51 protein-coding genes, 2 tRNA genes and 1 pseudogene (2 of these 54 only partly in view) are annotated in these 57,671 nt (G+C 57.0%); 25 read left to right on the top strand and 29 right to left on the bottom strand.

Annotated features, from left to right (window positions below):
• On the top strand, positions 1-408 hold the 3' portion of the coding sequence (locus PK28_RS19055) for a hypothetical protein (RefSeq protein WP_048825927.1). It extends 156 nt beyond the left edge of the window; the window shows 408 of its 564 coding nt (coding positions 157-564); the start codon falls outside the window, past its left edge; the stop codon is at positions 406-408.
• A gap of 187 nt (positions 409-595) precedes the next feature.
• Here the strand turns inward: PK28_RS19055 and PK28_RS11540 are convergent, their stop codons facing one another.
• The gene (locus PK28_RS11540; RefSeq protein ID WP_044514004.1) at positions 596-1,288 is read right to left on the bottom strand and encodes an alpha/beta fold hydrolase; all 693 of its coding nucleotides are present in this window, start codon (positions 1,286-1,288) and stop codon (positions 596-598) included.
• Positions 1,289-1,300: 12 nt separating this feature from the next.
• Positions 1,301-2,686 carry a UDP-N-acetylmuramate--L-alanine ligase gene (locus tag PK28_RS11535; protein WP_044514001.1) on the bottom strand — a complete coding sequence of 462 codons (1,386 nt, stop codon included), beginning with the start codon at positions 2,684-2,686 and terminating at the stop codon, positions 1,301-1,303.
• Between the two features lie 201 nt (positions 2,687-2,887).
• Here PK28_RS11535 and dnaB point away from each other — a divergent pair, with 201 nt between their 5' ends.
• Positions 2,888-5,530, top strand: a complete 2,643-nt coding sequence (gene dnaB, locus PK28_RS11530) for a replicative DNA helicase (protein WP_044513999.1) — start codon at positions 2,888-2,890, stop codon at positions 5,528-5,530.
• A gap of 350 nt (positions 5,531-5,880) precedes the next feature.
• On the opposite strand, the gene PK28_RS20465 is transcribed toward dnaB, so the two are convergent.
• The gene (locus tag PK28_RS20465; protein ID WP_156126361.1) at positions 5,881-6,399 is read right to left on the bottom strand and encodes a hypothetical protein; all 519 of its coding nucleotides are present in this window, start codon (positions 6,397-6,399) and stop codon (positions 5,881-5,883) included.
• A gap of 32 nt (positions 6,400-6,431) precedes the next feature.
• Positions 6,432-7,613, bottom strand: coding sequence for an MFS transporter (locus tag PK28_RS11525; RefSeq protein ID WP_044513996.1), 1,182 nt, complete (start codon positions 7,611-7,613; stop codon positions 6,432-6,434).
• Positions 7,614-7,863: 250 nt separating this feature from the next.
• Between PK28_RS11525 and ygiD the strand changes: the two genes are divergently transcribed.
• The gene (gene ygiD / locus PK28_RS11520) at positions 7,864-8,697 is read left to right on the top strand and encodes a 4,5-DOPA-extradiol-dioxygenase (protein WP_044513993.1); all 834 of its coding nucleotides are present in this window, start codon (positions 7,864-7,866) and stop codon (positions 8,695-8,697) included.
• A gap of 3 nt (positions 8,698-8,700) precedes the next feature.
• Here ygiD and PK28_RS11515 read toward each other — a convergent pair whose 3' ends face one another.
• A complete protein-coding gene (locus PK28_RS11515) occupies positions 8,701-8,940 on the bottom strand; it encodes a hypothetical protein (RefSeq protein ID WP_044513990.1) in 240 nt (79 codons plus the stop codon).
• Positions 8,941-9,146: 206 nt separating this feature from the next.
• Between PK28_RS11515 and PK28_RS11510 the strand changes: the two genes are divergently transcribed.
• The 3 genes from PK28_RS11510 (at position 9,147) to PK28_RS11500 (ending at position 13,012) form a co-directional block, all read left to right on the top strand.
• Entirely contained in the window at positions 9,147-11,759 is a 2,613-nt protein-coding gene (locus PK28_RS11510) for an MGH1-like glycoside hydrolase domain-containing protein (RefSeq protein WP_044513988.1), read from the top strand.
• Between the two features lie 56 nt (positions 11,760-11,815).
• On the top strand, positions 11,816-12,181 hold the full coding sequence (locus PK28_RS11505) for a hypothetical protein (protein ID WP_044513985.1): 366 nt from the start codon (positions 11,816-11,818) through the stop codon (positions 12,179-12,181).
• A 123-nt stretch (positions 12,182-12,304) separates the two neighbouring features.
• The gene (locus PK28_RS11500) at positions 12,305-13,012 is read left to right on the top strand and encodes a dienelactone hydrolase family protein (protein WP_044513982.1); all 708 of its coding nucleotides are present in this window, start codon (positions 12,305-12,307) and stop codon (positions 13,010-13,012) included.
• 124 nt (positions 13,013-13,136) lie between these two features.
• Here PK28_RS11500 and PK28_RS11495 read toward each other — a convergent pair whose 3' ends face one another.
• Positions 13,137-13,589 carry an ankyrin repeat domain-containing protein gene (locus PK28_RS11495; protein ID WP_048825926.1) on the bottom strand — a complete coding sequence of 151 codons (453 nt, stop codon included), beginning with the start codon at positions 13,587-13,589 and terminating at the stop codon, positions 13,137-13,139.
• Positions 13,590-13,690: 101 nt separating this feature from the next.
• Positions 13,691-14,704, bottom strand: coding sequence for a bile acid:sodium symporter family protein (locus PK28_RS11490; RefSeq protein ID WP_044513980.1), 1,014 nt, complete (start codon positions 14,702-14,704; stop codon positions 13,691-13,693).
• Positions 14,705-14,987: 283 nt separating this feature from the next.
• Here PK28_RS11490 and PK28_RS11485 point away from each other — a divergent pair, with 283 nt between their 5' ends.
• Complete coding sequence (locus PK28_RS11485) at positions 14,988-15,752, top strand: sulfite exporter TauE/SafE family protein (protein WP_044513977.1); 765 nt, start codon at positions 14,988-14,990, stop codon at positions 15,750-15,752.
• Between the two features lie 72 nt (positions 15,753-15,824).
• Here the strand turns inward: PK28_RS11485 and PK28_RS19560 are convergent, their stop codons facing one another.
• On the bottom strand, positions 15,825-16,325 hold the full coding sequence (locus tag PK28_RS19560; RefSeq protein WP_156126360.1) for a DUF4890 domain-containing protein: 501 nt from the start codon (positions 16,323-16,325) through the stop codon (positions 15,825-15,827).
• Between the two features lie 163 nt (positions 16,326-16,488).
• On the opposite strand from PK28_RS19560, the gene PK28_RS11475 reads away from it, so the two are divergent.
• Entirely contained in the window at positions 16,489-17,547 is a 1,059-nt protein-coding gene (locus tag PK28_RS11475; protein ID WP_316931934.1) for an SDR family NAD(P)-dependent oxidoreductase, read from the top strand.
• A gap of 104 nt (positions 17,548-17,651) precedes the next feature.
• Here PK28_RS11475 and PK28_RS11470 read toward each other — a convergent pair whose 3' ends face one another.
• From PK28_RS11470 to PK28_RS19050, 5 genes are all read right to left on the bottom strand, one after another.
• Positions 17,652-18,155, bottom strand: a complete 504-nt coding sequence (locus PK28_RS11470) for a DUF5004 domain-containing protein (RefSeq protein ID WP_044513972.1) — start codon at positions 18,153-18,155, stop codon at positions 17,652-17,654.
• A gap of 296 nt (positions 18,156-18,451) precedes the next feature.
• Positions 18,452-19,276 carry a DNA-formamidopyrimidine glycosylase gene (mutM, locus tag PK28_RS11465; RefSeq protein ID WP_044513970.1) on the bottom strand — a complete coding sequence of 275 codons (825 nt, stop codon included), beginning with the start codon at positions 19,274-19,276 and terminating at the stop codon, positions 18,452-18,454.
• Positions 19,277-19,399: 123 nt separating this feature from the next.
• Entirely contained in the window at positions 19,400-20,278 is an 879-nt protein-coding gene (locus PK28_RS11460; RefSeq protein ID WP_048825923.1) for a M48 family metalloprotease, read from the bottom strand.
• Between the two features lie 130 nt (positions 20,279-20,408).
• Positions 20,409-22,202, bottom strand: coding sequence for an ABC transporter ATP-binding protein (locus PK28_RS11455; RefSeq protein ID WP_044513967.1), 1,794 nt, complete (start codon positions 22,200-22,202; stop codon positions 20,409-20,411).
• Positions 22,203-22,260: 58 nt separating this feature from the next.
• Entirely contained in the window at positions 22,261-23,670 is a 1,410-nt protein-coding gene (locus tag PK28_RS19050; RefSeq protein ID WP_197070406.1) for a L,D-transpeptidase scaffold domain-containing protein, read from the bottom strand.
• Between the two features lie 316 nt (positions 23,671-23,986).
• Between PK28_RS19050 and PK28_RS11445 the strand changes: the two genes are divergently transcribed.
• Positions 23,987-25,771, top strand: a complete 1,785-nt coding sequence (locus PK28_RS11445) for a glycoside hydrolase family 15 protein (protein WP_044513964.1) — start codon at positions 23,987-23,989, stop codon at positions 25,769-25,771.
• 149 nt (positions 25,772-25,920) lie between these two features.
• Here PK28_RS11445 and PK28_RS11440 read toward each other — a convergent pair whose 3' ends face one another.
• The 4 genes from PK28_RS11440 to PK28_RS11425 form a co-directional block, all read right to left on the bottom strand.
• On the bottom strand, positions 25,921-26,643 hold the full coding sequence (locus tag PK28_RS11440) for a M48 family metallopeptidase (protein ID WP_044513962.1): 723 nt from the start codon (positions 26,641-26,643) through the stop codon (positions 25,921-25,923).
• 136 nt (positions 26,644-26,779) lie between these two features.
• Complete coding sequence (locus tag PK28_RS11435) at positions 26,780-28,954, bottom strand: bifunctional alpha,alpha-trehalose-phosphate synthase (UDP-forming)/trehalose-phosphatase (RefSeq protein ID WP_044516913.1); 2,175 nt, start codon at positions 28,952-28,954, stop codon at positions 26,780-26,782.
• Positions 28,955-29,239: 285 nt separating this feature from the next.
• A tRNA-Glu gene (locus PK28_RS11430) sits at positions 29,240-29,311 on the bottom strand.
• A 144-nt stretch (positions 29,312-29,455) separates the two neighbouring features.
• Positions 29,456-29,527, bottom strand: a tRNA-Glu gene (locus PK28_RS11425).
• Positions 29,528-29,842: 315 nt separating this feature from the next.
• On the opposite strand from PK28_RS11425, the gene gap reads away from it, so the two are divergent.
• The 4 genes from gap to PK28_RS11405 all read left to right on the top strand — a co-directional run bounded on the left by gap (position 29,843) and on the right by PK28_RS11405 (position 32,825).
• Positions 29,843-30,850, top strand: coding sequence for a type I glyceraldehyde-3-phosphate dehydrogenase (gene gap / locus PK28_RS11420; protein ID WP_044513959.1), 1,008 nt, complete (start codon positions 29,843-29,845; stop codon positions 30,848-30,850).
• A gap of 113 nt (positions 30,851-30,963) precedes the next feature.
• Entirely contained in the window at positions 30,964-31,842 is an 879-nt protein-coding gene (locus PK28_RS11415) for a diacylglycerol/lipid kinase family protein (RefSeq protein ID WP_044513956.1), read from the top strand.
• Positions 31,843-31,895: 53 nt separating this feature from the next.
• Complete coding sequence (locus tag PK28_RS11410) at positions 31,896-32,246, top strand: translation initiation factor (RefSeq protein WP_044513954.1); 351 nt, start codon at positions 31,896-31,898, stop codon at positions 32,244-32,246.
• A 144-nt stretch (positions 32,247-32,390) separates the two neighbouring features.
• Positions 32,391-32,825: a DUF1622 domain-containing protein gene (locus PK28_RS11405; RefSeq protein WP_044513951.1), complete on the top strand. Its 435-nt coding sequence runs from the start codon at positions 32,391-32,393 to the stop codon at positions 32,823-32,825.
• A 34-nt stretch (positions 32,826-32,859) separates the two neighbouring features.
• Here the strand turns inward: PK28_RS11405 and kdsB are convergent, their stop codons facing one another.
• Positions 32,860-33,612, bottom strand: coding sequence for a 3-deoxy-manno-octulosonate cytidylyltransferase (kdsB, locus tag PK28_RS11400; protein WP_044513949.1), 753 nt, complete (start codon positions 33,610-33,612; stop codon positions 32,860-32,862).
• A gap of 214 nt (positions 33,613-33,826) precedes the next feature.
• Between kdsB and PK28_RS11395 the strand changes: the two genes are divergently transcribed.
• The 3 genes from PK28_RS11395 to PK28_RS11385 all read left to right on the top strand — a co-directional run bounded on the left by PK28_RS11395 (position 33,827) and on the right by PK28_RS11385 (position 38,325).
• Positions 33,827-34,891, top strand: coding sequence for a LysM peptidoglycan-binding domain-containing protein (locus PK28_RS11395; RefSeq protein WP_082017073.1), 1,065 nt, complete (start codon positions 33,827-33,829; stop codon positions 34,889-34,891).
• Between the two features lie 10 nt (positions 34,892-34,901).
• Positions 34,902-35,675, top strand: coding sequence for a TIGR02757 family protein (locus tag PK28_RS11390; RefSeq protein WP_044513943.1), 774 nt, complete (start codon positions 34,902-34,904; stop codon positions 35,673-35,675).
• A 232-nt stretch (positions 35,676-35,907) separates the two neighbouring features.
• Positions 35,908-38,325 (top strand): endonuclease MutS2, encoded by a 2,418-nt coding sequence (locus PK28_RS11385; RefSeq protein ID WP_044513941.1) that lies wholly within the window; start codon positions 35,908-35,910, stop codon positions 38,323-38,325.
• Positions 38,326-38,736: 411 nt separating this feature from the next.
• On the opposite strand, the gene murB is transcribed toward PK28_RS11385, so the two are convergent.
• The 5 genes from murB to PK28_RS11360 form a co-directional block, all read right to left on the bottom strand.
• Positions 38,737-39,771, bottom strand: a complete 1,035-nt coding sequence (gene murB, locus PK28_RS11380) for a UDP-N-acetylmuramate dehydrogenase (RefSeq protein ID WP_044513938.1) — start codon at positions 39,769-39,771, stop codon at positions 38,737-38,739.
• A gap of 211 nt (positions 39,772-39,982) precedes the next feature.
• Positions 39,983-41,374: a sugar MFS transporter gene (locus tag PK28_RS11375; protein ID WP_044513935.1), complete on the bottom strand. Its 1,392-nt coding sequence runs from the start codon at positions 41,372-41,374 to the stop codon at positions 39,983-39,985.
• A gap of 50 nt (positions 41,375-41,424) precedes the next feature.
• Positions 41,425-41,733 (bottom strand): hypothetical protein, encoded by a 309-nt coding sequence (locus PK28_RS11370; protein WP_044513932.1) that lies wholly within the window; start codon positions 41,731-41,733, stop codon positions 41,425-41,427.
• Positions 41,734-42,450, bottom strand: a complete 717-nt coding sequence (locus PK28_RS11365; protein ID WP_044513929.1) for a hypothetical protein — start codon at positions 42,448-42,450, stop codon at positions 41,734-41,736.
• A gap of 141 nt (positions 42,451-42,591) precedes the next feature.
• Positions 42,592-43,290 carry a hypothetical protein gene (locus PK28_RS11360; protein ID WP_044513927.1) on the bottom strand — a complete coding sequence of 233 codons (699 nt, stop codon included), beginning with the start codon at positions 43,288-43,290 and terminating at the stop codon, positions 42,592-42,594.
• A 125-nt stretch (positions 43,291-43,415) separates the two neighbouring features.
• On the opposite strand from PK28_RS11360, the gene PK28_RS11355 reads away from it, so the two are divergent.
• Complete coding sequence (locus PK28_RS11355; protein ID WP_044513924.1) at positions 43,416-44,606, top strand: THUMP domain-containing class I SAM-dependent RNA methyltransferase; 1,191 nt, start codon at positions 43,416-43,418, stop codon at positions 44,604-44,606.
• Positions 44,607-44,948: 342 nt separating this feature from the next.
• Here PK28_RS11355 and PK28_RS11350 read toward each other — a convergent pair whose 3' ends face one another.
• Complete coding sequence (locus PK28_RS11350) at positions 44,949-45,326, bottom strand: DoxX family protein (RefSeq protein WP_044513922.1); 378 nt, start codon at positions 45,324-45,326, stop codon at positions 44,949-44,951.
• A 208-nt stretch (positions 45,327-45,534) separates the two neighbouring features.
• Here PK28_RS11350 and PK28_RS11345 point away from each other — a divergent pair, with 208 nt between their 5' ends.
• Positions 45,535-47,412 carry a M1 family metallopeptidase gene (locus PK28_RS11345; protein WP_044513919.1) on the top strand — a complete coding sequence of 626 codons (1,878 nt, stop codon included), beginning with the start codon at positions 45,535-45,537 and terminating at the stop codon, positions 47,410-47,412.
• A gap of 178 nt (positions 47,413-47,590) precedes the next feature.
• Here the strand turns inward: PK28_RS11345 and PK28_RS11340 are convergent, their stop codons facing one another.
• Positions 47,591-47,950 carry a four-helix bundle copper-binding protein gene (locus PK28_RS11340; protein WP_044513917.1) on the bottom strand — a complete coding sequence of 120 codons (360 nt, stop codon included), beginning with the start codon at positions 47,948-47,950 and terminating at the stop codon, positions 47,591-47,593.
• A 158-nt stretch (positions 47,951-48,108) separates the two neighbouring features.
• Between PK28_RS11340 and recQ the strand changes: the two genes are divergently transcribed.
• The 7 genes from recQ to PK28_RS11315 all read left to right on the top strand — a co-directional run bounded on the left by recQ (position 48,109) and on the right by PK28_RS11315 (position 54,084).
• Complete coding sequence (gene recQ, locus PK28_RS11335; protein WP_316931933.1) at positions 48,109-50,073, top strand: DNA helicase RecQ; 1,965 nt, start codon at positions 48,109-48,111, stop codon at positions 50,071-50,073.
• Complete coding sequence (locus PK28_RS21230; protein WP_316931932.1) at positions 49,977-50,333, top strand: helix-turn-helix domain-containing protein; 357 nt, start codon at positions 49,977-49,979, stop codon at positions 50,331-50,333. The genes recQ and PK28_RS21230 overlap by 97 nt, the downstream gene beginning before the upstream one ends.
• Before the next feature lie 78 nt (positions 50,334-50,411).
• On the top strand, positions 50,412-51,065 hold the full coding sequence (locus PK28_RS19045; protein WP_048825919.1) for a helix-turn-helix domain-containing protein: 654 nt from the start codon (positions 50,412-50,414) through the stop codon (positions 51,063-51,065).
• A gap of 130 nt (positions 51,066-51,195) precedes the next feature.
• The gene (locus PK28_RS11325) at positions 51,196-52,173 is read left to right on the top strand and encodes a hypothetical protein (protein WP_048825917.1); all 978 of its coding nucleotides are present in this window, start codon (positions 51,196-51,198) and stop codon (positions 52,171-52,173) included.
• Between the two features lie 267 nt (positions 52,174-52,440).
• Complete coding sequence (locus PK28_RS11320) at positions 52,441-53,199, top strand: LexA family transcriptional regulator (RefSeq protein ID WP_231576145.1); 759 nt, start codon at positions 52,441-52,443, stop codon at positions 53,197-53,199.
• 166 nt (positions 53,200-53,365) lie between these two features.
• A complete protein-coding gene (locus PK28_RS20960) occupies positions 53,366-53,563 on the top strand; it encodes a cupin domain-containing protein (RefSeq protein WP_231576144.1) in 198 nt (65 codons plus the stop codon).
• Entirely contained in the window at positions 53,551-54,084 is a 534-nt protein-coding gene (locus PK28_RS11315) for a pirin family protein (RefSeq protein ID WP_231576143.1), read from the top strand. The genes PK28_RS20960 and PK28_RS11315 overlap by 13 nt, the downstream gene beginning before the upstream one ends.
• 74 nt (positions 54,085-54,158) lie before the next feature.
• On the opposite strand, the gene accC is transcribed toward PK28_RS11315, so the two are convergent.
• The 4 genes and pseudogenes from accC to PK28_RS11295 form a co-directional block, all read right to left on the bottom strand.
• A complete protein-coding gene (gene accC, locus PK28_RS11310; RefSeq protein WP_044513913.1) occupies positions 54,159-55,502 on the bottom strand; it encodes an acetyl-CoA carboxylase biotin carboxylase subunit in 1,344 nt (447 codons plus the stop codon).
• Positions 55,503-55,615: 113 nt separating this feature from the next.
• Entirely contained in the window at positions 55,616-56,107 is a 492-nt protein-coding gene (accB, locus tag PK28_RS11305; RefSeq protein ID WP_044513910.1) for an acetyl-CoA carboxylase biotin carboxyl carrier protein, read from the bottom strand.
• Positions 56,108-56,135: 28 nt separating this feature from the next.
• Positions 56,136-56,699: an elongation factor P gene (gene efp, locus PK28_RS11300; RefSeq protein ID WP_044513908.1), complete on the bottom strand. Its 564-nt coding sequence runs from the start codon at positions 56,697-56,699 to the stop codon at positions 56,136-56,138.
• 148 nt (positions 56,700-56,847) lie between these two features.
• A pseudogene (locus PK28_RS11295) lies at positions 56,848-57,671 on the bottom strand (beta-ketoacyl-ACP synthase III); it runs 189 nt beyond the window's last position.

The following is a 57,671-nucleotide window of genomic DNA, read 5'->3' as shown; positions in this document are numbered from 1 at the left end:
GTAAGCAAGCTGGTAGCCGAAATATCGGAGGGAAAAATCGTGTATTCGGTGCCCAAAGAGCAGCTCACCCACGGCTTTATTCAGCAGTTTAATGATGGCACCACGGTGGATAAAGTCACCATCCGGAAGGTGCAGGAAAAGCCCAAGGACAAGCCGGTGTATTATCTGGTAGGCCTGGGATTGAATAATGGAATGTTCCGCGGAATGGCCATTCCGCTGCAATACTCCACCGATAACAGCTTGTATCTGAGCTCTAATGCCGAGCGCTACGTTATTGAAGGAGTAGGCTGCACTTTCTGCTTTTTCAATTTCGAAGGCAACAAGATTGTGGGCACTACCTGCGAGGAAAACACCGGCGGCAGCAGCTGCGACCTGACTATTAAGGATAACAACACGTTTTTTAAGTAGACAAATAACACACCGGAGCTATGAGCAGCAAGTGGATTTTACGGCTCACGCTAACAGCGCTGGCCCTGCTGGTTACCACAGACCGCCGGCGGCCGAATCCGCTGGTGCCGCCACCGCCACCTCAGTCCTAAATAAAAAAGCCCGCTACTGCAGCGGGCTTTTTTATTTAGGACTGTTGCAGCCAATGCTATTCCTCACTGAAACGAATAATGCGGCTGGCCAGCAGATCCGGGTTTACCCGTTCCAGTGGGTGCGGCGTGTTCATGATGGTTTCAAAAGTACCCCGGGGTAAATAGCCTGCATACTCCTGGGAGGCATCTACGCCAGCCGTTTTATCCAGCTCGCCCACCAATACCTGCACCGGAATGGGGAGAGAAGCCAGTTTTTCAGGTGTCAGAAGCGGAGCATTGCTCAGGGCCTGCACCATGGCGGAGGTAGCGGCCAGCAGCTCGGGCAGGGGAGTGGGTGTGTGCAGCTGTTCCAGATGCGTAGCAAACTGCGGCACTTTCTCCCGCATGGTAGCGGCATCCAGCATGCGGGTTTCGGCCGAAATGGTGGCTGCGTTCCAATCGAACTTGGTGCCCAGGGTAGTGATGGTTTTAATGCGCCCCGCCGCCGACAGCGCCGCCACCAGCGCCGCATAGCCACCCATGCTGTAGCCAAACACATGCACAAACGGCAGGTCGCGGTCCTGGATAAACTCCAGCACTTCCTGCGCAAAATGCTGCATGTCAAACTCAGCTGGTACTAAAGGCCGGCCCCCGTGCCCGCTAAAGGAAAAAGTATGCACCCGGTAGAAGGCACCCAGCTCCCGGGCCAGTGGTTTCAGCTGCGCTTCCGAAGCCAGGGCGCCGTGCAGCAAAAGCAGGTTGGGTTTCATAGAAGGTGCGGCTTATTTGGTTACCTCGGTAGCCAGGTTCACCAGGTCCAGCCCATCAAAGGTGCCCGAGGACATCATCAACAGATTAGCATTCTGCCAGTCCTGCTCGTGCAGGAACGCAGCCAGCTGCTTGCTGTCGGTAAACACCTGTAAGTCGGGGCGCTGAAAGGCGGCCTGCACGGCTTCCGGGGGCAGAGCGGGCAGGCGCTTGTGCTCCAGCACGTGGGGGTTAAAGTACACCACGGCCACATCGGGCGTATCAAAAGTGTGGGCGTACTGGGGCAGGAAAGCGGGGTTGAGTGAGCTGAAGGTGTGCAGCTCCAGGCAGGCCACCAGCTTGCGCTTGGGATACTGCTTTTTAAACGCGCCGGCCGTGGCCTTCAGCTTGCTGGGGGCATGGGCGAAGTCTTTGTACACCACGGAATCGGCCCCTTCGCGCACCAGCTCCAGGCGGCGGGCGGCGCCTTTAAAGGTAGCCAGGGCCTCGTAGAAATCCTTGCCCCGGATGCCCAGCTGCCTGCACACTTCCTTGGCGGCCGAGATATTACGCAGGTTGTGCTCGCCAAACACCTGAATGGGCACTTCCTCGTCTTTTTTGGTGATGAGGAAAGTCTTTCCCTGGCGGATAACGTTTTCGTGCGGGCCGTAGCCGATGTAGGTCACATCGGGGTTAGACGGCACCGTGACCAGCTGCACCTGCTCGTCGTCGCGGTCATAGATAAGCGTGCCGGCCTTGGGCGTCATGTCGGCGAAAATCCGGAACTGCTCGCGGTAGAATTCCTCGGTCGGAAACACGTTGATGTGGTCCCAGCTGATGCCGGAAATTACGCCAATGTGGTGCTGGTACAGGTGGAATTTCGGGCGCCGGTCAATGGGAGAGGAGAGGTACTCGTCGCCTTCAATAATAATAATGGGTGCATCCTCGGTAAGCTGCACCATCAGATCAAAGCCTTCCAGCTGGGCACCCACGGCATAATCGAACTTGCGCTTGTGGTAGCGCAGCACGTGCAAAATAAGGGAGGTGATGCTGGTTTTGCCGTGCGAGCCACCGATAACGATGCGCTGCTTGTCGCGGGAGGCTTCGTAGATGAATTCCGGGAAGGAATACACCCGCAGGCCCAGCTCCTGGGCGCGCAGCAGCTCGGGGTTATCGGCGCGGGCGTGCATACCCACAATCACGGCATCCAGGTCGGCGGTAATTTTTTCCGGAAACCAGCCTTCCTGGGCGGGCAGCAGGCCGGCGGCGGCCAGGCGGCTTTTGGCGGGCTCAAAGATTTCGTCGTCGGAGCCGGTTACCTGGGCCCCGCGGCGGTGCAGGGCAAGGGCCAGGTTGTGCATAATGCTGCCACCTACGGCAATAAGGTGAAGACGCTGAAGCGAAGCGGGCGTAGTAGCCATGCAGAAAGGAATTGCGAAACAACTGGCAGAAAGCCGGGGCAAAGGTAAGCACAACTACCATTGTACAGCCCGAAAATAGCCTCCTCGCGGAGCCTGCTTCGGACAAAGTACCAAAAAGAAACTATTCCGCGGGCCCGTAATTTCTACGGCCCAGCTAGTAGCTTTGTACCCCCCTTTGGGTTAGATTTGCTGAGTACGACGATGAATGACCAAATGGATGACCGCCTGAAAATATCTGCTTCCCGCGCCAAAGCAGCCTGGAACTCGCGTCCGGCCCAGCTTCCCACGGGTGGCCCTTCAGGTAAGTTGCCGCCCCAGGCCCTGGAGCTGGAAGCCGCTGTGCTGGGGGCTCTTATGCTGGAAAAAGATGCCCTGACCACCGTTATTGATATTCTGAAAACCCAGAGTTTCTATAAGGAAGGGCACCAGCGCATTTTCAAGGCCATCCTCAATCTGTTCGATAAATCGGAGCCGATTGATATCCTCACCGTCACGCACGAGCTGCGGGAAATGGGCGAGCTGGAAGCAGCCGGCGGCGCCCACTATGTGGCCAACCTGACTTTTAAAGTCAACTCGGCGGCTAACATTGAGTACCACGCCCGCATCATCACGGAAAATGCCATTAAGCGCGAGCTGATTGGTATTGCCAGCACCATTCAGCGCGACGCCTTCGAGGATACCACCGACGTGTTTAACCTGCTGGATAGCACCGAGCAAGCCCTGTTTGAAGTATCGGAGTCGAACATCCGGAAGAACTTTGACGACATGCGCAGCCTGATGGGTAAGGCCATCAAAGAGCTGGAAGAAAAGAAAAACCAGAAAGACGGCCTCACCGGCGTGCCCAGCGGCTTCTCGGCCCTTGACCGGGTAACCTCCGGCTGGCAGCCTTCTGACCTGGTGATTATTGCCGCCCGCCCGGGTATGGGTAAGTGCCTGGGCAAAGGCACCAAAGTGCTGATGTTTGATGGCACGCTGCGCAACGTGGAAGATGTGCAGGCCGGCGAGTTGCTGATGGGCGACGACTCTACCCCGCGCCGGGTGCTCAACATTGCCCGGGGACGCGAAAACATGTATTGGGTGCGTCAGAACAAGGGTGAAGCCTACCGCGTCAACGAAAGTCACATTCTCTCGCTGAAGCGCAGCCGCACCGAAGGCCCGCACCGCCACGGTGACGTGCTCAATATTACGGTGAAGGACTGGCTGGCGAAATCAGCCAAATTCCGCACAAATTACAAAGGCTATAAAGTACCGGTGGAATTTGCAGCGCAGGCAGTACCGGTAGATCCGTACTTCCTCGGGGTGTGGCTCGGCGACGGCAGCACCGACAACTGCCGCATCACGGGCCAGGATCCGGAAATCATCAACTTCCTGCACGAATACGCTGAAACGCTGGACATGCAGGTGACCGTGGGCGTGGTGGAAGGCCGCTGCAACAGCTACGGCATCACCCGGGGCCGTCAAGGAGGTAGCATTGCGCAGTATTCCTTGCAGGATGCGCTTCGTCAGATGGGTGTTTTGGGCGATAAACACATTCCCCAAACCTATCTGGCCAATAGCACCGAAAACCGCCTTCAATTGCTGGCCGGTCTGATTGATTCCGATGGTCACCTCGACCCGGTGTCCAACGGCTACGAAATAACCCAGAAAAACCACCGCCTGGCCCGCCAGATTAAGTTCCTGGCCGATTCGCTGGGCTTCCGTACTTCGCTGAAGAAAAAGCGGGCCGCTATCAGCGCCATCGGCTATGAAAGCGAAGTATACCGGGTGCGTATTTACGGCGACATAAACCGCGTGCCCGTGCGGGTAGAGCGCAAGAAAGCCCAGCCCTGGAAAAGCCCCGTAGACTGGCGCATGACCGGTATTTCGGTTGAGTTTGATAAAGAGGACGACTATTACGGCTTCGCAATTGATGGCAACCGGCTGTTCCTGTTGCAGGACATGACGGTGACCCACAATACCGCTTTTGTGGTTTCGGCCATGCGCAACGCGGCCGTAGAGTTTAAGAAGCCGGTGGCCATTTTCTCGCTGGAAATGTCCTCGCTGCAGCTCGTAAATCGTCTGATTTCGGCGGAAGCAGAACTGGATTCAGAGAAAATCAAGAAAGGCAACCTGGCCGACTACGAGTGGGCCCAGCTCAACCACAAGATTTCGGCCCTGTCCTCGGCGCCCATCTTTATTGATGATACGCCGGGCCTGAGCATCCGGGAGCTGCGCACCAAGTGCCGCCGCCTCAAAGCCCACCACGACATCCAGATGATCATCATTGACTATCTGCAGTTGATGAGCGGCAACACGGATGGCAAGGCCATGGGAAACCGCGAACAGGAAATTGCCTCTATTTCCCGCGCCTTGAAGGGCATTGCCAAAGAGCTGAACGTGCCTGTTCTGGCCCTGTCGCAGCTTTCCCGCTCCGTAGAAACCCGCGGCGGCGACAAGAAGCCGCAGCTGAGTGACCTTCGCGAATCCGGCTCCATCGAGCAGGACGCCGACATGGTTATCTTCCTGTACCGCCCCGAATACTATAAGATTACGGAGGACGAAATGGGCAACCCCACCCAGGGCACCGGCGAGGTAATTATTGCCAAACACCGGAACGGCTCCCTGGAAACCGTGCAGCTTAAGTTTATCGGCAAGTTCACCAAGTTCGCCGACCTCGACGGAGCCGGCGGCTTTGGGCTGGATGGCGCCAGCTACAACACCGGCGCATTCCCCAGCAGCAACTTCGACGATGAACCCAGCTTCACGCCCAATACCATTCGGCTGGGTAGCAAAATCAATGATGGCGGCCCCGGCCCGGTGCCCTTCCCGAAGAGTAATTTCGGGAATGAAGACCCACCGTTTTAGGAAGGATTTAAATCAAAAAGCCTACTGGAAACAGCGGGCTTTTTTGTTTATGAATAGTTTTCGGCGGAGCGAAATAATAACGTTTAAAAATTTTTGAATTACTTTATATTTTGTCACGAATTTTATTTCTCGCCTTACTAATAATGTCTTTGTAATCAGGACTGAAAGGCTCTCCTAACTGATTTTCTAACTGCGCTTCAAGATTCCAAAGTGTTTTCTGTTCCGCTTGGTCTTCAAAAAATTCTGGGTGGTCAGCTTGGTTAAACCTTGCTAAAAAATCAAAAAAGGACTAATGCTTCCTCTTTTGTAACTGATAAGTTTATGTTTGGTTGGTCAATCATGTTAGTATTTTAACGAGCGTACAAAATTCCTAAAGAGCCTTTTATCATTTTCTTCTCAAAAATTTGTCCAACAACATAATTGTTGGATGGGACATCCAAGTTTATAATTTTATTAGTATTGCTAATTTTTATAAAAACAGCATGAGAGTTTAGTGGTTTTTTGTTTTTAGGATAATCCAATTTAGAAACTTTGCCGTGTAATATAATCTTGTCTTGATTGCCGAAGTTGGCATTCCAAAGGATTACATATCCCTGTGACGAGGTTAGAAATAGAAGTGTAAAAATTGATGTAAGTGCAAGTAATCCTGCTGCCTTTCTCCAAAGTGCTTGTTGTGCTCCTCTTTGAAATATGGAATAATAAGAATAAATAAAACCTAGAATGATTGATGGAGCTGTAAACCAATCAAATGTAAGGCGAAGAGTTTTTTGATTATCTATATAGTTGTAAATATGGGAATTATATATTCCAAATATAAGATACAATAAAAAGGGAGTCAAAAATTTTAAGTCAGTTTTATTTATCTCCATTTGATTAAAAATAAGCGAGTGCAAAAGCTCTTTTACTGCACGGGTGTTAATGTCTCTTCCCAGTTACGCAGCAAACCCACTAACCCCAGCGCAGGCCCTACAGCCAGCGTTAGAAACAGATAAGTTGGGTCGATATGCTGGGATAACCAACTGGTGAACTGGATGCTGGCAATAGTCAGCGCAAAGCCCAGGCAGTTTACGATAGTAAGAGAAGTACCGCGCGAGGCCTCCGGGGCATTCTGCGCTACCAGCGTGGAAAATAGCGGCGAATCGGCTACCACTACCATACCCCAGAACACCAGAAACACAACCAGCAGCGTAGGCGAGCTGCCCCGCAGCATCAGCGGCGACACCAGGCAGCACACTCCGGACAGCGCCAACGCAGCCGTGGCCACCGGGCGCGGCCCAAGCCTCTGAGAAAGCAGCCCGCTACCTATACAGGCCAGGCTTCCTGCAGCAATAATGAAAAAGGAGAGCATGGGCACAGAAAACCCCGCCGTGGGATGCGCGCGGTTGTAGGTAGCCAGGAGAATAGGCACAAAGGCCCAGAAGGTATACAGCTCCCACATGTGGCCGAAGTAGCCAAAGGCCGCCGCCCGGAACCGGGGCCGCCGAAACCCATCCAGAAAGGCCGTGAGCTGCAGGTGCTGGCCGGCTTTGCGAAATGGGCCATCGGGCACGAGTAAAACCAGCGCTATGCCACCCAGTACCGCCAGCGCCGAGGTGGCCAGCGTAACGTAGTGCCACGGGAGTTGACCGGCAAGACCTTTGAGCAGGTGCGGAAAGGCCGTGCCCAGCACCAGCGCGCCCACCAGATACCCCAACGACTTCCCCAGCCCGGCCTGGTAATAATCGGAGGCTATTTTCATGCCTACCGGGTAAATGCCGGCCAGGAAAAAGCCGGTCAGAAACCGGAAGGCCAGCAAGCCCCCCGTGCCAATGCCCCCGAGATTGATGCCTAGGTTACACAGGGCAGCCACCAGCGCACTGATGAAGAACACGCGGGAAGGGGAGAAGCGGTCGGCAATGGTGAGTACGGCGAAGGTGAGCGTGCCCGTAATGAAGCCCAGCTGCACGGCGCTGGTCAGATAGGCCACGAAGCCGGGCGGCAAGTGAAATTGAGCGGCTATATCCGGCGCAATGGCATTGCCGGCAAACCAGAGCGAGGTACAGAAAAACTGCGCCAGAACAATAACCGGTAGAATTCGCTGCATAGGGTGGGACTAAGCAAATGCGGTAGTCTGGCCGGAAGCAATCTGACCTAATGCCTACCGGCGCGGCAAAGTACCCAAATCCCGGGAGGTGGCCTCGGTGGGGCTTATCAGCCTAAATAACCACTGACCTTGATATGCTTTGGGGTGATGGGCCGAGGAAGCTAAAGCGGGGTTATTTTGTTATTATTAAAAATCAGGTCCGGGCCGTGTTGGTAATTGGTCCGGATATTCTCTGCCTTCTGCCTTTGCCATGAGCTCCCTGCAAGACCTCCATACCACTGCTTCTTCCTTCCAGCAAACGGCCAAAATGCCGGTGCTTTTTGTAGGGCACGGCTCGCCGATGAATGCGCTGGCTGATAATGCCTTTACTCAGGCGCTGCATCAGCTGGGCACAGATATCCGAAATCTGCAACCGCCGCGCGCTATTCTGGTGGTATCGGCGCACTGGCTCACGCGGGGCACGTTTGTAACTACGAACGAGCGGCCCGAAACCATTCATGACTTCGGTGGCTTTCCGCAGGAGCTGTTTGACATGCAATACCCGGCGCCCGGCGCACCCGATGTAGCCAAGGAAGTACTGGCCGCCCTGCCCGATGCGCACCCCTCCGACGAGTGGGGCCTCGACCACGGCTCCTGGACCATACTGCATCACCTGTTTCCGGAGGCAGATATTCCGGTTTTCCAGCTCAGTATCGACTATTACCAGCCGCTCACTTTTCACGCGGAGTTAGCCAAGCAGCTGCAGTTTCTGCGGCGCCGGGGCGTGCTGATCATTGGTAGCGGCAACATAGTGCACAATCTACGCCAGAGCATGCCCAAGTTCATGGCCGATGACGCCACACCCTATGCGTGGGCCGTGGAGTTTGATGCCTGGGCTAAACAGCGCATTAATCAGCGCGACCTGCACGCCCTGGCCCACTACCAGCAGGCCGGCGCCAGCGGCCCGCTGGCCGTACCCACCCCCGACCATTATATCCCTATGCTGTACAGCTTGGGCCTGGCCGAGACGGACGACGAAATCCGACACGCCTTTGAGGAGGTATCCTTTGGCGGCATGAGTATGCGCACCTTTGTGGTAGGGTAACGCCTAATTGCGGTTATGCGCCAGCCAGCGCAGGGTGGCAGCGGTTTGGGCCGGGCCCCGGAATACCAGCTTGCCTTCTTTCAGGTTGCCGGCGTACACTTCTACCTCCGTAGAGTTGGCGGGTACAAAAACGCGTACATACTCTCGGGCGTCAGGCCGCACGTAGGTTACTCCTTCCTGTTCGGCCGGGTGGGGCCATGCAATTTCATAAAAGCCCGCATCCTTCAACTGCACGTTAATCATATAGCTATTTTTCTATCTGTTCGGCTGCAGAAGCCAAATACGTCTTGGATAGTTCCAGGTTAATAAAATTTCATCATAAGAAGAGTAAATAGCACAGAGTAAGGAGGATAAAAATTGGGTCTACGGATTTGAGGGTATCTTCCCGGGGCTGATAAAACGCCCGGCCGGTAACCCACGTATTTGGCTGCTTAGCGTAACCCGATACTATGACGCAGGAACAACTACGCTTAAGGGAAAATAACGCGCAGACAGCTCACTGGAAGAAGTTTGGCCCCTACCTCACGGAGCGGCAGTGGGGCACCGTACGCGAGGACTACAGCCCCGATGGCAACGCCTGGGACTACCTGCCCCATGATATGGCCCGCAGCACCGCCTACCGTTGGGGCGAGGAGGGCATAGGCGGTATTTCCGATGATGAGCAGCTGCTCTGCTTTTCGGTAGCTCTGTGGAATGGTGCTGATAACCAGCTGAAAGAGCGGCTGTTTGGCCTCACCAATGGCCAGGGCAACCACGGCGAGGACGTGAAGGAGTGCTATTACTACCTGGATAGCACGCCCACGCACTCTTACATGAAAATGCTGTATAAATATCCGCAGCGTGCCTTCCCCTACAAAAAGCTGCTGGATGAAAACGCCCGCCGTACTCGCCTGGAGCCGGAATATGAGCTGCTGGATACCGGTATTTTCAATGAGGGCCGCTACTTTGATGTATTCATTGAATATGCCAAAGCCAGCTCTAATGATATATTGATTCAAGTGACGGTGCACAACCGTGGCCCGCGCCGGGCCCGCCTGCAAGTGCTGCCGCAGCTTTGGTTTCGCAACACCTGGAGCTGGGGCCAGGATGACTACCAGCCCGAAATGCACGCCGGCAAGCCTGGTTGCGTCAATCTCCACCATAAAACCCTGGGCCAATACCACTTTTACTGCGACCAGAAGCCCACCCTGCTGTTCTGCGACAACGAAACCAACGGGGTGCGGCGCTATGGCCTACCCGGGCAGGGCCGCTTTTTTAAAGATGGCATAAATGATTATGTGGTGGCCGGCAATAAAAGCGCCGTCAATCAAGAGCAGCGCGGCACCAAAGTAGCGGCCCAGTACCACCTCACCCTGGCGCCCGGCCAGCAGCGGGTAGTGCGCCTGCGCCTGAGCAAAAACGAATGGGATGCGCCCTTCGCCAACTTCGAGCGGCATTTTGACACCCGCAAACGGGAGGCCGATGAGTTCTACGACTGCATTCAGGAAACCCTGACCAGCCCCGATGCGCGCAACATTCAGCGCCAGGCATTTGCGGGCATGCTCTGGAGCAAGCAGTACTACTATTACGATGTAGCCCAGTGGCTGGACGGCGACCCGGCCATGGCTCCCGCGGACCCGGGCCGGCGCCAGGGCCGCAACAGCAAATGGCGGCACCTGTACAACGCCGATATCATTTCCATGCCCGATAAGTGGGAATACCCCTGGTATGCCGCCTGGGATTTAGCTTTCCACTGCATTCCCTTGGCCATGGTAGATGCCGAGTTTGCCAAAACTCAACTGCGCCTGCTCACCAAGGATGGGTATATGCACCCCAGCGGCCAGCTGCCCGCCTACGAGTGGAACCTGAACGACGTGAACCCGCCCGTGCACGCCTGGGCCACCTGGCGCGTGTACCAGATGGACAAAAAGCTGCATAACGGCCGCCCCGATACGCCTTTTCTGGAGGCTGTCTTCCACAAGCTGGCCCTCAATTTTACCTGGTGGGTAAACCGCAAGGACAAAAGCGAGCGGAACATCTTTGAAGGGGGCTTTCTGGGGCTGGATAACATTGGCGTGTTCGACCGGAGCGCCCCGTTGCCCACCGGCGGCAAGATTGAGCAGAGCGACGGCACCAGCTGGATGGCTATGTTTGCCATGAATATGGTGCGCATGGCCCTGGAGCTGGCCAAAACCAACCCGGTGTACCAGGAAATGGCCGGTAAGTTCTTTGAGCACTTCCTCTACATAGCCGATGCCATGACCCGCGGCGGCGACGGCGCCTTCAACCTCTGGGACGAGGAAGACCGTTTCTACTACGATGTGCTGCACACCCCCGATGATGCCCGCACCAAGCTGAAAGTGCGCTCCATTGTGGGGCTGATTCCCCTTTTTGCCATTGAGGTAATTGACCAGGAGCTGCTGGATGCTCTGCCGGAATTTACCGGGCGGGCGCGCTGGCTGATTGAGAACCGGCCCCATCTGGCCCAGCTGGTGTCCCGGTGGGAGGAGCCCGGCAAAGCCGCCCGGCACAAGCTTTCCTTGTTGCGGCAGGACCGCCTGCGCAGTCTGCTCACGCGCATGCTCGATGAAGAGGAGTTTCTTTCTGATTACGGCATCCGGGCTATGTCGCGCTACCATCTGGAGCACCCCTATGTGTTCAGCACCCCCGACGCCGATTTTTCCGTGGGCTACGTGCCGGGCGAGGCGGAGTCCAGCATGTTTGGTGGGAATTCCAACTGGCGCGGCCCTATCTGGTTTCCTATCAACTATCTGATTATTGAGTCGTTGCAGCGGTATCATTTCTACTACGGCGACAGTTTTCAGATTGAGTTTCCTACGGGCTCCGGCAACCTGCACACCCTTAAACAGGTGGCCGATGCTTTATCGGCCCGCCTTACCCGGCTGTTGCTGAAGGACGAGAATGGCCGCCGGCCGGCCTTTGGTGATGCGGAGCTATTGCAAACCGACCCCCACTTCCGCGACTATCTCTACTTTCACGAGTACTTCCACGGCGACAACGGCCGCGGCATGGGCGCCAGCCACCAAACCGGCTGGACCGGCCTTATTGTGCGGCTTCTGTAACAGGAAGGTGCCGGGCGTTTTTCATTCATTTCTCTTTCTCCTTTTCTCCCGTTCCCATGAGCCTCGATAGCGCCACCTTTTTTCTGCACGCCGCCCCCAGCGAAAAAACCACCGTGTATGTGCATGCCGGCCCCAATGCTGACCATGATGAGGAGGAAGAAGACGGCAGCCAGGGCCGCCGTTGCGACGCCTTGCTCATTGCCCAGACCTATGATCAGAAGCTGTTCGTAACCCTGGAAGAGCCCCGCCGCTACCTCACGCATACCCAGCTGGATGAGCACTCCAAGGACGTGGAAATAGATTTTTTGCGGGATTATGAGGAGGTAGAAGAAATTATGGAAGAGGCCGGACTAGCGGGCATGTACAACGGCGCCGAGGGAATTGTCTACCACAATCTGCTTTTCCTGGTCATGAACCGTTAACGGCCTGCAGACCTGCTGTTTCCGAAAAGTAGGGCCGAAACCCGGGAAAACAGGATTCTGGCAATAGCCAAACATTGCGGCCGGCTGGTCGTTTGCTTGCTAAACTTTATAATCTGCACTCTCATGAGCTACCCAAACGCCGTAACCCTTACTGCCGCCGATAATACCCAACTGCAAGCCTATACTGCCTTCCCCAATACACAAGAGCCCCGCCCGGGCATCATTCTTTGCCAGGAGGCTTTTGGCGTAAACCACCATATCCGCAGCGTAGCCGACCGGCTGGCCCAGGCCGGCTACGTGGTCATTGCCCCGGAAATTTATCACCGCACGGCCAAGCCGGGGCAGGAGTTTCCGTACGACAACTTCACCGCGGCCATTCCGCACTACGGCGCCATTACCAACGAAGGCCTCGCGGCCGATTTGCGGGCCAGCTACGACTGGCTGCAGGCCCAGGACGCGGTATTGTCCGATAAGATTGGCAGTATTGGGTTCTGCCTGGGCGGCCGGGTAGCATTCCTGGCCAATGCCGTGCTGCCGCTGGCCGCCGGCGTGTCGTACTACGGGGGCGGCACGCATCAGCTCACCCGGTACGCCGCCGACCTCTCCGCGCCGCACCTGTTTTTCTGGGGCGGCCTGGATGCGCACATCAGCAAGGAGCAGATTGCGCAGGTAATAGAGGCCGTAGAAGCCGCAGATAAGCCCTACATCAACACCGTTATTTCCTACGCCGACCACGGCTTCCACTGCGACGAGCGACCCAGCTACCACCCCCAGGCGGCACAGGAAGCCTGGGCCCTCACGCTGGCCTTCTTCCAGGAAAAGCTGCGGTAAGCGTGCCTGCGGTGCGCTCGGCATAAAGCCGGAAAAACTGGCCGCCCTCCCATGGAGCTGGCAATATAAAAAAGACCGGACCCAGGTGAGGGTCCGGTCTTTTTTATGAGATTAAGGCAAAGCGTTATTTCAACTTTTGCTCTAAAAGGGTAACTACCGCGGCATTGCCACTTTCTTTGGCCGCCGCCAGCGCATCTTTGCCGTCTTCATCTTTGGCTTTGGCATCGGCACCGTTTTCCAGCAGAAAGGTTACAATTTCCTGGTTGCCTTTGCCGGCTGCGGCCATCAGAGCAGTGGCTTTGAAGTTGTCGGTCTGGTTTATCTGGGCTTTGTGCTGCACCAGCAGCTTCACAATTTCCAGGCGGTTGTTGCCGGCGGCCACAATCAGGCAGGTGGTGGGAAAGCCCGGAATCATCTCTACGGTGGCGTTGGGGTTAGCACCATTGGCCAAAAGCGTCTCCACATCGGCCGGTTTGTTTCTCAGCACGGCCGTGAACAGTTCTTTGGTAGTAGACTGGGCCGAAACCGTACTAATGAGGCCAATAAATAAGGCGAAAAGGAGAAAGAATTTTCTCATGCCGGGAATAGGTGGTTTTTGGAATATAACAAGCCTCAAAAGTAGCTAAAACGCCGTAAGTGAAGCATAGAGGCGTAATAAAAATTGGATGATTGACTTATTCAGGTAACCGATTCCTGCCGGGCGGCCCGTTGGGCCAGCACGCTGGCGGCCAGAATCTGCAAGGCATGATACAGCATCAGCGGCAACAGCAGCGCCCCCGTAGCGGCCATATTGGGGAACAGGATAGCAGCCATCACGCTGCCATGTACCAACGATTTTTTAGAGCCGCAGAAAAGCGCCGTCAGCTGGTCGGGGCGGGGCAGGTGCAGGGCGCGGCTCAGCAGCCCAATACCACCAAACACCAGCAGGAAAAGGCCCAGCATGCCAGCAGCCAGCCACAGCACATCCAGCAGCCCATAGCTGTGGAATATTCCCTGCGCAAACGACTCACTGAACGAGGTGAAAACCAGCAGCAGAATAATAACCTGGTCGGAGGTGCGCAGGCGCAGGCGGTGCCGCTCGGCAAAGGCGCCCAGCCAGCGGTGCAGCACCACCCCCGCCAGCACGGGCAGTACCACCTGCACCAATAAATCCAGGGCCAGGCTGCTAAGGGCGGCGTTGCCGGTGGCGGTGTGCAGCACCAGCCCCGTCCAGAGCGGGGTGGCCACAATGCCCAGCAGCCCGGAAAGGGTAGCATTGAAAATAGCTGCCGGAATATTGCCCCCGGCCATAGAAACCATCACCACAGAAGTAGATACCGTGGAAGGCAGCGTGCACAGAAAAAAGATGCTCTGCCACAGCAGCTGGCTGGTTTCCGAAGTGCCAAATAAGGGATGCACTGCCAGGGCCAGCAGCGGAAACACCAGAAATGTGGTGGCTTGTATAAGAACATGCAGCCGCCAGTTGCGCATGCCGGCCCGCAACTTCTCAGGGCTGAGACGCAGGCCGTAGAAAAAGAAAATCAGGCTGATGCCCGCGCTGGTCATGCGGTGCCAGGGCAGGGGACTGGCTTTGCTGCCCAGCTCGGGAAACGCATATGCCAGTGCCACCGCCCCCAGCAGGCCCAGTAAAAACCAATCGATGCCCAGGCGGGAAAGCAGGCCCCGGAGGCGCCCGGAAGTAGAAGCAGACATAAGCAGGCAGAACACCCAAACGGTTGTGGAGAAAGACCCCCACCAAACCGGCAAGCTACTTATGATTTCTGCTTTTCGCCACCTGCGTGCTATGTAGCATGGCTTGAAACGCCAAAGTAGGTTGGCAAAGCAGCTGCATATGCAGGCCCACTAGCTGTTGCGCTTGCCGCTTGACAAGTGGGTGGACAACTGGCGTCAAACACTTGGCTGAATGCTTTATTTGGCCTTTTCTACAACTTTTTATTCACCTAAAGACATGGCGCCGCTATCTTCAGGTTCTATTATGACAACGACCCTGATTGCCCTTTGCCTTTTTGCTTTTTTAGCCGGCTTTGTAGATTCCGTAGTGGGTGGCGGTGGCCTTATTCAGCTGCCGGCTATGTTGTTGTTGCTTAAGGGTGTGCCGGTGCCTACTATCTTAGGTACGGGTAAAGTATCGTCGTTGGCGGGCACGGCGGCGGCCCTGCGGCGCTACGCAGGCCGGGTACCCATGCGGTGGCAGGCCGTGGGAGCCGCCGCTGCTACTGCGGCGGTATTTTCATTCCTGGGCGCCCGGGTAGTAAGTCAGCTGCCGGCCGCCATGCTGCGGCCCCTGGTGCTGGGCATGCTGGTGGTTATTGGGATATACACCTTCTGGCGCAAGGATTTCGGGGCTTTGCACGCCCCCCGGCTTTCGCCCCGGCGTGAAGTACTTCTGGGCCTGCTCATGGGCGTGTGCCTGGGTTTTTACGATGGTTTCTTTGGGCCCGGCACCGGCAGCTTTCTGCTGTTCGGGTTTGTAGGGCTGTTTGGCTACGATTTTTTATCCGCCTCGGCCTCGGCCAAGCTGGTAAACGTGGCTACCAACCTGGCCAGCCTGCTGTATTTCGCCTTCACCAACCAGATTCTTTACCAGGTAGCCCTGCCTATGGCGGCCTGCAATATGCTGGGCTCTACGCTGGGCGCTAAAGTGGCCCTGCAACGCGGCACCGGGTTTGTACGCGTACTGTTTCTGGTGGTAGTGAGCGGTATTATTCTAAAGTTGGGATACGAAACCTGGCAGGGTTAAGCAGAAAAAAACCCTTACAAAAAAGCCCCGGCATTTCTGTGCCGGGGCTTTTTTGTAAGGGTTTCTGCTTCGCTATTCGCCATCCTGGCCGGGCAGGCCGGGGGCGGGGGTGCCCTGGGTGCCGGTTACGTTGGGCACGCCCATTTTCTCTTCGCGCTTGCGCTGATACCGGTCAAACTGCGGCGGCGTGAGGACGTCTTTCAGCGAGGACAACCTCGACTGGCCGATGTCATCAATCAGGGCGGCCATTTTGCGCAGGTCGTTGCGGTATTTCAGTCGCACGGTTTCCACGTTGCGCACGCTGTTCAGGTTTATCTGCTGCACCTTTTCCGTTTGCTGCGGGGTAAGGCCCAGGGCTTTTTGCATGTTTTCCGTGAGGGCCGTGGCCCGCTCCTCTACTTTGGCGGCCGCCGGAGCCGGGCGCGCCGCCACGGGTGCCGGAATAGTTTCCTTGGTCTTGGTAGTGCCGGCGGCAGTTTTTACTTTGGTTTTACTGCTCACCGTTTGTGCCCGCAGCCCCAGCGGAGCAGCAAAAAGGACGGCGGCAGAAAAGGCAACAAGAAGCTTATTCATAGCAACTAAAGGCAGAAATGAGAAGTAGGGCCGCGAAAAGCCGGCCCCGGCAAACGGTACCGTAAATATGGTGCCAGTTATAAAAGAATGCGCCAATAACGGAGCTGGCCCACGAATTTATGCATCATTCTGAAAAAAAGGCGCTGTCTGTAACCTTTGCCCTGTGCTTCGCTTAGAAGCTTATATGAAGCGACAAACCCGAAACAACTGGCTGGCGGCTGCGGGAGCAGGGGCGCTGGTCGCTGCTGCCGCCCTGTGGAGCAACCGCCGCGGCTCCTATGACCTCAATGGCCGAGTGGTTTTAATTACGGGCGGCTCCCGGGGCCTGGGTCTGCTGCTGGCCCGCCAGGCCGTGGCTGAAGGGGCGAAAGTGGCCATTTGTGCCCGCGACGCCGACGAACTGGAGCGCGCCCGCCAGGAGCTGGCCAACGACGGCGCCGAAGTGCTGGCCCTGGTGCGCGACCTATCCGAGCCAACCGAGGTGCGCACGCTGGTGGAGGAAGTGCAGCAGCAGCTGGGCGCCATTGATGTCCTGATAAACAACGCCGGTATCATCACGGGTGGCCCCCTGGATCATATGGATATCAGTGAGTATCAGGACTCCATGAATATCCATTTCTGGGCGCCGCTACACGCCATGCAAGCCGTACTGCCGGCTATGCGCGGCCGCGGCGAAGGCCGTATTGTCAACATTGCTTCCGTGGGTGGCAAAGTAGCCGTGCCGCACCTGGCGCCCTACAGCGCCAGCAAGTTTGCGCTGGTAGGCCTTTCCGAAGCATTCCGGTCGGAGCTGCTGCAGGAGGGAATTCTGGTAACTACCGTATGCCCGGGCCTGATGCGCACGGGCAGTGCCCGCAATGCCCAGGTAAAAGGCCAGCATCAAAAGGAATTTGCCTGGTTTATTGTCGCCGATTCGTTGCCGGTACTTTCCATGGATGCCACCATGGCGGCCCGCCAGATCTGGAATGCCTGCCGCCGCGGCGACGCCGAGGTAATTCTGGGGCTGCCGGCCAAGCTCCTGTCGGCGGTGCACGGCCTGTTCCCCGGTACCACCGCCGATGTGCTGAGCTGGGTGAACCGTACCTTGCCCGGCCCCACCGGCGAAGCTGGGGACGAGCGCCGCAAGGGCTACGAAAGTGAGTCTGCCGTAAGTCAGTCCTGGCTTACTACGCTCACGCAAAAGGCAGCCCGGCAGAACAACGAAATATCCCCGGCATCCTAGCCTTCCCAAACTTCAGTGTTTCGGCCATTCTTATACAAAAAACGCCCAGCTAAATAGCTGGGCGTTTTGCTTGCCAGGTTTTGAAAACCGGCAATAAGGACGGATTAGCGGGCGAAAACCGAGGTTGTAGTAACGGAAGCACCCTGGGGTACGCTTTGCGTGGAACGCAGGCGCAAAGAAGTTGGGGTGAGCTCGGCTACGGCGTAGCTACGTGCGCTCTGACCAATGGTGATGGTGAGCGAATCACCTTTTTCGTTCAGTTTCCAGCTGCCCGTAGACTGCTGAGGAGCATCTTCGTCCTGTTTCAGCTGGCCTTCGTTTTCGATGTACTGGCCACCATCCTGGTATTGGATCTGGTTGTCGCGCAGGCTGGGTTTCAGTCGGGCAAACATGCTGGTAGTGGAAACCTCATTGCTACCGGGCACTACAACGCTAGACGTCATATCGGTGAGGTGCCAGGTGCCGCCGGGCAGGGCCGCAGTAAGCGAAGTGGCAGCAGCAGCGGCCTTATTCTGAGCGGGATTCTCTACTTCAACAGTTTCTTTCTCACAGGATGCCAGGGAGATAAGGCCCATGGCCAGGCTCAGGAAAAGGGGCAATTTCTTCATGTACAGGAAGCTTTGGTAAGTAATGAATTAAGTGACAGTGCGCGGTGGTAGCGGGGCTACCAATTCAACAACTACATTTCAACCTCAAACGCGGCAAAGTCCACATCCGTAGCTGTGTTGCCTGTCACAAATGTAAAAACAATATTTTGATTGATATCGGTAAAAGACAATAATTGAAAGAATATATCAGGAAAATTACAAATGAGGTAATATTGTATTTATCAGTGCATTAAGGCGGTATTTTGTGGTCTAACTGCACTAAATGCCCCCTTTTTGAGACATAATTTTACACTATTCTAGTGATTGTAAGAAGGCTGGCAGACCGGGCAAGTATAAGTTGCCCGGCCCCCAACGTAGGTTTTTTCAATAACGGTGTTTGTATGAATTGGACAATTCAGATGATTTGTAGTTTCCGATGTAGGAGAATTATCCCATTCCCGGGCATGGATTAAAAAGGACGCTGGAAAGTAGCGGTACACCGCTTCGTGCTGAATGGCGGTGGTAAGTACTAGCTGAACAGCCTGATGCAAGGCGTTGAAATGTTCAATTGTTAAGGAGTTGGCCGGTCTTTCCGGATGAATACGGGCCTGAAATAGTACCTCATCTACAATCCAGTTGCCTAAGCCCGCCGTAATAGCCTGATTCAGCAACAGCGGCTTAATTGCTTGTTTCCGTTTACTAAGGGCCTGCTGCAGCTGTGCTGCTGTAATAGCCAGGGCATCGGGCCCCAGTTTCTTTGCCTTACTGAATGCCTCCAGGCTGGCGGCCAGCCGGATACGGCCAAATTTGCGTGGGTCGATGAAGGCTACGCGCAAGCCGTTGCCTAGGTGAAAGGCCACCCGGGTAAAGCGGGGCCGGTCGTGGTCGTGGCGGTAGGCGCCCACGTCGCCTGTCATGCCAAAGTGCACGGCCAGCACTTGCCCGGTAGAAAGCTCCAGAAAGCAGTTTTTACCCAGCCGGCGGGTGCCCGTTATGGTAGCTCCCACCAGCGCCTGCCGCAGCTCTTCTTCGGGCGTAGCCAGCACATGGGCATCCAGCACTTCAAAATCTATCAGTGTTTGGTGCACCAGCAATTCATCCAGCAGGCGGCGGTAAGTTTCTACTTCGGGCAGTTCCGGCATGGTAGGGGAGTAAGGGTGTAAGACTTTAGCACGAACAAGCCGCTTGGCAAGGCGGCTGCCATCCATACGAAAAAAGCCGGCCCTAAGGGATAGGGCCGGCTTTTTTATGTTTGTAAGACTAGGCTAGGAGGGGTCGGAAACCATGCCCACCTGCTGCCCGCGGGCGTTGTAAATACGGCCGGATTCGCTGACATACAGGCGGCGCTGCTGCCCATCAACCAGCACAAACGGGAAGTCGTTGCTATTAGAACGGGTTAGTTGCCCAATCACCTCGGGCGTGTTGTCCTGCCCTACCCGAATGACGTTCAGCCGGTTGGTAACGTAATAAGGCTCGGCCGGATTATCCCGAAAGCTGATGCGGCCCACTATACTAACCGGGGCGGCGGCTGCCCGCGGCTGCGCCGCCGGACGGCTGGCCAGCATAGCCGGCCGGGCCGAGGGGGCACTGGTACGGGTGCTGGCCGCAATTTGCTGGTTGGCCCGCTGCCAGCCTTCGCCAATGGAGCGCAGGCGGCTGTTGCGGCCGGGGTGCGTTACGGAAGGCGCGTCCTCCGCCAATACGGCCATGGCGGCTTGCGCTTCGGCCAGGCTGGCCCCCATCTTACGCAGCACAAAGCCCGAGAATTCATCGGCCTCCAGCTCATCGGCGGGCTGCGAGCCACCGGCGCGCAGGGTATGTCCATTCAGGTGGTGGCCAATTTCGTGGGCCAGAATGCTGATGCCAGCCCAATCGGTGCGGCCGGCGCGGTTTACGGCCGCCACAAACTGCGGATTATAGAGCAGGAAGCGGTGTCCATTGTACACCACCGCAGCAGCATTCTGCACCTCACTGGTAGCGCGCAGGTCAAAGCGCGGTTTCAGGCCCACTACATCCGTAATTTCCTGTAAGATATTGCGCTGGCCCCCGGCCGCAGCCGACTGAGCGTTGGCAGCAGAAGACAGCAGCAGCCAACCGGCCAGCCATAAGCCAGCAAAGCGGCGGAATATGCGGAGTTGGGTCATGAGGAATTTCCTTTCGTTTGGGCCAGGGTAAGTCAAGAATCCTGCCGAAATCTTATTTCAACAGGCTTTATAATAAGGAGCTTAACGCCTTGATAAGTTCACTTAGTACAGCCCCGGCCCATCTTCTTTTCTATACTTTTTGCAGCCGGGCGGCGGGCTGCACCGGGGCGGGCCGCTCGCCAATCTGCTGCCGCCACATGGCGTAATACAGACCTTTTTGTGCCAGCAGCTCCTCGTGCCGCCCCTGCTCGGCAACAATGCCGCGCTCCAGCACAAATATGCGGTCAGCGTGCAGAATGGTGCTCAGGCGGTGGGCAATGAGGATGGTGATGTGCTGGCGCGAGCCGGAAAGCTCCCGCACCGTCTGGCTGATTTCTTCCTCCGTGAGGGAATCCAGGGCCGAAGTGGCCTCATCAAATACCAGCAGGGTAGGGTGGCGCAGCAAGGCCCGGGCAATGCTCAGGCGCTGCTTTTCGCCGCCGGATACCTTTACGCCCCCTTCGCCGATGACTGTATCCAGCCCTTGCGGCGCGCGGGCCAGCAGGGAATCGGCGGCGGCCTGGTGCAGGGCGCGCAGGCACTCGGCATCAGTTGCCTGGGGCGCCACAAAGCGCAGGTTTTCCCGAATGGTGCCCGCAAACAGCTGGGTATCCTGGGTTACAAAGCCAATCTGCTCCCGCAGCGCATCCAGGTCCAGTTCCGGCCCGGGAATACCGTTGTAGAGAATGCGCCCGGCCGCCGGCGGATATAACCCCACCAGCAGCTTTACCAGCGTGGTTTTGCCCGAGCCGGAGGGGCCCACAAAGGCAATGGTTTCGCCCAGCTTGGTAGTAAACGTAATGCCATCCAGCGCCGGCGCCGTAGCCGTGAGGTGCTTAAAGTGCACGGCATCAAAAGCCAGCGTTTCAATCTGCTGAATCACCTTGGGGTGTAGGGGCTTCACTTCTTTGGGCGTATCCAGAATCAGCTGGAAGTTAGCCAGGGAAGCCTCCGTTTCGCGGTACACGTTGATGATGCTCCCGATTTCCTGCAGCGGCCCGAAAATGGCAAACGAGTAGATAAAGAAGGAGAAGAACTCGCCTACGGTAATAATCTGCTGCACTACCAGGAACAGGAGCATCAGCAGAATAATGTTGCGCATCAGGTTCACAAACGTGCCCTGCACAAAGGATAAGGAGCGCAGGTAGCGCACTTTCTTGAGCTCCAGCTTCAGAATTTTATCCGTGGTGGCATTCAGGCGCTCGGTTTCCTGCTGGGCCAGCCCCAGACTTTTAATCAGCTCAATATTGCGCAGGCTTTCCGTGGTAGAGCCGGCCAGGGCCGTGGTTTCGGCCACAATAGTTTTCTGAATGACTTTGATGCGCCGGCTCAGCACCAGACTCAGGGAGCCCAGCAGCGGAATGGTCAGAAAATACACTACCGCAATGGGCCAGTACACGCTAATGGCGTACCACACCACGAAAATGATGCCGACCAGGGAAATGAAAAGCACATTCACGAAGCTCTGAATCAGCTTTTCAACATCGGAGCGCACTTTCTGGAGCTTGCCCAGGGTTTCGCCGGAGCGCTGGTCTTCAAACACCTGGTAGGGCAGCTCCAGGGAGTGGCGCAGGCCATCGGAGTAGAGCTGCGCGCCCAGCCGCTGGGTAATAACGTTGACGTAGTAGTCCTGAAAGTTTTTGGCAATGCGCGATACCATGGCCACGCCCATAGCCTTCAGGATCAGAATACCGGCCCCGCCACCTAGAAAGGCCCAGAAGGAGAGGTTGTGCAGCGTACCATTTTGCTTTACCACGTGCCGGTCAATGATTTGCCGGAAAATGTAGGGGTCGAGCAGGGAGAATATCTGGTTGATGGCCGCCAGCAACAGGGCCAGGGCCAGCAGGCCCCAGTATTGCCGGAGGTATCCATAGAGAAGCTTCATGAGGGAGAAAGCGCATTATTGTGCGCGAGGTAAGATACCACCAGCGCCCCGGAATAGTTTAGCGCGGCGGTAACTGCGCGGCCTCCGGCACCACGGCAAAGCAGGCGGCCAGCAGGGGTGCATCCAGCCCATACACATCGGGATAGTGCCGCAGCTGCCCATTAGCAGTGGCCTCGCAGGTGTAGTAGCGCACGTGCACGGGCCAGGCGCGAGGCAGATTAATACGCTGCGTCCAGGTAGCGGCGGCAGCGTGCTCCAGCCGTTTGGCCCGCTCCGGTGCCCCGCTGCGGCGTAGCAGAAACGCGGCCAGCTCTACCGATTGCTCTACCCGCACGCACCCATGGCTAAAGGCCCGCTGCGGCTGGGCAAACAGCTGGCGTGCCGGGGTATCGTGCAGGTAAACGGTGTGCTCGTTGGGCATGTAGTAGGATACATTGCCCAGGGAATTATCCGGGCCGGGCATTTGGCGAATGGTATAGGGGAAGTTTTCGGGCGTAATGGCTTTCCACTTGATGCGGTAGGGGTTCATGGACTGGCCCTGCCGGTTGTAGAGGTGGTACTGGTGCCGGTAGAGGTAACCCGGGTCGCGGCGGAGCTGGGGCAGAATTTCCTGAATGGCAATGCTGGCCGGTACGCGCCATTCCGGCGCCGTCGTGAAAAAGTGCAAGCGGGCATCAAACTGGGGCGTGGGCTGGGCAGGCTTGCCTACCACTACCCGGTGGCTGCGCAGTACCCGTCCTTGCCCTACTACATCCAGCCGGTACGCCGGAATATTCACCAGCAAAAAAGCCGTGTCCGGCGTAGCCTGGGCATTCCAGCGGCACCGCTCCAGGTTAATGGCCACCCTGCGGAATTCGGCTTGCCGGACAGAATCTAAGCTGGTTATTGAGGAAGGGCTGGTCATCTTTATGCGAATTTGCCAGGCGGCCAGCAGGCGTTGGTAAGTTTGCCCGGTTGGCTGGCAGCTTAAAAAAGCCGGGGCAAAATCCGGGGCGGCCAGGGCTTTCTGCAGGTGCTGCGCCGCTTGCCGGGTAGCCACCGAATCATACACCTGGGGTAGCAATGAAGCGGGTTGCAGACGCCCATAGCGCAGGTGCAGGGCAAAGCGCAGCAGCGCATCGGTCAGGCTGAGCTCATAAGCAGCCAGTAGCGGTGCGTGGGCAGCGAGTTCCGTACGTGCCAGCGTATCGGCCAGAGCCTGCAGCCGGGCGCAGTTATACTCCTGCGGGCAGAGGCCATAGCCGGGAGCCGCTGCCAGTATTCGCAGGGCCTGCGTAGCCGTGCCCGACCAGCCAGTATCGGTAGTCCAGACCGGGTGAAAATCCTGCTGCGCATAGAATTGCCGCACCCCCGGGCCGGCGCGCAGTTCCAGGTGCTCAAATGCCAGCGTGGTGTGCGTGCTGGTGGTATCCAGCAACTCCCGGAGGTATTGGCTTTCAGAAACTGTCAGCGCGTGATGTGCAGGCATGCCTGCTGGGGCTGCCAGGCCAGAACGAGTTGGCAGGCACATCATCAAAATTCCCAGTCCCAGGTACAGTAGAAACTGCATCATACGGTAGCATAAAGTGGGGCCATACACCAAAACCTGGTTTAATAAATATAATTAAATATTAGAATAATTTAAAAAGAAACATCTTCTATTTATTCTTTATGCGGTGATTTTCAGCGCCCGGTCAAGCCAATTCCACCTAAAAGACAACCTCAACAGCCGGGCACTAGTACAACCTGAACCGGTTTATAAGCTGGCTTTTGCGGTAAAAGGCAGATTATTACCCTGATACCTTATGGCAAAACATACCTATGATATGGGGCTGATTGGCAACTGCGCCTTTCTGGCCCTTATTCGCAGAGACACTTCAGTGGCCTGGATGTGCTGGCCGCGCTTCGACAGCAGCTTTGTCTTTGGCGACCTGCTGGACACCGACAAAGGCGGCGAGTACAGCGTACTGCCCGTCACTGCCGGAGAGTACCACTCGCGGCAGTATTATCTGCAAAACACCAATGTGCTCTGCACGGAAATTGAAACCGCCGAAGGCCGCTACCGGGTCACGGACTTTGCCCCGCGCTTTCCGCAGTACGAGCGGTACTATAAGCCCCTGATGCTGATTCGGAAGCTGGAACCCCTGGCCGGCTCGCCTCGCGTGCGGGTGCGCTGCAACCCTGTGGGCCATTACGGCGAGACGCAGCTCAACCGCCGGCGCAGCTCCAACCACATTGCCTTTCTGGGGCTGGATGAGGAAATCCGGCTCACCACCGATATTCCGTTGACTTATATTCTGGAAGGCGAGGATTTTGTGCTGAACGAGCCCCGCTACCTGGTGCTCACCTACGGCGCCCCCCTGGAGGCGTCTCTGGAAAGCACCGCCGAGCGGTTCCTGCGCAGCACCATTGAGTACTGGCGCAAATGGGTGAAAAGCACCAGCATCAGCAACTTTCATCAGGAAGCCGTTATCCGTTCGGCCCTGGCCCTTAAGCTGCACCAGTACGAAGACACCGGCGCCATTATAGCGGCCAGCACTACCTCTCTGCCCGAGGCCCCCGGTAGTACCCGCAACTGGGACTACCGCTACTGCTGGATGCGCGACACGTATTACACGCTCACCTCCTTCAATAACATCGGCCACTTTGAGGAGATGGAGCGGTATTTCCACTACATCGCTAACATCTCCACCAAGGTAAAAGACAAGTACCAGCCGCTGTACGGCATCAGCGGGGCCTCCGAGTTAACGGAGCAGGAACTGCCACTGGCCGGGTATCTCGGCAACCAGCCCGTGCGCATTGGCAATGATGCCTATACCCATATTCAGAACGATGTGTACGGGCAGGTGCTGGTGGCCCTGCTGCCGCTGTACGTCGACTGCCGCTTCATTGACCCGGAGCGCACCAACCCAACCCGTCTGGTATACGAGGCCCTGCACCGTATAGAAGCCACCATGGACCAGCCCGATGCCGGCCTCTGGGAGTTCCGGCACATTGCGCAGTACCATTGCTACACGTACCTGTTTCACTGGGCCGGAAGCAACGCCGCCCGCAAAGTGGCCAAAGCCCTGGGCAATGCCGATATGGAAGCGCTGGCAACGGAACTGATGCACAAAGCGGCTGCCAGAATAGAGCAGTGCTATGATGCGGAACGGGGCGTGTACACCAATGCCATCGGCTCGCCGCACCTGGATGCCAGCACCCTGCAGCTGATTATGATGGGCTACCTCGACCCTAACTCCGAGCGGACCCACAAGCATCTGCGCGCCCTGGAAGCCGAGCTGATGACGCCTGAAGGACTGTTCTACCGCTACCGCCACCCCGATGATTTTGGCACCCCCGAGACTACCTTCCTCATTTGCTCCTTTTGGTATGTAGAAACGCTGGCCTGCGTGGGTCGCACCCAGGATGCCATTCGGGAGTTTGAAAAGCTCATCACCTACAGCAACCATCTGGGCCTGCTCAGTGAGGACGTAGATGCCCGCACCGGCTCCCAGTGGGGCAACTTCCCGCAGGCCTATAGCCATGTGGGCCTGGTGAATGCCGCCTACCGCATTGCCAAAAAGCTGGACCAGCCCAATTTCCTGTAGCAATACCTGGAAACGTCATGCAGAGCGCAGCGAAGCTTCACGCCGATTCGCTGCGCTCTGCATGACAATATTATTGCGGCTTCCCCACGCGGCGGTATACGTTGGCTGTACTTAGCCGGACGGTTTTCTAACTCTGAAAAGTGTTCCGGTCAGCACGCATCCGCGCCGGGGTTGTTGCGGAGATGCACCCGGTTCAGCTCTGCTTTGTGCTGGCGCCAGTCGGGCATAAACGCATCCATCAAACCCCAGAAACGGGCGTTGTGGTAGCGCTCATGCAGGTGCGTGAGCTCATGCACCACCACGTATTCCAGGCAGGGCAGGGGGCGCTTGATGAGCTCCAGGTTCAGCCAGATGCGCTTTGCCTGAATGTTGCAGGTGCCCCAGCGGGTTTTCATTTTCTTAATGGCCCACGCGCTGGCCTGCGCGCCCACTACCGGCTGCCACTTTCCCAGCAGCGTCGGGAGCTGCTCCCGCAGGCGCTGGCGGTACCAGCCAGCCAGCACCAGGGCGCGTTGTTCCGGGGTGCTATCCGGCCGCACATACAAGTCCAGAAACTGCTGATCCTGCAGCACCACCCGCGCCGGGCCGGTGCTGGGGTGCACGCGCAACTCATATGCCTGGCCCTGGTAAGCATGCCGCTCGCCCGATACGTAGGCGAGCTGCCGGGGCTGCTCGCGGGCGGCAAAGTTGGTCTGGTGCTTCTGAATCCAGGCGCGGCGGGCCGTTACCAGCTCCCGAATAGCGGCTTCCGGGGTGCGTAGCGGCACCGATATCCGCACGCGGCCATCGGGCATATGCACGCTCAGCCGCAGGGTCCTGATATTCTTGCGCACCACTTCCACCTGCAAGTCATCTATCTGAAGTTGGGGCATGCGTATTTAGGGCCTGATAAAAGCCGCAAGCTACGGCAAACCCCGCTACGATGAAAAAGCAAACCCTGCACCAGGGTACGAAAAGAGCCGGGTACCCACGTGAGTAGGTACCCGGCTCTTTCTGTGTTTTACCAGCTTACAGCAACGTACGCAGCAGCCTTCTGACGTCTACGGCTCCCTGGATATGGTATCGGGCCAGGGAACGGACGCCGGCGCCTACTTTAATAGTATAGGCTTCCGGCGGCAGGGCCCGGAACGTGTCCTCATCGGTGCGGTCGTCGCCGATGGCCAGGGTGAAGTCGGGCTGTTCAGCGGTTAGCCAGCGGGCCGCGGCCGAGCCTTTGTTGATGCCGGCGGTTTTGATTTCCACCACCTTGTTGCCTTCCAGCACCTGCAGGTCGGTGTTGGTGGTCATGAAAGACAGGTGGCTGAGCAGCTCCCGGGCGCGCATGGCCCCCAGGTCGGCATCGGCACGGCGGAAGTGCCACACCAGGGAGTAATCCTTGTCTTCGATAAAAGAGCCGGCCGTGCGGTTTACATATAGCTCCAGAATAGGTCTTATCTCCCGTTTCCAGTCGTTGCGCAGGGCCTGAAACAGGTTCCAGTCCTCGCCGGCGCGGCGCAGCCATACGCCATGCTCGGCAATAAAATCAAGCGGTAAATGTCCCAGCCATTTCTCCAGGGTGGTTCGGTCGCGGCCGCTGATGATGACCACGCGGTTCTGCGGGTTGTCGGTGAGGGCGCGCAGCAGCAGGCGCAGCTCCTGGTCGGGTTGGGCGCGCTGCGGGTCGGGGTGGAAGGGAGCCAGCGTGCCATCATAGTCCAGCAGCAGCAGCCGATGGTTGGCCGCCAGGTAATCCTCCTGCAGACGGCCCAGCACGGAAGCATCCAGCATTTCGGTGGCCAGCGTGTTCTGCTTGATTTTGCTGTAAGTCAGCCGGCCCATAAAGAGCTTGGTCCAGGCAAATACATTATACTGCCGCACCAGATCCTGCATGGCCGTCATCCGCTGAATCTGCTCATCCTCAGGCATTACCAGCGCATCGTGCATAGACTCAGCCAGCTGCCCCATATCCGTGGGGTTAATAATAAGCGCATCAGACAGCTCCCGGGCGGCACCGGCCCGCTCGCTTAGAATAAGCACCCCGCGCTGGTTGGCTTTGCTGGCAATAAATTCCTTGGCCACCAGGTTCATGCCGTCGCGCATGGGCGTTACCAGCGCCACCTCGGCCAGTCGGTAGAGCGAGGCCAGCTCTTCCAGGGGAAACGAGCGGTAGAAGTAGTGAATGGGGTTCCAGGTAATGGTGCGGTACTGGGCATTAATGCGGCCCACCAGCTCATCAATTTCTTCTTTCAGGGAGGCATATTGCGGCACCTGGTCACGGGAGGGTACCACCACCATAATCAGGCTTACCTGCTCACGCCACTCGGGGTAGCGCTGCAGCAGCAGCTCAAAGGCGCGCAGGCGCTGGGCAATGCCCTTGGTGTAATCCAGCCGGTCAATAGAGAGAATGACGCGCACCTCCTTTAGCGCTTCGCGGTAAGCGTCTTCGTGCTGCTCGGCGGCTTTAGAGGCGGCGGCGCGGGCATAGCGGTTATAATCAATGCCCATGGGGAAGGCATCTACCAGCACGGCCCGGGTTGGGGTTTCAATCTGCCCGTTCTGGGAGGGATACCCCAGCAGCTGTGACACCGCGCTGAGGAAATGGCGCATGTAGCCAAACGTGTGAAAGCCAATCAAGTCGGCTCCCAGCATACCCTGCAACAGCTCCTTACGCCAGGGCAACACCCGGATCAGCTCATAGGAGGGGAAGGGGATATGCAGGAAGAAGCCAATGGTGGCCTCGGGGCGGGCGCGCCGCAGCATTTCCGGCAGCAGGAGCAGCTGGTAGTCGTGCACCCAGATGGTATCGTGGGGGCCGGCCTGCTCCAGCACGGCCTGACAGAATTTCTCATTCACGGCCACATAGGCGTCCCAGTGCTGTTGCTCGTAGGTGGCGTATTGGGCAAAATAGTGGAAGGTAGGCCAGAGCGTGGAGTTACTGAAGCCTTCGTAGAAGTCCTTGATTTCTCCCTCCGTCAGGAATACGGGTACCATGCTGTCAGGTCGCAATTGCTCCTGCACGTATGCTTCTTCGGTCTCATTGTCCACTACCAATCCGGGCCAGCCTACCCACACATTGCCGTCACGCTTATAAATGGACCCTAGCCCGGTGGCCAGGCCACCTTCACTGGGCTGGAACGTCAGGTCATCTTCGGTGCGCTGTACTTTGGTGGGTAAGCGGTTAGATACAATAATGGTTCTGGACATACGCTGTTGAAATTGGTAATCCATAAAGGGTACGAAGGAAAGGCCTCAGCAGCCGAAAAAACTTTAACCCTTTCTCCACAGTCCTACGTACAACCCTGATTTTTTTGTGGATAGGTAGCAAAAAAATAATATTTGTTCGGCTGATCAGGCATCTTTTTCTGATGCTATGCGGGAACCGTTAGGGCAGTATAAGGCCCGCCAGCACTTAAATAAGAATAACAGCACTAAAAGCAAAAAGGCCAGCCACCTGCAAGAGGTAGCTGGCCTTTTAAAAACGACGGGGAGTAGTCCGTAGGGGAATCGAACCCCTGTTGGTAGAATGAAAATCTACTGTCCTAACCCCTAGACGAACGGACCAGATAAGGTGATGTTTCCGTCGTTTCAAGTAAAAACCGGGAAAACGAATCCGCCGGTTGCGGGCTGTATTTCCGGTTTGGATAAAAAAGCCGCCCTGGGATAAACCAGCGCGGCTTTTAAACCAATGCCAAAGCGGAAGGCGAGTAGTCCGTAGGGGAATCGAACCCCTGTTGGTAGAATGAAAATCTACTGTCCTAACCCCTAGACGAACGGACCAGATACTGAGGCCATTTCCGATTTGGTGCTGCAAAGATAGAAGACGAATCTTTGAGCGCAATAGCCTGCTGCAAGAAAAATGATGTTTCAGCAGAAAAACGGCTGATTCTCAGCGTGGAATTTTTCAAAACCGGCCAGCTCATCCGTTGTTTCAAGCCCGGCAGAGGTGGGAAAGCGTTACTGGAAGCGAAAATTCGCCTGCCATTTTAGACATGGTGCGCAAATGATTTGGCGAAGTTACCGGGGCCCTGTACCTTCGCTCCGCGTTTGCATCAGGCCCCGTGGCGGGGCCGTTAACCCCTTTCCCTTTATACCATGGCAAAAATCAAAGTCGCCATTAACGGTTTCGGCCGCATTGGCCGCCTGACGTTTAAGTCGCTGCTGGGCCGAGACAACGTAGAAGTTGTGGCCATTAATGACCTGACCGACAACAAGACGCTGGCGCATCTGCTGAAGTATGACTCCGTACACGGCCGCTTCGATGGCACTGTGGCCTACGACGAGGAAAGCCTGACCGTGAACGGCCAGCGCATTGCGGCCCTGGCCGAGCGTGACCCCAAGCTGCTCCCCTGGGGCGAAATGGGCGTTGATGTAGTGCTGGAGTCTACCGGCCGCTTCGTAGACGAAGCCGGTGCTGGTCAGCACATCACCGCTGGTGCCAAAAAAGTAGTTATTTCCGCTCCCGCTACCGGTAACATTCCTACCGTAGTGCTGGGCGTAAACGAGGACATTCTCACCGGCGACGAAACCATCATTTCGAACGCCAGCTGCACCACCAACTGCCTGGCCCCCATGGCCAAGGTGCTGGACGAGGTGTTCGGCATCGAGAAAGGCTACATCACCACCGTGCACGCCTACACCTCTGACCAAAATCTGCAGGACGCACCGCACAAAGACCTGCGCCGTGCCCGCGCTGCTGCCTATAGCATTATCCCCACCAGCACCGGTGCTGCCAAGGCCGTAGGCCTGGTACTGCCCACCCTGAAGGGCAAGCTGGATGGTTTGGCCATGCGCGTACCCGTGCCGGACGGCTCCATGACCGACCTGACCGTAGTGCTGAAGAAAGAAGCCACCAAAGAGCAGATTAACGCTGCGCTGAAGTCGGCCTCGGAAGGCGCTATGAAAGGCATCATTGAGTACACCACGGACCCCATCGTAAGCATCGACATCGTGGGCAACCCCCACAGCTGCATCTTCGATTCGGAGCTGACCTCGGCCAGCGGCACGCTGGCGAAGGTGATTGGCTGGTACGACAACGAAACCGGCTACAGCACCCGCACCGCCGACCTGATCCAGAAGCTGGGTGTGGCCATGACCAAGTAAGCAGTTCTGCTTCTTCATTACCCGGAAAGCCTGCCCGTTTGGGCGGGCTTTCTTATGTTTGAGGCGGAGCGCTGCCTGGTTTTTACTTTCCCGTGGCCTGTCCACCCTTACTCATGTCTGCCAAGCTGCGCATCTGCTTTATTCTGAACCCTGCTTCCGGTACCAACCGCCGCCAGGACATACCGGCCCTGCTGGCGCGCTACCTCAACCCGGCGGCGGTGGAGTATGAAGTACTACACACCGAATATGCCGGCCACGCCGTGCAGCTGGCCCGCCAGGCAGCCCACAGCGGCTGCCGCATTGTGGTAGCCGTGGGCGGTGATGGCACCGTGAACGAAGTAGGGCGCGGCCTGCTGGGTACGCCAGCCGCGCTGGGGATTCTGCCGCGCGGTTCCGGCAACGGTCTGGCCCGCCACCTGCACATACCGCTGGGGCTGCGGGCGGCAATTGAGCGCCTGAATGAGCCCGATTTTCAGCGCATGGATGTGGGCCGCATCAATGGGCGGGAATTTTTCTGCACGGCAGGTTTGGGGTTTGATGCCCACGTAAGCAAATGCTTTGCGGTGGCCGGCACGCGCGGGCTCTCCACCTACGTGCAGGTAGCGCTGCGCGAGTATCGCCGCTTCCGGCCGGTGCCGGTGCAGGTGCACTTCAACGAAAAAGTGCTTTCCACCGACTGCTACGTGCTGGCCTTTGCCAACGCCGCCCAGTATGGCAACAACGCCTACATAGCCCCGCTGGCCGATATCCGGGACGGGCTGCTGGATTTGTGTCTGATTGATGCCTTGCCGCTGCTGCGGGCCGTGCGTGTGGGCCTGGGCCTCGCCCTCGGCGACCTGCCTACCTCCGGGGCCGCCGCCTTCCATACTTCCAATAAGGTGCGCGTAATCGCCGCCGCTCCGCTGGGCTTCCACGTAGATGGCGACTATGTGGGCGAAAACACCGAATTTGAAGTAGAGCTACTGCCTTTGGCCCTGGAAGTAGCTGTTTAACACGAACGTAATTGTTGCTGCCATTAAGCGGCAACTCTCAGAAATCATTACCGATGAAAAACGACAAAAACCGGCGCGAAAGGGACGGCATCGTCTACTCCACCAGCTCCGACTTTGAGTACCAGTACAACCAGGAAGAGGAAGCCACCACGCTGCCCCCGCAGCAGCAGAACCTGCGCGTGCAGCTGGATAAAAAGTCCCGGGGCGGCAAGCAGGTTACCTTAATTACCGGCTTCATCGGGAAAGACGAGGATTTGCAGACCTTAGCCAAACTGCTCAAGACCAAGTGCGGCGTAGGCGGCAATGCCAAAGACGGCGAAATCCTGATTCAGGGCGACTTCCGGGAGAAGATCATGGCCGTGCTCACCGATTTGCGCTATAAGGTGAAAAAAATTGGTGGGTGATTTCACCCAATAGCATCAGCGCGTTTCTCCGTAATGAAAAGCGCTACTGGGCTTAGAATAGCTGTGCAGGTTGGAAAACCGTAGGTGAATTTGGCGGGTAGGATAATCTAAACGCTGCTACTTCACCTACTAACTCAAACCACTATGCTGCTACTGGAGCCCGTTACCGTTCATACGCTCGCCGAGAATTGGGTACTTAATGCCGTACAGTGGCTGAAGCTGAGTATTGAAACGATTGGGGCCTTCATTATTGGCCTGGGTATTCTGGTAGCGGGGCGGCTGTTTGTGGTGGCACTTTGGCAGCGGCGCACCGCCAATTTTACGGCCATAAGGCTGGTGCTGGCCCGGTATCTGGCCTTGGCGCTGGAGTTTCAGTTAGGCGCCGATATTCTTTCCACGGCCATTGCCCCAACCTGGGAGCAAATAGGCAAGCTGGGAGCTATAGCCGTTATTCGTACCGCCCTCAACTTCTTTCTCTCCAAGGAAATGAAGGATGAGCGCCATATCACGGCCGAGAAGCACGTGACCAACAAGGCCGGGCTTGCTATAGAAGAAGGCCAGCAAGAAGAGGAGAAGTAGCTCCCTCTCCGCAGTTCCTGCAGCAGGTAAGTTGCTAGGAAGATAGCTGCGCCAGATACTGCCGTGCCCGCTCCACATCTTCCGGCGTATCAATGCCAATGGTTTCTACTTCGGTTTCGGCAGTCTGAATGCGGTAGCCGTGTTCCAGCCACCGCAGCTGCTCCAGACTTTCAGCCAGCTCCAGGGCCGACGGCGGAAGTTGGGTTAAGGCGTCCAGCACGGCCGGGCGGTAGGCATACAAGCCAATATGCCGGAAGTACAGATGATGCGCCAACCACGCTTCCTGCGCCTGCTGGCGCTGGTAGGGCAAGGGGTGCCGGCTAAAATACAGGGCCTCGCCGGCGGTATTGCGCACCACTTTGGGCAGGTGGGGGCTAAACAGCTCTTCGTCCGTCAGAATGGGTTTTACCAGCGTGGCAATCTGCGTAGCCCCATTCTCAAATAAAGCCAGCAGGGCATTTATCTGGCCGGGCTGAATAAAAGGCTCATCGCCCTGAATATTCACAATGCAATCGGCGGGTTGACCCAGCTGTAGGTAGGCTTCAAAAACCCGGTCGGTGCCGCTGGGGTGGGCGGGGGAGGTCATCACGGCTTCGCCGCCAAAATCCAGCACGTGGCGCAGAATCCGCTCATCATCCGTGGCCACCACCACCCGGCGCAGCTGGGCCTGCCGGGCCTGCTCCACCACCCGCTGAATCATGGATTTGCCGCCCAGGTCTACCAGCGGCTTAGCGGGCAAACGGGTAGAGGCATAGCGGGCGGGAATTATTCCAATGGCATTCAGCATATACAAAGAAGCATGGCGTGGCGGGGGGCATAAAGGTAAAAGAACCGGCCCGCAGATCAGCACTTCTAAAAAAGGGCTTTGAGGTAGTTATTTCATCGAAAACCAGGGTATTCTGGTACTTGAGCAGGATAATGTTTTATCTTTCGGCAATGTTTATGCTAGAGGCCCGGCGTCCTCGTTGCTTTTTTACTTTTTGTTTTCTCACGAACCGCTCATGATTCGTTTTTGGTTGCCGTTCGCCGCGTTCGTACTCGCTGGTTTTTCCGCCTCTGCTACATCCATTTCGGTATTGCCAGCTGACTCCATTGGGGTGGAGTATCAGCATAATAAATTGCTGATTAAGCATCGGGTGTCGCCCGGTGAAACCCTGTATGGCCTGGCCCGGCGCTATAAAGTGCCGGTAGAAGATATTTTAGCGGCAAACCCCAAAGTGAAAGGGGCTTTGCTCTCCGGCCAGATTGTGCTGGTGCCCCGCACGCGGGTGCTGCTGGCCCCGGCGGCCACTACAGCGGCGGTGAGACGCCCGGCCGCTTCCGCTGCCGCCACAAAAGGCCTGGCTACCGATGCCCGCGGTAACCGCGTGTATAAAGTGAAGCCCGGGCAAACGCTCTATTCCATTGCCAGCCGCTTTGGCGTTTCCACCCATACGCTTATTCGGCAAAACCGCCTGCCAGCCAGCGGCACCGTTAATTCTGGCCAAACCCTGATTATTATTCCGGCCGACCAACAGGCCGCTCCCCGGCCGGCCGTGGCCACGGTAAAGCCCGCGGCTCCTGCTTCGGTATCGGCCCCCGAGCCGGTAACGGCCCTGCCTGCGCATACACCTGCTCCGCTGCCAGCCAACCGCCCCGAGCGGGAAACTGCGCCAGTGGCAAAGGAAGTGGCAGTAGCGAAGGACGAACCCAAAAAAGAAGAACCCAAAAGCAAAGAGCCCGCCCACGACGAAGCTGCTACCGCTTCTACCGCTAAGCCCGAGGAAGAGCGCGGCCCGGAGCGCGCCAACGAGGTGATTCGCCGCGTAACGGAAAGTGGGCTGGCGGCTGTTATTCCCAATACGACTTCGGTTAAGTACCTGGCGCTGCACAAAACGGCCCCGGTGGGCACCATTGTGCAGGTGCGCAACATCATGAACAATGTGTCGGTGTACGTGCGCGTAATCGGCCAACTGCCCGATACGGGGGAAAACAGCAACATTCTTATCCGCCTCTCGCCGCGGGCCGTGCAAATGCTGTCTACGCCCGATGCACGCTTCCGGGTAGAAACGTCTTACATGCCCTAAGACCATTGTCTTGAATCACGAACAAATAAAAAGCCGGCTGGAAGAGTGGTATCACCGCTACAACCAGCCGGATTTCATTTCCGCCGACCCCATCAGCATTCCGCATAGCTTCTCGCAGCGGCCGGATATTGAAATCAGTGGGCTGTTTGCTGCCTTGCTGGCCTGGGGTCAGCGCAAAACCATTATCAATAAGTGCCGGGAGCTGATGCAGCGCATGGATAATGCGCCGCACCAATTCATTCTGCATCATTCCGATGAGGACTTAAAGGGCCTGTTGGGCTTCTGTCACCGCACCTTCTGCGACACCGACCTGCTATACTTCGTGCATTGGCTGCAGTGGTTCTACCAGCAGCACGATACCCTGGAAGATGCGTTCTTGCACGGCAGCACCCAAAAGGAGCGCCTCGAAAACTTCCACAACCTGTTTTTCTCCCTTGAAGATGCGCCCCAGCGCACGCGCAAGCACATTGCCACGCCCGCCCGCGGCTCAGCCTGCAAGCGCATCAATATGTACCTGCGCTGGATGGTGCGTAAGGATGAAAACGGAGTCGATTTCGGCCTCTGGCAGCGCATGAAGCCAGCGGACCTGATTTGCCCCATTGATGTGCACGTAGAGCGCCAGGCCCGGATGCTGGGCTTATTAAAGCGGGAGCAGGTAGACTGGCGCGCCGCCGAGGAACTCACCGAAAATTTACGGCTGTTTGATGCGAATGACCCCGTGAAGTATGACTTCTCGCTGTTTGGGTTGGGGGTGTCCGGAGGAAAGCAATCTGAAGAGAGTTAAAAGCTAGTTCCCCTCCTCAGATGAGGAGGGGCTAGGGGTGGTTGAAACACTAGAGCTAGAAACTAAAACTACTTATCGTTCAACGATTGGTCAACCACCCCTAACCCCTCCTCATTTGAGGAGGGGAACTAGCTTATAGCTCTCTGCCTATTTATTCGTTCCCGCGAATCTTTCCCCCCGCTCAGACTGTTTACCTTAGCATTCAATTCCGAGTACCCTGATCTGACCTTACTTGATTCTTCCCCATAATTTCGAACAAAAGATTGGTTTTGCGCAGCTGCGCACCATGCTGGATGGCTTGTGCCTGAGTGCCCTAGGCCGCCAGTTTGTGGCCAAAATGCACTTCCAGACCAATACCGAGCAGCTGCAGAAGCTGCTCCTGCAAACCGACGAGTTCCGCCAGCTGCTCAACTCCGGCGCCGACTTCCCCAGCCAGCACTACCACGACGTACACCCACACTTGGTGCGCGCCTCCCTGCCTGGGGCTTACCTGGATGTGCCCGCGTTTTTTGCCGTAAAAATGTCCCTGCGCACTATTCGGCAGGCGCTGGTTTTCTTTACCCAGGCCGAAGAAGGGCTGTACCCCACGCTGCGCCTGCTGGGCATTGGTGTGCAGGTTGACCGCAACCTGCTGGCCGCCATGGACAAAGTGGTGGATGATGAAGGCCACGTGCGCGACGATGCCTCCCCGCTGCTGCGCCAGATCCGGCAGGAGCTGATTAACCGCCAAGGCCAGCTGCGCAAGCAGATTGCCGGCATTCTGCGCCACGCCCGCCAGGAAGGCTGGGTGCCCGAAGGCGCCGAGCCCACCATTCGCGGTGGCCGCCTGGTGCTGCCCGTTATTGCCGAGCACAAGCGTCGCGTAAAAGGTCTGATTCACGATGAATCGGCCTCGGGCCAAACCGTATTTATTGAGCCGGAAGCGGTGTTCGAGCTGAACAACGACATTAAGGACCTTGAAAATGCCTTTCAGCGCGAGCTGATCCGTATTCTTACTGCCCTCACCGACCAGTTGCGCCCCCACATTCCCGATTTGCGCAAGGCCTATCAGTACCTGGGCCTGCTTGATTTTGTGCGGGCGAAGGCGCAATTGGCGCGGCAGCTGGAAGCCTCGCTGCCCACGCTGAGCGGCCGGCCGCTGCTGCGCTGGCGGCAGGTGCGCCACCCGCTTCTGCACATCACCTTCCAGAACCACCCCAAAGATGACCCGCGCAAAGTGGTGCCGCTGGACGTGGAATTGACGCCCGAACGCCGCATTCTGCTGATTTCCGGCCCGAACGCCGGGGGTAAATCCGTGGCCATGAAAACGGTGGGGCTGGTGCAGTATATGCTGCAGTGCGGCCTGCTGATTCCGGCCGGCGAAACCTCCGAGGCGGGTATGTTCGACGATATTTTCCTCGACATTGGTGACGAGCAGAGCCTGGAAAACGACCTGAGTACGTACTCCTCGCACCTGATCAGCATGAAGCAGTTCGTCACGCTGGCCAGCAAGCGCAGCCTGGTGCTGATTGATGAATTTGGTACCGGCACCGAGCCCGCGCTGGGTGGTGCTATTGCCGAGGCCGTGCTGGAGCAGCTGAACCGCGCCCGCGCGTTTGGCGTCATCACTACGCACTACACCAACCTGAAGAACTTTGCTGAGCGCACGCCCGGCATCGTGAACGGCGGCATGCGCTACGACCCAGACCAGCTGCAGCCGCTGTACCGGCTGGAAATTGGTAAGCCTGGCTCGTCGTTCGCCATCGAAATTGCCCGCAAAATTGGCCTGCCCAAGCAGCTAGTGGAGCGCGCCTCGCAGCTGGTGGGTAAAGATAAAATCCGCTACGACCGGCTGCTGGAAGGCCTGGAAAAGGAGAAAACCGAGCTGGAAAACCGCACCGCCGAAGCTGCCAAGGCCGAGCGGCGCCTGAAAAAAGCCGCTCAGGAATACCAGGACCTCAAGAAGTACCTCGACGAAACCACGCTCGATGTGCTGCGCGACGCCAAGGCCAAAGCCAAAATGCTGCTGAAGGATACCAATCAGCAGATTGAGGCCACCATCCAGGAAATTCGACTCTCGCAGGCCGATAAGGAAAAGACCAAAGGCGCCCGCGAAAAGCTGGATACGTTTGTGCGTGAGAAGCTCCAGATTGAGCCGCCCAAGCCCAAAGCCACCCGCGAGCTGGCCGAAGCCGGCACGCTCAAGCCCGGCGACAAAGTAGCGCTCATCGGGCAGGAAGGCCACGGCGAGATTATGGCGGTGAAAGGCAAAACGGCGGAGGTTTCCTTCGGCGGCATGAAGACCATTGTGAAGATTGGTCTGCTGGAAAAACTCACCCGTTCCGAGATTCGGGAGCGGGAGAAGGAGGCCGTGCGCCGTGCCCCGGCCGCCAACGCCAGCCTAGACCTCACCGGCCGTATGTCGGGCTTTGATACCACGCTGGACCTACGCGGCGAGCGGGCCGAAGACGCCCTGCACAAAGTAATGGCCTACGTGGACGATGCCATCATGCTGGGCATCCCGGAAATCAAGTTCCTGCACGGCCGCGGCAACGGCGTCCTGCGCCAGGTAGTCCGCGACTACCTCCGCAGCCAGCGCGCCATTGCCAGCGTGGCTGATGAACACGCGGATAGGGGTGGAGATGGGGCAACGGTAGCGGTGTTGAAGTAAGGTTTCGGCTTATAAATGAACGTCATGTGGAGCGCAGTCGAGACATCTCGCGTGCTGATGTTGTGATGGTAACTGTCATGCTGAGCTTGCCGAAGCATCTCTACCGCTTCATCCGTCATCCTGAGCCTGCGAAGGACCTTATCCCGCTGAAACAAGTCGTTGTAGCGCACATCGTTCAGTGGTGGTAAGGTCCTTCGCAGGCTCAGGATGACAGATTGCAACACAACGACTCCACGCGAGATGTCTCGGCTACGCTCGACATGACAGATGAATTTCACGACTATAAAAAAGTGGCGGCCCCTGCATCAGGAGCCGCCACTTTTTCTATCAGTCAGTTGTTCAGAAAGGCCGCCAGGAGGGTGTAGAGACGCATACTTGCGTCTCTACATCGTGTTTCCAGCCAAAACTCGCTTACAGAATATTCACCTCCGGGTGCAGCTCCACCCCAAACTTCTCGCGCACGGAGGCAATGATTTCATATGCCAGGTCGCGGATATCCTGGCCCTGGGCGCCGCCGTGGTTTACCAGCACCAGCGCCTGCCGGTCGTGGACGCCGTAGGGGCCGCGGCGCTGGCCTTTCCAGCCGCACTGCTCAATGAGCCAGGCGGCGGGCACTTTCACGCCGCCGGGCACGGGGTAGCCGGGTAGGTCGGCATACCGGGCTTTTAGCTCGTCGAACTTCTGCTGAGAGAGTTCAGGGTTTTTGAAGAAGCTGCCCGCGTTGCCAATCTGGGCGGGGTCGGGGAGCTTGCTGCGCCGGATGCTGATAACGGCGTCGCTCACCTGGCGGGCGGTGGGCTCACTCTCGATACCCATGTCCTGCAGGGTGGTTTTGATGGCCCCGTAGCCCACGTTTGGCTGGTGGCTGCGGTGCAGGCGCAGTACCACGCCCGTCACGATAAACCGGTTTTTCAACGGGCCTTTAAATACCGATTCTCGGTAGCCGAAGCCGCACTGCTCGTGGGTAAACGTATGCAGCTCGCCGGTACTGATTTCTACGGCTTCCAGGTGGTCAAAGGTATCCTTCAGCTCCGCGCCATACGCGCCAATATTTTGCAGCGGTGCGGCCCCTACGGTGCCGGGAATGAGGGAGAGGTTTTCGATGCCGTTCAGATTCTGGTCCAGGGTGTACTGCACTAGTCCGTGCCAGCTCTCGCCGGCCCCGGCCCGCACCAGGGCAGAGTCCGTAGCTTCGTCCTGCCCGATAATCTCCAGCCCGTAGATTTCGTTTTTGAGCACTACGCCGTCGAAATCCTGGGTGAAAAGTAGGTTACTGCCGCCGCCTAAAACCAGTTTCTCTGCCTGTTGTACTTCCGGCAAAGCCAGCAGCGCCCGCAGCTCTTCCACAGACGTGAAGCGGGCAAACAAACGCGCTTTCACCTCCATGCCAAACGTGTTGTAGGGGCGAAGCGAAACGTTGGATTCAAGCAGGGGAGCCGAGGACATGGCAAGCGGAAAAGGAGGAATACTACCGCAAAGGTAGGCGTTTGGTGAATGTTGCTGCCGCTGAAAGCAACGCTTGAAAAACAACTGTCATCCTGAGCCAAGCGAAGGACCTTCTCACGCAGGAACGAGTCGTTGTTACGATTCTCGTTCAGCCGTAATAAGGTCCTTCGCTTGGCTCAGGATGACAGTTGTTTAATTTAAAGAAACACGCTTACCGCACCCGGTAGCCGCGCAGGGAGTAGAACAGCAGGTAGGCGTAGCAGAGAGCCGGAATCAGGAAGGCCACGCGCAGGCCGCCGCCGTGAGTGGCTACCCATCCCATGAGCAGTGGCACAATGGCGCCGCCCACAATGGCCATAATCAGGTACGAAGAGCCTTGCTTGGTAAGCGGCCCCAGGCCTTTGATGGCCAGCGGGAAAATAACGGGCCACATAATGGAGTTCATCAGGCCGCAGAGCACGATGAGCCAGAGGGCGGCTTCGCCGAAAGTGAAGACTGAGGCCAGCACCGCCAGTACGCCCACGGCGCACACAAAGGCCAAGGCTTTCCGGTCGTTGAGGCGGGCGAGGAGCGGGATGCCCACCACGCGGCCCACCAAAGAGCCAAACCAGTACGAAGCCACCAGCACCGCGCCCACGGCTTTGGTAAAGCCCACCGTGGTATCAATAGGAGCCGGCGACTGGCCCAGGAGAACGGCAATAAAGTTCACGGCCACATTCAGGCCACGCACCAGCGCCTGGGTAAAGCCGCTGAGCTGCTGAATGCCCTGTGATTCGCCATAACGAATCAGGAAGGAGCCCAGGCCTACTTCCACACCCACGTACAGAAAAATAGCCACTACGCCCAGCACCAGGTGCGGATAGTGCAGGGCGGAGCCCCGCGCCGTGGCGGCGGTATCGGCTTCTTCATCGGTGAAGGTTTCCAGCTCGGGTAGCTTCAGCATAAAGAAAACCCCGGCCAGAATAGCCAGAAAAATGGCCAGCCCGATGTAAGGGCCTTTTACCAGCGTAGATTCTTCGGCCAGGCGCGCGGCCACGGGCATGGCCGCCAGACGGGCCTTCAGCGCCGCCGAGCCACCGAACAGCAGAATGCCCCCCAGCAGCGGGGAAAGAGTGCCGCCAAAGTTGTTGGCTACACCCACAATGCTCACGCGGCTGGCGGCCCGGCTGGCCGGACCCAGAATAGAAACATAGGGGTTGGCCGCCACCTGCAGCAGCGTAACGCCCGCGCCCAGTACGCTCAGGCCTAGCAGAAACATGCCAAAAGTGCGCGAGTTAGCCGCCGGCACAAACAGCAGCGCCCCAACGGCCATTACCAGCAGGCCCAGCACAATACCGCGCTGGTAGCCCAGTTTTTTCAGGACATAGCCAGCCGGCAGCGACATCAGGAAATACGCCCCAAAAAAGGCTGATTGCACCAGTGAGGACTGCAAATCGGTGAGCTGGCACACGTCCTTCAGGTAGGGCATCAGCACGTCGTTGAAGTTCGTGACGGCCCCAAACAGGAAGAAAAGCGAGGTCATGGCCGCCATGGGCAGCGCGTAGGAGCGGACCGGGGCAGCGCTGGTAAGAGCGGGCGTGGGAGTAGAGATGGGGGCAGCCATGCAGGCAGAAAGTGAAACGGATAGAGCCTTAAATATAGCAAGCCGGCGCGTTACAGCGGGCACTGCTGCCGTAGCTGCTTGTAGCCGGGCTTATCATCGAGGCTGGTGAGGCTTTCAAACATGCTGATGAAGGAGCGCACCAGCTCGGGGTCGGCCGACTGCATAGCGCGGGCATCGGCCACCCGGTCCAGGTTATACTGGCCCAAAAAGACCACCAGCGCCCGGAAGGGCTCTTTGGAAGTGGCGTTGAAACGCAGAAACAGCTGCAATGGCAGCACCGGCACAAACAGCAGGGGCGAGAGGCCGGCCTGCTCCTGAGCGGCGTGCTGCGCCGCGTTTTCCGTGAAGGCGCCCAGCACCTAGCGCAGTGCCTCCTGGTGGTGGGTGCGGTGTGCATCCCAGGAAGCGGCTTCCAGGGGCATATCGGGGTTAAAGCGTTGCCACACACCCTGCACAAAAGAGTGAAACATGGGATTCTGCTCGCGGGGCGGCGGAAAATCAGTGGGCGACTCCTCGGCGGCCAGCGTGGCCAGATAAAACTCCTGGGTATCGCGGGCCCGGGCCAGCAGCTGGTCGTGAATGCAGGCGGTGAGCGTGTGCATGGCCCGCTGGTTCAGGGGCGGCCGGTGATGCTCGGCGTAGAAGGTGCCGATGGTGGCCGAATCGGTGAGCACGGCTAGGAAGTCGCTGCCCGCGGCGGCTTCCAGAAACTGCCCGATTTCCGTCATAATGGGTTCAAACCCTTTATACAGCTCGCGGGTAGCGTCGCTGATGGTAACCACGGCACTTTGAATTTGCGCTTCCACTGCATTGCTGCTTTGCACCAGCTGCTGGGTTTCGGCGGCCAGCTTTTGCATCTGGGTGAGAGCCTTATCAGTGTTGCGGGAGGCGTCATCGGCCGCTTTCCAGCTATGAAAGGCCACAAATAACCCCAGAAAAGACGCCGCGCTGCCCACAATGGAATAGTGGCCCATTACAGCCTTATAGGCGGTAAGGCCGGTGGTTATCAAAACCAGAAACAAAGCCAGGTAGAAAAGCAGGCTTTTGTTGGGGTCGAAGAGAAAAGAGCGTCGCATAGCCGAAAAGCTGCCGTTTCAGGCATAAACGTAAATGCTGAAACTCAGTCCATTTCGTAATCAGCCTGTTTACTGAGGGTGAACTGTGCTATAAACCAAGTCCTGGTAATCACAATTTTTGCCACCACGAAGGAATGGCAGCTATTTTTTTACTTGTTGTAATAGTGTAATTATTGCCTCATCCGATAACCAAGGCGAAAACCCCAGTTTAATACAGGCCCGATTCAGGATTTCCCTTGCTAGGCCAGTTGCATACAAATCACCAGTATCAGTGGCCTCCCACGCCTTGGCCAGCGCTGTATATTCCGGCTGCTGAACTTCAGCCTTTATTCGTTCAGCATCCGCCATGGTTTTGATAGTGGGCAGTTGACGGAGAGTGGTTAAGTAGGTATCACTGAAAAAAGTAAAATAAAACTTTTGCCGAAGATCATCTAGACTTATTTGCAGCTCCGCTACCTGCTGCCGCGTAGAACGCTTGTTGACTACATTATAGCCCACTTGTTGCGAGGTTAAGTTGCGCAGCACAACCATTGAGAAGCGCGTGAGTGGATATGGGTCCGGGGTCATGTGCAGAGAATCCAGGGATTCTACTTGTAGCAGCTGAAATTCTCCCTGCTGCCGGCTGGCTAGAATACGGTAGCGCTCAGCATAATTATTAGTACAAGCTAATTGTCGGTTGCACTGCTGTATATAAAGCGTATCATGGCTTTGCAGCAAACGAGTCATCTTCCCGACGCGCCCCAAAAAGGTGTAGCCCTGGTGAATCACTTGCTGGGAAAACCCAGCCACAGGTAAGCTGGTAAAACAGGCAATACAAAGGAACTGGCGCAAGAAATACATATAGATTAAGGATAGTGACCTGAAAGATCTTTTGTGGAAAGGTAGCCAGCGGCAAGATACAGATGTCATGGGTGCGAGCGGTGTATCGTAACTTGCAGCCTGATTCACGCTTGATTTCCCTACCCATGGCCGATAACCGCCGCTCCGCCCCGTTTTTTATGACCGCCACTACCCAGTTTGGACTGGAAGAAGTGCTGGCCGATGAGCTGCGGGCCCTGGGCGCGAAGATTGAAAAGATGGGCCAGCGCGCGGTGGAGTTCACCGGCACCACCCAACAGATGTACGAGGCGGTGTTGTGGTGCCGCACGGCCATGCGCATCCTTAAGCCCTTCGCCGACTTCTATGCCCCCGATGAAAAGTCCCTTTACCGGGAAGTAGGCCGCATCGACTGGAGCAAGTACATCGGCGCGGATCAGACGTTTGCCATTACGGCCGTGGTCAACAAATCCAATCTGGAGCACTCACTGTATGTGGCCCAGTTGACCAAAGACGCCATTGTAGACCAGTTCCGGAACCGCACCGGCGTGCGCCCCAACGTAGATGTGCGCAACGCTGATATCCGCCTGCATTTGCACATGCTGGAAAATGAAGTGGTGCTGAGCCTGGATGCCTCGGGCGAGTCCTTGCACCGGCGCGGGTACCGCCAGCAAACCAACGCCGCTCCACTCAACGAGGTGCTGGCCGCCGGCCTGCTGCTGCTCACCGGCTGGAACGGCAAAAAGCCCCTCATCGACCCCATGTGCGGCTCCGGTACGATGCTCACGGAAGCCGCCCTCATCGCGCAGCGCATTGCACCCGGCCTGTATCACCAGGGGAAATTCGGCTTCGAAAACTGGCCCGATTTCGACAAACCCCTGTGGGAATCGGTGCAGATGGATGCCCGGCAAATGCGTCTGGAAGAGCCGCAAGCCTACATTGCCGGCTCCGATTTGTCGGCGGAGTTTGTGGAGCTGGCCCGCGAAAACGTGGCTGCCGCCGACCTGGAAGACTACATCCGGCTAAGCGTGCGCGACGTGAAAGATGCCAAAGCTCCCGCCAAGGAGGAGCCCGGCATCGTGCTAATGAACCCACCGTACGGGGAGCGTATCGGGGAGGAAGAGGAAATGGAAGCCCTCTACAAAACCATTGGCGACACGCTGAAAACCAGCTTTCAGGGCTACGATGCCTACATTTTCACCGGCAACCTGCAGGCCGCCAAGCGCGTGGGCCTGAAAGCCTCCCGCCGCATCCCTCTGTTCAACGGCCCCATAGACTGCCGCCTGCTCAAGTATGAGCTGTACCAGGGCACGCGCAAGCACCCGCAGCCGGCTTCATAAAGGGTAGCAGAAACAGCTAAATAGAACATCATTCCGAGCGAAGTCGAGGAACCGAAGGAAGGCGTTAGCTAATCTCGCGTGCTGAATTTGTTAAGTAAAGAACGTCCTGAAAAGCACGGTCATGCTGAGCTTGCCGAAGCATCTCTACCGCTTCGCCTGTCATCCTGAGCCTGCGAAGGACCTTATCCCGTTGAAACGAGTCGTTGTTACGATGGTCGTTCTGCGGTGAGAAGGTCCTTCGCAAAGCTCAGGATGACAAATTGGGAGGCAACATCAGCACGGGAGATGCTTCAGCTGCGCCTCTGCATGACGGCTTTTCCGCCCTATGTTTTTTGTTGAATGTTACTTCACTGCCCTCCGGGGGGTGTACAACCATGCCCACCAGATAAGAACGGCTTGGAGGGGTAGGCGTGCCCAAAGCAGCCAGGCGGGCACCACTAGTCCGCTCGGGTTATGCTGGGCCATGTAGATATTGGCCGGGAAAACGGCTATCAACAGCGCAATAAGCCCCCAGGCGGCCCAGCGGCGGCTCTGGCGAGGGAGCAGCAAAGCGCCTAATCCTATTTCCGCTACCCCGCTGAGATAGACCAGCAACAGGGGAGAGGGCAGGTAAGGCGGCATAATACGCACATAGGGCCCGGGCCGGAGAAAGTGCAGGATGCCCGCCGCTATAAACAGCAAAGCAAGCACATACAAACCAATGCGGGTAAGGCGGGGCATAAAGCGTTAGGTTAAGGGAAGACCATTGGCCAAAAAAGCCCGGCGCGTATCGTACGAGAAACAGGTAGGGGTTGGGGTCAAGCCGGAAAAATTAATCCGGCGCGTAAGCAGGCAGAAGGCAACTCCATTGACGGAGTTGACGTCTTCTCGATACTTCAGTATCTATGCTGAATAAGTACTAAACCTAGCCACCTCCTTACTCGAAAATATGCTGCGTTCTATACTCGTTGGGTTGTTTCTAAGTGCTATGGCGCTGCAAGCGCAGGCGCAATCCTTGTACATGCCGCGCGATATTCAGAAGGCCTTTAAGCAAGGCACCCGCTCGCCCGATGGCCGCCCCGGCCCCAAATACTGGCAAAACCGGGCCCGCTATACCATTACGGTGCGGGCCACGCCGCCCAGCCGCAACATTCAGGGCAGCGAGAAAATCACCTACATCAACAACAGCCCCGATACGCTCCGGCGCATTGTTATCAAGCTGATTCAGAACATTCATAAGCCCGGCGCCACGCGTTTGGGCGATGCGTCGGCGGGCTACCTGACGGAAGGGTTGACAGTAGACACGTTTATGGTTGCGGGCCAAAAGTTGCCCTTCCCCAACGAGCAGGGCAGGGCCACCTGGAAAATGATTCAGCTGCCCAAGCCGCTGCTCCCGCACGACTCGGTGCAGATGTCGTTTGCCTGGCATTTCCCGGTTTCCACGGAAAGCGGCCGTGAAGGCATGCTGGAAAAAACCACCTATTACCTGGCGTATTTCTACCCGCGGGTGGCGGTGTACGATGACTACAACGGCTGGGACCGGCTCGATTTCACTGATGCGCAGGAGTTCTACAACGACTTCAACGACTACACCCTGCACGTGAAAGTGCCCAAAAACTTTCTGGTGTGGGCCACGGGCACGCTGCAAAACCCCAAGGAAGTACTGCAGCCGGAGTACGCGCAGCGACTGGAAAAATCTATGACCAGCGACGAAACCGTGCACATCGTTACCAAGGAAGATCTGGCCAAAAAGCGTGTCACCACTCAGCGCAAGCAGAATACCTGGACGTGGAAGGCCAACGATATTTCCGACGTGGCCCTGGCTCTGAGCGACCAATACATCTGGGATGGTGCCAGCGTGGTGGTAGACGAAGCCACCCAGCGCCGGGCCAGCATGCAGGCCGCCTACCAGGACAAAACGGCGGACTTCCGCCAGTCGGTGCAAAACGGCCGCTACGCCCTGAGCTGGTTCTCCAAGAATCTGCCCGGCGTGCCTTACCCCTTCCCCAAGATGACGGCCGTGCAGGGCTTTGCCGACATGGAATACCCCATGATGGTGAATGACAGCCCGCAGGAAGACCCCAAATTCGCGCAGTTTGTGCAGGACCACGAAATTGCCCACACCTGGTTTCCGTTTTACATGGGCATCAACGAGAGCCGCTACGCTTTCATGGATGAAGGCTGGGCCACTACGTTTGAGCTCTGGATTGGCCGCACGGAAAAAACGCCGGCCGAAGCCGACTCGCTCTACAAGATGTTCCGGGTGAAAAACTGGATAAACAACCCTTCCACCAGCCAGGATTTGCCCATTATCACACCCTCCAACGAGCTGACCGGCGGCTACGGCAACAACTCCTACGGCAAAGCCTCCCTGAGCTACCTGGCCCTGCACGACCTGCTGGGCGAGCAGCTCTTTACCAAGGCCCTGCATGCATACATGGACCGCTGGCACGGGAAGCACCCCATTCCGTGGGACTACTTTAACTCCTTTAACGACGCTGCCGGCCAGAACCTGAACTGGTTTTTCCAGAATTGGTTTTTCACCAACAACTATATTGATCTGGCCATTGACCAGGTCGCCACGGCGCAGGGCAGCTCCACTATCACCCTCAAAAATATCGGAGGCTTTGCCGTGCCCGTCGATGTGCAGGTGCAGTACACCGATGGCACGCGCGAAACACTGCACCAGACGCCCCTTATCTGGCGGGCCAACCCCCAGCAGGCCACAGTTACCATTCCTTCGGTAAAAACTATTCAGAGCGTGAAACTGGACGGCGGTATTTTCATGGATGCCGACGAAGCCAACAATAAGTGGCCGGCCAAGTAGCTTGCTGTCAGCCACCAGAACGCCATGTAGAAAGCGTGTCATGTCGATCCTCTGCTGGATGCGCAGAATGCTCGACATGACGTTCTTTAAAAGCCCGACATGATGCAATAAAAACAAAAAGGGAAGGGCCGCACAACCAGTTGTGCGGCCCTTCCCTTTTTGCTGCTCATTTTGTCGCTTACCCGGCGTACTGGCGGCAGGCATGGGCACAGGCGCGGCAGGCTTCCGCGCACTCTTTGCAGTGGTCCATGTCGTGCTTGCCGCACTCGGCAGCGCATTTCTCGCATATTTCAATGCACTCTTTCATCATGTGTTTGGCGTGTTCCGAGTCGCGGGCCACCAGGCGGGCGGTGAGGGAACAGACATCGGCGCAGTCCCGGTCCAGCAGAATGCAGCCCGTCATCATTTGCACATCTTCTTCGTGCAGGCAGGCGGTAGCGCAATTTTCGCAGGCTGTTACGCAGCGGTACAGCGCATCGAGCACGGCTTGGTTGGCTTTGGAAGAGGCAGAGGTGGCATTTAGCTGATTAGCATTCATGGCAGAAAGGATTGAGGTAAATAAATTCTTTGTTTTAGCATACGGTAACTCCTCCGGGAAGGATAGTATAGAATTGCGCGCCACATGTGCACCTTTCCCGCCACGGGTGGGTTATCTTCTCTCGTTGACTTCCCGGCTAACCGCCGTATTTTTACGCAATGCTATTTACTCCCCAGCCCCAGGCACCCACGCTAGAATCGGCCCGCCGCGTCCTCAAGCAATACTACGGCTACGATACCTTCCGGCCTATGCAGGAGGATATCATTGAGAACATTATGGCGGGCCGGGATACCGTAGTTCTGATGCCGACGGGTGGGGGCAAGTCCGTCTGCTTTCAGGTGCCGGCCGTGGTGCAGGAGGGTGTTTGCATTGTGGTGTCGCCGCTCATTGCCCTGATGAAGGACCAGGTAGAGGCCCTGATGGCCAACGGTATTCCGGCCGCCTACATCAACAGCAGCGTAGCTCAAAGCGAGCAGAACAGCATTGCCCGCGACTGCCAGACGGGGGCCTTGAAGCTCCTGTACGTGAGCCCCGAAAAGCTGCTGTCGGATGGGTTTCTGCAGTTTGTGCAGCGCCTGAAGGTGAGCATGTTTGCCATTGATGAAGCGCACTGCATTTCATCCTGGGGCCACGATTTCCGGCCGGAGTACACCCAGCTGCGCGTACTGCGCGAGCAGTTCTCTAACGTACCCATCATTGCCCTCACTGCCACTGCCGACCGCCTTACCCAGCGCGACATTCAGCAGCAGCTGCGCCTGCGCGACCCCCAGGTATTCCTGTCCTCCTTCGACCGGCCCAATCTGAACCTGATGGTACGCCCCGGCCAGAACCGGGTAGACGGCATCCTGGATTTCCTAGCCCGCCACCCTGATGAGCCGGGCATCATTTACTGCCTCTCGCGCAAGCAGTGCGAAACCCTCACCCAGAAAATCAAAGCCAAGGGCTTCCGCGCTGGTTTCTACCACGCTGGCCTCACGCCCAACCAGCGCGCCAGCGCCCAGGAAGGCTTCCTGAAGGATGATTTACAGGTGATTGTGGCCACCATTGCCTTCGGCATGGGCATCGATAAGAGTAATGTGCGCTGGGTGATGCACTACAACCTGCCCAAAAATATTGAAGGCTACTACCAGGAAATAGGCCGCGCCGGCCGCGACGGGGCTCCGGCCGCGGCCGTGCTGTTCTACAGCTTTGCCGATGTGATGAGCCTGCGGGAAATGCTCACCAAGGAAAACCCGCAGCTCACCCAGCTCAACCTCACCAAGTTGGAGCGTATGCAGCAGTTTGCCGAGGCCGCCGGCTGCCGCCGCAAAGTGCTGCTCAACTACTTCGGCGAAACCCTGGCCGAAGACTGCGGCAACTGCGACATCTGCCGCAACCCACCCACCACCTTCGATGGCACGCTGCTGGCCCAAAAAGCCCTGTCGGCGGTATTTCGGATGCGGGAGCGGGCGTCTATTGGCTTGCTGATTGACGTGCTGCGCGGCATGCGCAATCAGGCCGTGCTCATGGGCGGCTACGACCAGATTAAAACCTACGGCGCCGGCGCCGATCTGCCCTACCTGGACTGGTACAGCTACATCCACCAGATGCTGAACGATGGCCTGTTTTACATTGCCTATGAGGACGGCTACACGCTGAAAATCACGGAGCTGGGCCAGCAGACTCTGAAAGGCCAGCGCACCGTTTCCATGAAGAAATTCCAGGTGACGGAAAAGGCCGAGAAGCCCGTCCGGGGCAAGAAAGCCGCGGGTACGGCCGTGGCCGCCACGCCCGAAGCGCGCCTGTTCGAAAGCCTGCGCGCCCTGCGCAAGCAAATTGCCGACGAGCAGGGTGTACCGCCCTACGTTATCTTCACCGATACTACGCTGCAGGAAATGGCCACTGAGCGGCCCGTTACCCGCGTGGCCATGCTGGCTATTTCCGGCGTGGGCATGAAGAAGTTTGAAAACTACGGCGAGGTGTTTATCCGGGAAATTCTGGCCCAGGGCGGCACGCCCAGCCCGAGGATGCTGCCAATGACGATGAGGTGCCAGCAGATGAAGCCCCCGCCCGCAAGCCCCGCGCCAAGCGCGAAGCCGGCGACACGCACGAAGCCACCCTGCAGCTGCACCGCCTGGGCCTGAGCATAGATGCCATTGCCGAGCGCCGCAGCCTGAGCCCCAGCACCATTCGCGCCCACATAGAAACGCTGTATGCCAAAGGCGCACAAATCAGGCTGGAGGAGTTTCTGACCACCGATGAGTTTGCTGAAATCCAGACGGCCATCGGCCAGTTGGGCGGCGCCCCGTTGCTGCGTGACCTGTTCGACCACCTGCGGGAAAAGCACGACTACTCCAAGTTACGCATGGCCTTGCTCTACCAAAAACGCCTGCGCGGGGAGTAGGCGTCAAAAAAATATTGGCCTGACTGAAAAGCGCGTGTAGCTTTGGGAAACACCCGGTTCCTCAAGCAGCACGCGCTTATGTTTTCTGCCGAACGCATCCTGATCATCCGCAAAAGCAAAGGCTTATCTCAGGAGCTGTTGGCCGAGCAGTCGGGCATTAGCCTGCGCACCATTCAGCGGGTAGAGCAAGGTGATACCGTGCCGCGCGGCCACACGCTGCAGGCCTTGGCCGCCGCCCTGGAAGTGCCGCTGGATGCCCTGCGGGAGGAGCCCCAGCCTACCGCCCTGGCAACCCCACCACCGGCAGTAGGACCAACTGACACCACGGCTGCCGCTGCTACGCCGGTGCTGCTGACCGCGCCTACGCTGCGCTCCGACCCTCAGTATCTGCAACTACTCAACCTGAGCGCGCTGAGCTTTCTGGTATTTCCGTTCCTCAACCTAGTGGTGCCGTTCCTGCTCTGGCGTGCCCACCGCCTCGATACGGAGCATGTAGCGGAGGTTGGCCGACGTGTATTAGGCTTCCAGATTTTATGGCAGGCAGCCAGCTTCCTGTTGTTCGCGCTGGCTTTAGTGGCCCAGATAATTGCCTTCCGGTATTTCAACCGGAAATTGCCCGGTGTGTATGTAGCTATAGCCGCATTGACTTATGCCGTCAATGCGCTAACGGTCATTTATTACAACCGCAAGCTAAAGCAGGGTAGCCTGGATCTGTACCCAATTCGCTTATAGGGTCAAATGTAACTGCCTGTATTATATATTGATAAGATGAATGGCGTAGAAATGGCGGGATAATGGCGCACGACTTGGGGTAGGAGAGCGGGTAGTTTTGACCCAATCAAATCACCCAGCTCACTGCCCTATGAAACTGTTCTTCAAAATCCTGTTTTCGGTTCTGGTATTCCTACTCATCAGCGGTATTGGCGGTTATTTTTATGCCCGTCAGAGGTTCGCCGCTCCTGCCAATCAGCTCACCGTAACCGGACTGCCGGCCGCCACCTCCTTTGTATGGCTGGCCGATACCATGAGTAAGCGCGCCATGCCGCACGCCGCCGTGCTGGTGCCCGTTAGGCTGGCCAACTGCCCCCGCACCTGCTACCTTCAGTTTGATACGGGCGCACCATATTCCGTGCTGTATGAGAAACCGCTGGCGGCTTTGCAGGCGCGTTACCCCGCCACCCGTACCAGCTTCCGGCTGGCACCCGATACCGTTCGCAACTTCGGTTTCACTATTGGTGAAGGCAAAGTGCAGGCCCGCAAGCTGAAAGTATTACCCATGGGCATGGTCACTATGCCCGCCGATACCACGGCGCCCTTCATCATTGGCACCCTGGGCACCGATGTGTTGGATGGCCGCGCCCTGATTCTGGATTACGGCCAGCGCCGGTTTAACCTAGTAGCCAACGTGCCGAATAACCTGATAGCGCAAACCGATTTTGTGCCCATGGCCTTCACCGACCGCCGCATTTTGCTGACGGTAGGCATGCAGGGCGAATCACAGCAGCTGATGTTTGACTCCGGCACCAGCGCCTTTTCCCTGCTAACCAGCCGGGATAACTGGGAAAAGCTGGCTATGCCCGGCGCTCCGGCGCACACGGTCAACGTGAATTCATTTGGCCGCACCCTCACGGCCCACACCGTTCCCACTGCCGCTGCCCTGCAGATGGGCCAGAGTGAGGTGCCCCTACAGAAGGTTACCCACATAGAAGGCACCAGCATGACACAGCAGCTGATGATGCGCTTTTCCGGAATGGGCGGCATGCTGGGCAACGAGCCTTTCAGCACCCGCACTATTATTCTGGATAGCAAAGGCGCCCGTTTTGGGGTAGTGCGTAGCTAAGGGAGGATTCATCCTGAAAAGCTAAACGGGTCACCAGTAGGCAAAACCTGCTTTTTCCTACTGATGGCCTGCTTCAGATGCGTGGCATTCTGTCAAAAAATATTAGTAAAAAATTACGCTAAATGAATTAGTAAACACCGATCTTTGTTAGTATTTTCACGAGCCGAATAACCTGCTGATACTGACCTTATTCCCCGGCTCCTATTTGCGATGATCAACACAAATCTTAAGTTCTGGCGGCGTGAATTAGCCCTGACGCAAGCGCAGATGGCTGAAAAGCTAGGTATAAAACGTTCTTTGGTGGGGGCCTACGAAGAAGGGCGCGCCGAGCCCAAGCTAACCACCTTGGTAAACATGGCCCGGCTGTTCGGTATCACGCTGGATGCGCTGGTTACCACCGACTTTAGCAAGAAAAAGAATGCGAAAGCCGCTCTGCTGCAGATGCAGAACCAGAATGCCGCTCCCGCGCTGGATGCATCGGCTACCCGGCCCGGCGGCAACCTGCGCATCCTGGCTCTCACGGTAGACAAAGATCAGAACGAAAACATAGAGCTGGTGCCCCTGAAAGCCAGTGCCGGCTACCTCAACGGTTATGCCGACCCGGAATATTTAGAAGAGCTGCCCAAATTCCGTCTGCCCATGCTGGGTACAAACGGCACCTACCGGGCCTTCGAAATCAGCGGCGACTCTATGCTTCCCATTGCCTCTGGTACGGTGATTGTCGGCCGTTATGTAGATGACTGGCTGAGCATTAAGGACGGCACGCCTTGCATTGTAGTGAGCAGCAAGGAAGGTATTGTCTTTAAGCGGGTATTCAACCGCCTGAAAGATGCCGCCATGCTGGCCCTGCACTCCGATAACCCCGTGTACTCGCCCTACGAAATCGACGTGGAGGATGTAGTGGAAATCTGGGAAGCCAAATCCTACATCAGCAATACCTTCCCCATTGCCGACCTCTCGCTGAACCGCCTCGCCAGTATTGTGCTGGACCTGCAGCAGCAGATGACCACCATGAAAAAAGTATAGACCGGGCCTTATAATCCGTTTTAAACCAAAAACCACGGCCACCTCATGGAAATGAGGTGGCCGTGGTTTTTGGTTTGCGGCGCAAGGCAATATCGGGGGAGCCTATAAACTTAACTTCCGGCCCCTGGCCTGCGTAAGTGCCTTTGATCATCTTAGCCTCATCCCTATGCTTAAATACATTTCCTCCGCCGACCGCTACCATGCGGCCCCGGTACAGTGGCTCAGCAGCTATTTCCTGTTTTCGTTTGCTGATTATTTTGACGCGAACAATGTGCAGTTCGGGCCGTTGCGGGTTTTTAATGATGACAGCATTGCCCCAATTCCGGCTTTCCGCAGCATCCGCACGCCGAGATGGAAATCGTAACGCTGGTACTGGAAGGGGAAGTGACGCACGAGGATACGATGGGCAACAAAGCCACCATCTCCAAAGGCGAAGTGCAGCGCATGACGGCCGGCACGGGCATGGCGCACGCCGAGTTCAACCGCTCCGACAAGCCCCTGCATATCTATCAGCTCTGGTTTCTGCCCAATCAAAAAGGCCTGGCCCCCAGCTACGAGCAGAAGGACGTTGATTTCCTGGATACCAAGAATGAGTTAATCCCACTGGTTTCCGGCCAAAAGGTGCTGGAGGACGTGGTGTACATGAACTCCAACACAACCGTTTACTGGTGCAATTTGAGCGAGGAAAAGACCGTCACGTTTAAGACATTTCCCATTCGCCTCACTTTTCTCTACGTCAAGCAAGGCACCATTTACGTGAACGGTACCGAGCTGGGCCCCAACGACCAGGCCCGCATGACCGACGAACACGTGCTGGAAATCCGGGCTTCCAAAGACGCTCAATTTATCCTGATTGACCTGCCCGCCACAGAAGCCAATTATTAAGGCGCTTTGGAGTAAGGCAAAAGAAAAGCCCGCCAGAAATGGCGGGCTTTTCTTTATTACTATAAGTCGAATCCTTACAGGGTGGTGAAGTCGAAGGACTCCAGGAATTTCGTGGTGAAATTACCGGCTTTGAATTGCTCGTCATCCATCAGCTTCAGGTGGAAGGGGATGGTGGTTTTTACGCCTTCTACCACAAACTCCGACAAAGCCCGCTTCATCTTCACAATGCACTCTTCCCGCGTCTGAGCCACGGTAATGAGCTTGGCAATCATGGAGTCGTAGTTGGGTGGAATGGTGTAGCCGGCATACACGTGCGTGTCTACGCGCACGCCGTGGCCGCCGGGAATGTGCAGCGTGGTGATTCTGCCGGGCGAAGGGCGGAAGTTGTTCTGCGGATCCTCGGCGTTGATGCGGCACTCCATGGCGTGCATCTGCGGCTCGTAGTTGCGGCCCGAAATCGGGATACCGGCCGCCACTTTGATCTGCTCTTTGATGAGGTCGTAGTTGATGATTTCCTCCGTCACGGGATGCTCCACCTGAATCCGGGTGTTCATCTCCATGAAGTAAAAATCCCGGTTGGCATCTACCAGAAACTCAATGGTACCTACGCCTTCATAGCCAATGGAGCTGGCGCCGGCAATGGCCGCTTTGCCCATTTTCTCCCGCAGCTCGGGCGTCATGAACGGCGAAGGAGCTTCTTCCACCAGCTTCTGGTGGCGGCGCTGAATGCTGCAGTCCCGCTCGGAGAGGTGGCATACGCGGCCGTACTGGTCGCCTACAATCTGCACCTCAATGTGGCGGGGCTCCACCACAAATTTTTCCAGGTACATACCGTCGTTACCGAAAGCGGCTTTGGCTTCGGTACGGGCATCATTCCAGGCCTTCTCAAACTCGTCTTCGGAGTTGATGATGCGCATGCCGCGTCCGCCACCGCCGGCCGTAGCTTTCAGAATAACCGGATATTTAATCTTGGCGGCAATTTTCAGACCCTGCTGAACGGAGTCCAGCAAGCCCACGGAGCCGGGAATGCAGGGCACGCCGGCCGCAATCATAGTGGCTTTGGCCGAGGCCTTGTCGCCCATCTGGTTGATCATCTCGGGCGAAGCTCCGATGAACTTAATGCCGTTTTCCTGGCAAATGCGCGAGAATTCTGCGTTTTCCGACAGGAAACCATAGCCCGGGTGAATTGCGTCGGCGTTGGTAATCTCGGCCGCCGCAATCAGGCTGGGCATATTCAGGTAAGAGAGCGTAGAGGCAGGCGGTCCGATGCACACGGCCTCGTCGGCGAAGCGTACGTGCAGGCTTTCCTTATCGGCGGTGGAGTATACGGCCACCGTTTTGATGCCCATTTCCTTACAGGTGCGAATGATGCGCAGCGCAATTTCGCCCCGGTTGGCAATCAGAATTTTTTTGAACACAGTTTTTTTGAATTATGAATTCTGAATTATGAATTCTGAATTAGCGGAATCGAATACGGCCTTGAATGGCACTATCAATTCATAACTCAGAATTCAGAATTCATAATTGAACATTACATCGGCTCGATGAGGAACAACGGCTGGTCGAACTCCACGGGCGAAGCATTTTCTACCATGGCTTTCACCACGCGGCCTGACAGCTCGGCTTCAATTTCGTTGAAGAGCTTCATGGCTTCGATGATGCAGATCACCTGGCCTTTTTCCACCAGGTCGCCTACCTGCACAAAAGCCGGGGTTTCCGGGCTGCTGCTGCGGTAGAAAGTGCCAATCATGGGCGCTTTCAGGGGCACATAGTTGCCACCGGCCTCGGGGGCGGCAGCAGCGGCGGGTGCGGCAGCAGGAGCGGGGGCAGCAGCCGCTACCGGGGCAGCGGGCGCGGCGGCCTGGGGAGCGGGGGCCGCTGGCGCAGCCATCGTGCCGGCTACCACTTTCGTGTTAGGCTCACGCTGCACCGAGATTTTGAACTCCTCGGTTTCGATATTGACTTTGTTCAGACCTGACTTGGCAATAAAATCAATGAGGTCCTGGAGTTCTTTGGCTTTCATGGGCGGGTCGGCTGGCTGTTTCGGCTGCTTATTTAACTCTTTCGACATAGGAGTAGTCGCTGGTCTTGATGCGGATTTTAGTGTCGGTATCAATAAACAACGGCACCTGGATGCGGGCCCCGGTTTCCACGGTGGCGGGCTTTAGGGTGTTGGTGGCCGTGTCGCCACGCAGGCCGGGCTCCGTGTAGGTTACCACCAGCTCCACGGTGGTGGGCAGCTCGGCCGTGAGGGGCTGTTCCGTTTCGGCGTGGAACAGGATGGTTACCAGCTGGCCTTCCTTCATCAGATCAGCAAAGGGCACCATAGCTTCGGGCAGCACTACCTGCTCAAAGGTCTCATTATCCATGAAGGTGTAGCCGTATTCATCCTTGAACAGGTACTGGTGGGGGCGCTGCTCTACGCGGGCAGTTTCCACTTTCACGCCGGCGTTAAAGGTATTGTCGATTACCCGACCCGTTTTGATGTTACGAAGCTTGGTCCGAACGAAAGCCGGACCTTTGCCGGGCTTCACGTGCTGGAATTCGGTAATGACGTGCAGGTCGCCGTTGTAGTTCAGGACGAGCCCGTTGCGAAAATCTGCGGTTGTGGCCATGGTAGTAAATTCTGAGGTAGGAATTCAGAATCAGGAATTATGAGTGGTTGGGGAGATAAGCAAGCGGTCGGCTGCCACCGTCATAATTTGTAATTCTGAACAGAAGCGGGTGCAAGTATAGAAGTTTTCCGCGGGAGAGCCACTAGAATCAGGCGTTTTGCGGGATGGGTTTAGGGTCGTAGGCCCACTTAAGGTAGATGGAACCCCAAGTGAAGCCGCCCCCGAAGGCTGCCAGAATCAGGTTGTCGCCTTTGTGCAGCTGCTGTTCGTAGTCGGCCAGACAAAGCGGGAGGGTACCGTTGGTGGTGTTGCCGTACTTGTGAATGTTGAGCATCACTTTTTCCGGGCCTACGCCCATACGGTGGGCGGTAGCATCAATAATGCGCTTATTAGCCTGGTGCGGTACCAGCCAAGCTACATCCTGATGGGAGAGGTGGTTGCGCTCCATTACCTGGGCAGCCACGTCGGCCATGTTCTTCACGGCAAACTTAAACACCGTAGCGCCTTCCTGATATACGTAATGCTCCCGGTTCTGCACGGTTTCCAGGGAAGGGGGCGGCGGCTGCCACCGGCTTTCTGGTGCAGGAAAGGCTCGCCGTTGCCGTCAGAATGCAGCTCCTGATCCAGCAGGCCCAGGCCTTCGGTATTTGGCTCCAGCAAGACCGCGCCGGCACCGTCGCCGAAGATGATGCAGGTAGAGCGGTCCGTGTAGTCAATGATGCTCGACATCTTGTCGGCGCCTACTACAATCACCTTTTTATAGGTGCCGGTTTTGATAAACTGTGCTCCGGTAGCCAGGGCATACAAAAAGCCGGAGCAGGCGGCCTGCATATCAAAGCTAAACGACTTGGTGGCGCCAATGGCCGCCGAAATGATATTGGCCGTGGCCGGAAAAACCAGGTCCGGCGTGGTAGTAGCGCAAATCAGCAGGTCAATATCCTCCGCTTTGGTATTGGTTTTGGCCAGCAACTG

This window comes from Hymenobacter sp. DG25B (assembly GCF_000801315.1).
In the GTDB taxonomy this organism is placed as follows: domain Bacteria; phylum Bacteroidota; class Bacteroidia; order Cytophagales; family Hymenobacteraceae; genus Hymenobacter.
This window is presented reverse-complemented; position numbering and strand designations above follow the sequence as displayed.

Coding starts and splice junctions, on each gene's coding strand:
- kdsB (WP_044513949.1), bottom strand. CDS start 33,612: ATGCTGAATGCCATTGGAATAATTCCCGCCCGCTATGCCTCTACCCGT.
- PK28_RS11540 (WP_044514004.1), bottom strand. CDS start 1,288: ATGAAACCCAACCTGCTTTTGCTGCACGGCGCCCTGGCTTCGGAAGCG.
- efp (WP_044513908.1), bottom strand. CDS start 56,699: ATGGCCACAACCGCAGATTTTCGCAACGGGCTCGTCCTGAACTACAAC.
- PK28_RS11470 (WP_044513972.1), bottom strand. CDS start 18,155: ATGAAGAAATTGCCCCTTTTCCTGAGCCTGGCCATGGGCCTTATCTCC.
- gap (WP_044513959.1), top strand. CDS start 29,843: ATGGCAAAAATCAAAGTCGCCATTAACGGTTTCGGCCGCATTGGCCGC.
- PK28_RS11415 (WP_044513956.1), top strand. CDS start 30,964: ATGTCTGCCAAGCTGCGCATCTGCTTTATTCTGAACCCTGCTTCCGGT.
- PK28_RS11445 (WP_044513964.1), top strand. CDS start 23,987: ATGGCAAAACATACCTATGATATGGGGCTGATTGGCAACTGCGCCTTT.
- recQ (WP_316931933.1), top strand. CDS start 48,109: ATGCTATTTACTCCCCAGCCCCAGGCACCCACGCTAGAATCGGCCCGC.
- PK28_RS11365 (WP_044513929.1), bottom strand. CDS start 42,450: ATGCGACGCTCTTTTCTCTTCGACCCCAACAAAAGCCTGCTTTTCTAC.
- PK28_RS11355 (WP_044513924.1), top strand. CDS start 43,416: ATGGCCGATAACCGCCGCTCCGCCCCGTTTTTTATGACCGCCACTACC.
- PK28_RS11405 (WP_044513951.1), top strand. CDS start 32,391: ATGCTGCTACTGGAGCCCGTTACCGTTCATACGCTCGCCGAGAATTGG.
- PK28_RS19560 (WP_156126360.1), bottom strand. CDS start 16,325: ATGAATAAGCTTCTTGTTGCCTTTTCTGCCGCCGTCCTTTTTGCTGCT.
- PK28_RS11505 (WP_044513985.1), top strand. CDS start 11,816: ATGAGCCTCGATAGCGCCACCTTTTTTCTGCACGCCGCCCCCAGCGAA.
- PK28_RS20465 (WP_156126361.1), bottom strand. CDS start 6,399: ATGGAGATAAATAAAACTGACTTAAAATTTTTGACTCCCTTTTTATTG.
- PK28_RS11500 (WP_044513982.1), top strand. CDS start 12,305: ATGAGCTACCCAAACGCCGTAACCCTTACTGCCGCCGATAATACCCAA.
- accB (WP_044513910.1), bottom strand. CDS start 56,107: ATGAAAGCCAAAGAACTCCAGGACCTCATTGATTTTATTGCCAAGTCA.
- PK28_RS11490 (WP_044513980.1), bottom strand. CDS start 14,704: ATGTCTGCTTCTACTTCCGGGCGCCTCCGGGGCCTGCTTTCCCGCCTG.
- PK28_RS11320 (WP_231576145.1), top strand. CDS start 52,441: ATGGCTGAAAAGCTAGGTATAAAACGTTCTTTGGTGGGGGCCTACGAA.
- PK28_RS11395 (WP_082017073.1), top strand. CDS start 33,827: ATGATTCGTTTTTGGTTGCCGTTCGCCGCGTTCGTACTCGCTGGTTTT.
- PK28_RS11315 (WP_231576143.1), top strand. CDS start 53,551: ATGGAAATCGTAACGCTGGTACTGGAAGGGGAAGTGACGCACGAGGAT.
- PK28_RS11440 (WP_044513962.1), bottom strand. CDS start 26,643: ATGCCCCAACTTCAGATAGATGACTTGCAGGTGGAAGTGGTGCGCAAG.
- PK28_RS11410 (WP_044513954.1), top strand. CDS start 31,896: ATGAAAAACGACAAAAACCGGCGCGAAAGGGACGGCATCGTCTACTCC.
- PK28_RS11350 (WP_044513922.1), bottom strand. CDS start 45,326: ATGCCCCGCCTTACCCGCATTGGTTTGTATGTGCTTGCTTTGCTGTTT.
- PK28_RS11525 (WP_044513996.1), bottom strand. CDS start 7,613: ATGCAGCGAATTCTACCGGTTATTGTTCTGGCGCAGTTTTTCTGTACC.
- PK28_RS19050 (WP_197070406.1), bottom strand. CDS start 23,670: ATGCCTGCACATCACGCGCTGACAGTTTCTGAAAGCCAATACCTCCGG.
- PK28_RS20960 (WP_231576144.1), top strand. CDS start 53,366: ATGCTTAAATACATTTCCTCCGCCGACCGCTACCATGCGGCCCCGGTA.
- PK28_RS19045 (WP_048825919.1), top strand. CDS start 50,412: ATGTTTTCTGCCGAACGCATCCTGATCATCCGCAAAAGCAAAGGCTTA.
- PK28_RS11435 (WP_044516913.1), bottom strand. CDS start 28,954: ATGTCCAGAACCATTATTGTATCTAACCGCTTACCCACCAAAGTACAG.
- PK28_RS11495 (WP_048825926.1), bottom strand. CDS start 13,589: ATGAGAAAATTCTTTCTCCTTTTCGCCTTATTTATTGGCCTCATTAGT.
- PK28_RS11515 (WP_044513990.1), bottom strand. CDS start 8,940: ATGATTAACGTGCAGTTGAAGGATGCGGGCTTTTATGAAATTGCATGG.
- PK28_RS11485 (WP_044513977.1), top strand. CDS start 14,988: ATGACAACGACCCTGATTGCCCTTTGCCTTTTTGCTTTTTTAGCCGGC.
- PK28_RS11325 (WP_048825917.1), top strand. CDS start 51,196: ATGAAACTGTTCTTCAAAATCCTGTTTTCGGTTCTGGTATTCCTACTC.
- PK28_RS11460 (WP_048825923.1), bottom strand. CDS start 20,278: ATGACCCAACTCCGCATATTCCGCCGCTTTGCTGGCTTATGGCTGGCC.
- murB (WP_044513938.1), bottom strand. CDS start 39,771: ATGTCCTCGGCTCCCCTGCTTGAATCCAACGTTTCGCTTCGCCCCTAC.
- PK28_RS11510 (WP_044513988.1), top strand. CDS start 9,147: ATGACGCAGGAACAACTACGCTTAAGGGAAAATAACGCGCAGACAGCT.
- PK28_RS11375 (WP_044513935.1), bottom strand. CDS start 41,374: ATGGCTGCCCCCATCTCTACTCCCACGCCCGCTCTTACCAGCGCTGCC.
- PK28_RS11345 (WP_044513919.1), top strand. CDS start 45,535: ATGCTGCGTTCTATACTCGTTGGGTTGTTTCTAAGTGCTATGGCGCTG.
- PK28_RS11340 (WP_044513917.1), bottom strand. CDS start 47,950: ATGAATGCTAATCAGCTAAATGCCACCTCTGCCTCTTCCAAAGCCAAC.
- PK28_RS11360 (WP_044513927.1), bottom strand. CDS start 43,290: ATGTATTTCTTGCGCCAGTTCCTTTGTATTGCCTGTTTTACCAGCTTA.
- PK28_RS11455 (WP_044513967.1), bottom strand. CDS start 22,202: ATGAAGCTTCTCTATGGATACCTCCGGCAATACTGGGGCCTGCTGGCC.
- mutM (WP_044513970.1), bottom strand. CDS start 19,276: ATGCCGGAACTGCCCGAAGTAGAAACTTACCGCCGCCTGCTGGATGAA.
- PK28_RS11535 (WP_044514001.1), bottom strand. CDS start 2,686: ATGGCTACTACGCCCGCTTCGCTTCAGCGTCTTCACCTTATTGCCGTA.
- dnaB (WP_044513999.1), top strand. CDS start 2,888: ATGAATGACCAAATGGATGACCGCCTGAAAATATCTGCTTCCCGCGCC.
- ygiD (WP_044513993.1), top strand. CDS start 7,864: ATGAGCTCCCTGCAAGACCTCCATACCACTGCTTCTTCCTTCCAGCAA.